Here is a 56488-nt window from a genome sequence, read left to right as displayed (position 1 = left end):
AACAACCCTCGCAGCCTGTTGACCTGGACGCCGAAAGCGAATGCCCAAAGCGCCTGCAGGTCGGTCAGGTCCTCACGCTTACCCTGCCCAGCAACCCCACCACCGGCTACCGCTGGCTGTTACAGAACCCGGCGCCCAACGTATTGCAAAGCCTTGGCCCCGAGGTTTACAGCGCGCCTGAAGACACCGGTATCGTCGGCAGCTCGGGCATGTCGACCTGGCGCTTCCAGGCCCGCGCTGCCGGCGAAGGGAACCTGGTATTGGTCTACCAGCAACCCTGGGCCCCGGAAGTGCGCCCGGTGCAGACCTTCGATTGCGCCATTCGGGTCAATTGAACGCACAGCGCTGGTCAGCCAACCATGCATCCCGGCTGCGGTTTGGCTAGAATGCGCCCCCTGCCTATCACCAGCCGCCTGGATTCGCCGTGAGCAAACAACCCGACCGCCTTTTCTCCCAACCCCTGGAGCAGGTGCCCGACTTCGTCTTCAACGAAGACGTCGTACGTGTGTTCCCGGACATGATCAAGCGCTCGGTGCCCGGTTACCCAACCATTGTCGAGAACCTCGGGGTTCTGGCCGCCCGGTTCGCCCAGCCAGGCACCGCACTGTACGATCTGGGCGCATCGCTGGGCGCCGTTACCCAGTCGCTGCGTCGCCATGTGCGCAGCGACGGCTGCAGGGTAATCGCGGTGGATAACTCCGCTGCCATGGTCGAGCGCTGCCGGCAGTACCTCACTGCACAAGATTCGATGTTCCAGGAGTTGCTGCCGGTGCACGTGCTGGAGGCCGATATCCTTGCCCTGCCCTTCGAGCCGGCCTCGGTAGTGGCGATGAACTTCACCCTGCAGTTCATTGCCCCTGACCAGCGCCTTGAACTGCTCGGGCGAATCCGCCAGGCGCTGCTGCCCGGCGGCGCGCTGATTCTGTCGGAGAAGCTGCGCTTCGCCGATGAGCAAGCGCAGGACCTGCTCAATGAACTGCACCTGGATTTCAAACGGGCCAATGGCTACAGCGAACTGGAGATCGCCCAGAAGCGCAGTGCCATCGAAAACGTGATGAAGCCCGATACACTCGAAACCCACCAGGAACGCCTGCGCGCAGCCGGCTTCTCGAAAGTGGTGCCTTGGTTCCAATGCCTTAACTTCGCCTCGTTGATAGCCCTGCCATGATCGATCTGTCTCCCCTCGTCCGCCGCCTGGCGGGCACGCCCCTGGCTTCCTGGTCGCAAGGCCTGCAAGCGCAACTCGACGCCAAGCTGGAAAAGGGTCACGGTGACCTCGACCGCTGGCGCGGGGCGCTGGAAGCCCTGCCCGCCCTGCAACCCAGTGAAGTCGACCTGGTCAACGGGTTGCGTCTGGATTGCGACTGCGACGACGCCACCCGCGCGCAGATGCGCCAGGCACTGATGGGCCTGTCGCCCTGGCGCAAGGGGCCATTCGACCTGTTTGGCGTGCACGTTGACACCGAATGGCGTTCGGACTGGAAGTGGTCGCGGGTCGGCCCGCACCTGGACCTCAAAGGCAAACGCGTACTCGACGTGGGCTGTGGCAATGGCTACTACCAATGGCGCATGCTCGGCGCCGGCGCAGACATGGTGGTTGGGGTCGACCCCAACTGGCTGTTCTTCTGCCAGTTCCAGGCCGTGCAGCAATACCTGCCGGAGTTACCGGCCTGGCACCTGCCGTTCGCCCTGGAAGACCTGCCCGCCAACCTTGAAGGTTTCGATACCGTGTTTTCCATGGGCGTGTTCTATCACCGCCGCTCGCCCATCGAGCACCTGTTGGCGCTCAAGGAATGCCTGGTCAAAGGTGGCGAGCTGGTGCTGGAAACGCTGGTTATCGAGGGCGACGAAAACCAGGTGCTGGTGCCTGAGGACCGCTACGCGCAGATGCGCAACGTCTGGTACCTGCCGTCGGTACCGGCGTTGGCCCGCTGGTTGCGCCGTGCCGGCTTCAGCGATGTGCGCTGCGTCGACGTGAGCGTGACCAGCGTCGAGGAGCAGCGCAGCACCGATTGGATGCGCTACCAGTCGCTGAGCGACTTCCTCGACCCGAACGACCACAGCAAGACCGTCGAAGGCCTGCCGGCCCCACGCCGCGCCACCCTGCTGGCGCGCAAATAAAAAAGGCGCCCGCAGGGGCGCCTGAATACACCTGCGGCGAGGAGCCGTCGCGGCGCAGGTGTCGTTACCTCAATCCTTGGCCACCTCACGCGCCTTCTCTTGCGCCTTGCGCTCGCGCTCGGCAACAGCCTGTTGCTTGTCGCCATGCAGACGCTGCTGGTCTTCGCGGAAGGCTTGCCAGAACTGCTTCGAGCGCTCCGCACCGCCCTCGGCATAAACACTGGCGCTGCCCAGGGCAAGGGTGGCCAACAGCAGGTATTTGGTCAGGTTCATCGTGTTTGCCTCGTAATAACCGATCAGACACGGCCATCCTAGCGAGGGCTGGCTAACGGCAAGGTGAGGCGGGGATTACAGTCCTGCAATGTGGCCTTGTGTGGACTGTTCGAACCTCTTCGCGGTTAAACCCGTTCCTACAGGCGCGGGTTTACCCGCGAAGAGGCCCGAATAGACAGCCAGATAACAGCAGAATTACAAATCCGTTATCTGCACCGCAGGCCTTTTTTCATGCCGTAACATTGGAGCGCTTGACCCTGATGTCACTACAGGGTCAAGAATCGCCCCCTTTCAATACACCGAGCCCCCCATGCGCCTACTGATCATCGAGGACGAGCTGCGTACCGCCGACTACCTGCAACAGGGCCTTCGCGAGAACGGTTACGTGGTCGACTGCGCCCACACAGGCACCGACGGCCTGCACCTGGCACGCCAACAGGCCTATGACCTGGTCATACTCGACGTCAACCTGCCCGAAATCGATGGCTGGACCGTGCTACAGCGGCTACGTGCCGAATCGGCCACGCGCATCATGATGCTGACCGCCCACGGTCGCTTGGCCGACCGGGTAAAAGGCCTGGACCTGGGCGCGGATGACTACCTGCTCAAGCCCTTTGAGTTCCCTGAGCTACTGGCGCGCATCCGCAGCCTGCTACGCCGCAACGACCAGCAACTGCAGCCCAGCACCCTGCGCGTCGCTGACCTGGAACTGGACCCCGGCCGCCACCGCGCCTACCGCGCCGGGCAGCGCATCGACCTGACCGCCAAGGAGTTCGCCCTGCTGCACCTGCTAATGCGCCAGACTGGCGAAGTGTTGTCGCGCACGCAAATCATCTCGCTGGTGTGGGACATGAACTTCGACTGCGACACCAACGTGGTCGAGGTCTCGATCCGGCGCCTGCGGGCGAAGATCGACGACCCGTTCGACAACAAGCTGATCCATACCCTGCGTGGTGTGGGCTACGTACTTGAGGCTCGCCTTTGAAAAACGCCAGCCTGTCGTTACGCCTGGGCCTGAGCGTGACATTGATGGGCGCCGCACTGGTGCTGCTGCTGGCCTGCCTGGCCGTGTTTGCCCTGGATCACGAACTGGACAGCCGCGCGCGCAAGGATTTGGCGCGCAAGATGCTTCAGGTCGAGCACAACCTGCGTGTCGACCTGCGCAGCGAGGACCTGGGCAGCCGCGCCCATCCACTGCTGGACCTGGTGATGGGGCATGACAACCTAAGCCTCAGTGTGCTGGCTCTCGACGGCCGCCACCCCCACCTGCTCAGCCTCGGCCCGGCCCTGGAATCGCGGGTCGGTGAACTGCACACCGATGCGCGCCTGACCTTTCACGCCTGGCGTGACAGCGGCGGTAACCAGATCCTCACCGTTACCCGGCTGATGCGCCTGCGCGACAACACCCCTGTCAAGGTGATGATGTCGCTCAACCGCGCCGACGACAACGCCCTGCTGCAAGCCTACCTGCACTCGACGTTGCTCGCCTTGCCACTGCTACTGGTTTTGATTGGTGCGGGGGCATGGTGGCTGATGCAGCGCGGCCTGAAACCATTGCGGCACTTCCGGCGCATTGCCGGGCAGGTGTCGGCCCAGGACCTGCAGCATCGCCTGCCCGCTACCGCCCTGCCGCAGGAACTGGCAGACCTGGCCGGCAGTATCAACGTGATGCTCGATCGACTCGACCAAGGTGTCAGGCAGCTGTCGCAGTTCTCTGACGACCTGGCCCATGAACTGCGCACACCGTTGAGCAACCTCATGGGCAAGGCGCAGGTGACACTGGCCCGTGAGCGGGACAACGCCAACTATCGGGAAGTGCTTGAAGACAGCATCGAAGAGCTGACCCGGCTCAACCGCATCATCAACGACATGCTGTTTCTTGCCCAGGTCAGCCAGCCGCATACGCAGGTTGCGTTGAAACCCTTGGCGCTGTCCGACGAGGCAGCGCGGGTTGTCGAGCTGTTTGCCTACAGTGCCGAGCTGAAAGAAATTGAGCTACGTGTTCAGGGCTGGGGGACAGCGCTGGGAGACCGGCTGATGTTTCAGCGGGCACTGTCGAACCTGTTGAGCAACGCCATACGGCACAGTCCCGAGAGTAAACCCGTGGCTCTGCGCATCGAACGCTCGGGCAGCGAAGTCAGGCTATCCGTAGAGAACCAGGGGCCGGGTGTGCCTGCAGAGCACCAGTCGCGCTTGTTCGAGCGGTTTTACCGGGTAGGTTCGGGGCGTTCGCGGCTGGAGGGCGGGACCGGGTTGGGGTTGGCGATCGTGAAGTCGATCATGCAGTTGCATGGCGGGCGGGTCGAGGTCAGCAGCAGCCCCCTGGGGCCTACCCGGTTTACCCTGGTGTTTCCTGCCGAGTGATCGGCCGCCTGTACCGGCCTCTTCGCGGGCTTGCCCGCGAAGAGGCCGGTACAGGCGGCCAACAATCAGCGCGAAGCCGCCACGATCAGCGCCTTCATCTCGGCCACAGCAGCCTTGAAGCCGACAAACAAGGCATGCGCCACCAGCGCATGGCCAATGTTCAGCTCATTGATACCCTTGATCGCCGCCACCGCCTCGACGTTGTGGTAGTGCAGCCCGTGACCCGCATTGACGATCAGCCCATGCCCCACGCCAAACGCCACACCCTCGACGATCCGCTGGAGCTCTTCAGCCACTTCGGTGGGGGTTTCGGCATCGGCATAACGGCCGGTGTGAAGCTCGATGGCCGGTGCGCCAACCCGACGCGAGGCCTCGATCTGCCGTTCGTCGGCGTCGATGAACAGCGACACCTCGGCACCGGTACGCGCCAGCCGTTCGACTGCAGCCTTGATCCGCGCTTCCTGCCCTGCCACATCCAGGCCACCTTCAGTGGTCAGCTCCTGACGGGTTTCGGGTACCAGGCAGATGTGCGCCGGGCGAATTTTCTCGGCAAAGGCCATCATCTCTTCGGTGACGCCCATCTCGAAGTTCATGCGGGTCTGCAGCACATCCTTGAGCAGCACAACGTCACGCTCCTGGATGTGCCGGCGGTCTTCACGCAGGTGCACGGTGATGCCATCGGCGCCTGCTTCCTCGGCGTCCAGGGCAGCCTTGACCGGGTCAGGGTAGCGCGTGCCACGGGCCTGGCGCAGGGTAGCCACGTGGTCGATGTTGACGCCAAGAAGCATGCGGTTGCTGTGAGTCACGAAAGGCTCTCCTGAAGATTGAGCCCAACAGCATACGTCCTGATCAGCGCTTGCGAAACAGTTCCCGGCTGACCAGCGGTTTTACCCCCAGGTGAACTGCCAGTGCCTGGCGCATCAGCCGCTTTGCAGCGAGCAAGGCGCCGGGTGCGTCCCAGTCGGCTTCAGCCAGGGCCAGCAACTCGATCCCACGAAACAGGCCGGGCTGCAACAGCTCGACCCGTTCCAGGCCGGCATCCACGCGCAGGCGATACAGGCCGTCGGCGGCGATCGGCTGGTCGTTGACGTCTTGGCGCAATGAAAACGCATACCCGAGTTCATCAAGCAGCCGCCATTCGAACGAACGCAGCAGAGGTTCCAGCGGGCGGCCTTCAGCCAGGGCCTGCAAGGTCAGGGTGTAGTGCTCGAAAATGGCCGGAAACGGTGCTTCGGCGGGCAGCAGCCGCATCAGCAACTCATTCAGGTACAACCCGCTGAACAGCGCATCGCCATGCAGCCAGGCGGCGATGCCGTTGCTGTCCATGCGGCCGACATTCTTCAGCTCGCCGCGCCCCCGCAGCTCTAGCTCCAGGAGGACGAACGGCCGCACCAGGCTACCGCCCTTACCCCGCGCGCGACGCAGCACGGCGCGCATGCGGCCCTGCGGGGTGAAAAAGTCCACCAGCGCGCTGGTTTCCTTATAGGCACGGCTGTGCAGCACGTAGGCTGGCTGGCCGACAGGTTGTTCCATTAAAAATCACTCGCGCCGAGGGTTGCACTGGCCCTTGTGGGAGCGGCCTTGTGTCGCGAAAAGGGCCGCAAAGCGGCCCCAGATTTTTAGCTTCGCAGCATAAATCGCCGGGGCTGCTGCGCAGCCCTATCGCGACAAAAGGCCGCTCCTACAGGGACCAGCGCGCGGCTTACAGGTCGCCGTAGCCCAGCGAACGCAGGGCGCGCTCGTCGTCGGACCAGCCGCCCTTTACCTTGACCCACAGGTTGAGCATGACCTTGGAATCGAACAGCACTTCCATGTCCTTGCGCGCCTCGGAACCGATGCGCTTGATGCGCTCACCCTTGTCACCAATGATGATTTTTTTCTGGCCATCGCGTTCAACCAGGATCAACGCGTGAATGTGCAGCACATGGCCCTGCTGCTTGAATTCTTCGATCTCCACGGTGATCTGGTACGGCAACTCCGCACCCAACTGGCGCATGATCTTCTCGCGCACCAGTTCGGCGGCCAGGAAGCGGCTGCTACGGTCGGTGATCTGGTCTTCGGGGAAGAAATGATCGTTCTCGGGCAGGTGCTTGGCGATCTGTGCTTCCAGCGCCTCGAGATTGTGCCCCTGCTGTGCGGAAATCGGCATCACCTCGGCGTTCGGCAGCTGCTCTTGCAGCCACTGCAGGTGCGGGATCAGCTCGGCTTTCTCTTCCATACGGTCGGTCTTGTTGACCGCGATGATCAGCGGGCCGGTGACATATTGCACGCGCTCCAGCACCAGTTGGTCCTCGTCGGTCCACTTGGTACGGTCGACCACGAAGATCACCACGTCGACGTCCTTGAGGGCCGCCGAGGCATTGCGGTTCATGTAACGGTTCAGGGCCTTGTCGTTGGCCTTGTGCATACCGGGGGTATCGACGTAGATGGCCTGCACATCACCTTCGGTCTTGATGCCGAGCATGTTGTGGCGGGTGGTCTGCGGCTTTCGCGAAGTAATCGCCAGCTTCTGGCCCAGGATGTGGTTGAGCAGGGTCGACTTGCCGACGTTGGGACGGCCAACAATGGCTACGTAGCCGCAGCGGGTCGGGTTGCTATCAGTCATTGCCATTCTCCACGCCCAGGGCGATCAGTGCAGACGCGGCGGCGACTTGCTCGGCAATACGCCGGCTAACGCCTTGACCACGGCTCTTGTTGTTCAGCAGTACCACTTCGCATTCGACGAAGAAGGTCCGGCAGTGTGGTTCACCCTGGATATCCACGACTTCGTAACGCGGCAGCTCACAGCTGCGCGACTGCAGGAACTCTTGCAGGCGGGTTTTCGGATCTTTATTGGTGTCGACCAGTGTCAGGCCTTCAAACTCATCGGCCAGCCAGGCCAGAATGCGCTCCCGGGCGGTGTCCATGTCAGCGTCCAGGTAGATGGCACCAATCAGTGCCTCCAGGGCGTCGGCCAGGATCGACTCGCGGCGAAAGCCGCCGCTCTTGAGTTCTCCGGAACCCAGGCGCAGGTAATCGCCCAGATCAAAACCACGGGCCAGACGGGCCAGGGTCTCCCCCTTGACCAACCGCGCACGCAGCCGCGACAACTGGCCTTCGCGAGCCTGCGGAAAACGCTCGAACAGCGCTTCGCCGGCAACGAAGTTGAGAATGGCGTCACCGAGGAACTCCAGGCGCTCATTGTTGCGCCCGGCGTAACTGCGATGGGTCAGTGCCAGGAGCATCTGGTCCTGGTTCTTGAAGGTGTAACCGAGCTTTCGCTCCAGACCGGCAAGGGAAGCACTCATGCGGCCACCCGATCGTTGTTCAACGCGTTGTTCAAATCAACATCCTGAAAGACTGTTTGGCTGTGGTCCGCCGATTGATGTGTGGCGAATCTCCCGATCCCTGAGAACACAGCCTATGTCAGAAATGCATTCGGCGCTGTCTGCTGGACAGCGCCGATGGGTATCAATGGATCAGGCCAACCCGCGACAGGTTGGGCAAGTGGCTGAGTTTGGGCTCTGGCCAGCTCATCCACACCGCGAAGGCCTTGCCGACAATGTTCCGGTCCGGAACCATGCCGTGCAGTTCCTTGGGAATGTTCGGGTCATCCCAGAAACGGCTATCGTTGGAGTTGTCGCGGTTGTCGCCCATCATGAAGTAATGGCCCGCAGGCACGGTCCACTGCTGGTCCGGCGGCATGCGATAACGGCTCATTTCCTTGCGGATCAGGTGTTCGGCCGCGCCGAGCTTTTCCTTGTACAGCTGAGCACTGCCCAGGGTACCCGGCTCGCTGCCCACCAGTTGTTCGGCAACGGGCTGGCCGTTGACGAACAGCCGCTTGTCGTTGGTGTAGCGGACCACGTCGCCCGGCAGGCCAACCACACGCTTGATGTAGTTGACATTCGGGTCGCTCGGGTAGCGGAACACCATCACATCCCCGCGTTGCGGGTCACCGACCTCGATGACCTTCTTGTCGATCACCGGCAGGCGAATGCCGTACGAGAACTTGTTCACCAGGATGAAGTCGCCCACTTCCAGGGTCGGTTTCATCGATCCCGAAGGGATCTGGAACGGCTCGACCAGGAACGAACGCAGCACCAGCACGATGAACAGCACCGGGAAGAACGACTTGCCGTACTCGACCAGCAACGGCTCCTTGTTCAGCCGTTCGACCACCGCCATCTCAGGCTGGCTGACGCTGCCCTGATAGTTGGCGATTGCCGCACGCCGGCGCGGGGCCAGGAACAGCAGGTCGATCAAGCCCAGCAGACCGCAGATGAAGACGGCGATGACTAGCAACAGCGGGAAATTTAGCGACATAGGACCTAGCTATCCAACCTGAGCACGGCGAGGAAGGCTTCTTGTGGAATTTCCACATTGCCCACCTGTTTCATGCGTTTCTTACCGGCCTTCTGCTTCTCCAGCAGCTTCTTCTTACGGCTGACGTCACCGCCGTAGCACTTGGCCAGTACGTTCTTTCTGAGCGCCTTGACGGTTGTCCGCGCAATGATCTGGCCGCCAATGGCTGCCTGGATCGCTACGTCGAACATCTGCCGAGGGATCAGTTCCTTCATCTTCTCGGTCAACGCACGGCCTTTGTAGGCCGCGTTGTCGCGGTGCACGATCAATGCCAGGGCATCGACCTTGTCGCCATTGATCAGTACGTCCAGCTTGACCAGGTTGGCCGACTGGTAGCGATCGAAATGATAATCCAGCGAAGCATAGCCGCGGCTGGTGGATTTGAGGCGGTCGAAGAAATCGAGCACCACTTCGTTCATCGGCATGTCGTAACGCACCTGCACCTGGCTGCCGAGGAACTGCATGTCGCGCTGTACGCCACGCTTCTCGATGCACAGGGTGATGACGTTGCCCAGGTGCTCCTGCGGAACCAGGATGGTCGCGGTGACGATCGGCTCGCGGAAGTCGGCTACAGCCGAGACGTCCGGCAGCTTGGACGGGTTGTCGACGACGATGGTTTCGCCGGTTTTCAACTCCAGCTCATAGATCACGCTGGGTGCGGTGGTGATCAGGTCCAGGTCGTATTCGCGCTCCAGGCGCTCCTGGATGATCTCCATGTGCAACATGCCCAGGAAACCGCAACGGAAGCCAAAGCCCAGCGCGTCGGAGCTTTCCGGCATGTACTGCAGCGAGGAGTCGTTCAGGGTCAGCTTCTGCAGAGCGTCGCGGAAATCCTCGAAGTCGTCGGAGCTGACCGGGAACAGGCCAGCGTAGACCTGCGGCTGAATCTTCTTGAAGCCTGGCAACACCTCGACCTCAGGGGTCGAGGACAGGGTCAGGGTGTCGCCAACCGGGGCACCGTGGATGTCCTTGATGCTGGCGATGATGAAGCCTACTTCGCCGGCTTTCAGATCAGCGGTCTGGGTGTGCTTCGGGGTGAAGACACCGACGCTGTCGACCAGGTGCACCTTGCCGGTGGACTTGACCAGGATCTTGTCGCCTTTCTTGACGCGGCCCTGGCGCACACGCACCAGCGAGACCACACCCAGGTAATTGTCGAACCAGGAGTCAATGATCAGCGCTTGCAGCGGTGCATCGATCTCACCTTCTGGCGCGGGGATGGTGTGCACCAGGCGCTCGAGCACCTCGTCAACGCCCATACCGCTCTTGGCGCTGCAGGCCACGGCGTCGGTGGCATCAATACCGATGATCTTCTCGATCTCGTCCTTGACGCGGTCCGGGTCGGCCTGGGGCAGGTCCATCTTGTTCAGGACCGGCATGACCTCCAGGCCCTGCTCGATGGCGGTGTAGCAGTTGGCTACGGACTGGGCTTCCACGCCCTGACCGGCGTCAACCACCAGCAGTGCCCCTTCACAGGCCGCCAGCGAACGCGAAACTTCGTAGGTGAAGTCGACGTGGCCGGGGGTATCGATGAAGTTCAGCTGGTAGGTCTTGCCGTCCTGCGCCTTGTAGTGAAGGGTGACGCTGTGGGCCTTGATGGTGATACCGCGCTCACGCTCCAGGTCCATGGAATCGAGCACCTGGGCTTCCATCTCGCGCGCCGACAGGCCACCGCACATCTGGATGAAACGGTCAGCCAGCGTCGACTTGCCATGGTCGATGTGGGCGATGATGGAGAAATTGCGGATATGACTCAAATCACTCACGGGTCAACACTCGAAAAGGCTGCGAGCCGGACGCCCGCCGAAAAATAGCCGGGAATTGTACCTTAAGCTGCTGGGTTATGGGAGATTCCTCTGTCCGACTGTACACAGCAATCATTCCGGCAATTGTGAAGATTCATGAAAAAGGGCAGCCGAAGCTGCCCTTTCGCCTAGCGAAACCGCTTATTCAGCAAGCTTGAAGGTGATGAAGCTGGCGCGGCCCTGACGCAGCACGCGCATCGACACAGAACGGTTCTTCGGCAGTTCCTTGGCGATTTCGGTGAATTCCTTCGCCGAACCGATAGCCTGGTTGTTCAGATGGCTGATGACATCACCCGGGCGCAAGCCGATCATGGCTGCCGGGCCATCCTGCACTTCCTTGATGACCACGCCACCTTTGAGCTCCAGGGACTTTTTCTGCTCGGCGGTCAGGTCGGCGACCGATACACCCAGGCGGTTGCTGCTGCGCTCGGCGCCGCCTTCGGTGCCAGCGCCAATCTCAACGTCGTCATCCGGCAGTGCGCCGACGCTGATGTCCAGGTTCTGGCGCTTGCCGTTGCGGATGATTTCCAGCCTGGCCTTCTCGCCATCCTTGAGGCTGCCAACCAGGTGCGGCAGATCGGCGGACATGACAATTGGCTGGCCGTTCATGCTGAGGATCACGTCGCCCACCTGCAGGCCGCCTTTGGCTGCCGGGCCGTTTTCCAGCACCTGGGCCACCAGGGCGCCCGCCGGCTTGTCCAGGCCAAACGATTCAGCCAGGTCCTTGTTGACCTCCTGAATCACTACGCCCAGCCAGCCGCGGCTGACCTTGCCGTCTTTCTTCAGCTGGTTGGAGACATCAATCGCCACGTCAATCGGGATGGCGAACGACAGCCCCATGAAACCGCCAGAACGAGTGAAGATCTGCGAGTTGATCCCCACCACTTCGCCTTTCATGTTGAACAGGGGGCCGCCGGAGTTACCCGGGTTGATGGCCACGTCGGTCTGGATGAACGGTACGTAGGTGTCATTGGGCAGGGTCCGGCCCTTGGCGCTGACGATACCTTTGGTCACCGAATGGTCGAAGCCGAACGGCGAACCGATGGCCAGTACCCACTCGCCCACCTTGAGCTTCTCGGAGTCACCCAGTTTCACCGTTGGCAAATTCTTGCCATCGACCTTCAGCAGCGCCACGTCAGTACGCGGGTCGGTACCCACCAGCTTGGCCTGGAGCTCGCTACGGTCCGACAGGCGGACGATGATCTCGTCGGCATCGGCCACCACATGGTTATTGGTGAGCACGTAGCCATCACTGGAGATGATGAAACCCGAGCCCAGCGACTGCGCCTCGCGCTGGCGGTCGCCGCGCGGCGAGCGCGGCTGCTGGGGCATGTTGCGCTCGAAGAACTCGCGGAACATCGGCGGCAGGCCTTCCAGGTCCGGCATCTGGCCTGCGGCGATTCGGCGGTCAGGCAGCTTCTGCTTGGTACTGATGTTGACCACCGCCGGCGAAGCCTGCTCCACCAGGGTGGTGAAGTCCGGCAGGGCTTCCTCGGCCTGGGCGGTGAGGACTTGGCCGAGCATCAGCACAGCAGCGAACATCATTAGGTAGGATTTCAAGCGTGGTATTGACATACGACTCCCGTCACAACGAGCGGTAGTTTGGAAAGACCCCTGCACAACGCAGAAAGGCCAGGCTCTTCAAAGCCTGACCTATAGAAAATTTGCCGATGGATTGCAAATGACAATGCTTTAATTTCATTTCAGCCGTATACCCGCCCACCTTGGCTCGGCACGCAAAAGCGCGCCATTACTGGCGCGCCTGGGCATCCTGGGGGCGCATCGACAGGGCAACGCGCTCTGCCGTACCCAGCGGAATTTCGCCAACCACGGTCACCATCACCTTGCCCTTGGGTGTGTTCAGGCGACGCGAGACTGCCGAGGTCGGGCCTAACTGGGTGCGCATGTCGGTGCCGCCATCATCGCTCACTTGCTCGATGAACACCGAAAAACGCGCCAGGCCGTCGTCATACATCAAGCTGCTGACCGAACTGTTGCGCTTGGGATCACGGCGTACCGAGCTGTTGACCAGCTCGAAACCGGGTGGCAGCCAGTCCGAACGCCAACCCGCGACGGTATCATTGCTGCCGGCGGCCACATGTTGCACCGGCTTGCAGCCAGCACCTGGGCGCAGGTCTGCGTCGCTGGGGACATCATCGGTATCGAGACGGGTCATCTGGAAGCGTTCCAGCAACTGCCCCTTGTCGTTGAGCATCAACGAACGCAGCGGCAAACCCGAGTGACGGTCCAGATGCAATTCGAATGCATAGCGATGCTGGTCGCGTGGCGAGAGCGCAATGATCACGGCATCGCGCCCGGCGACCCGTGACTTGCCTGCAACACTCAAATCGTACCAGCCCATCAGTTTCAGCGGATCAAGCACACGCGGTGCGGTATCCGGCGGCGCCGTGACACCGCTGGCCAAAGCCCCGCTGACGCACTCCACCTTGCCATCCACGCGCACGATTTCCTGGGCGGCGCCATCAAGCTGCAACAGCCGCTCGCTGACCTTGCCGTCGTCGACCCTGTGCCAGATGTCGTGGGAGGAGAAACTGCCGTTGCGTTCGTAGACGAACGACCCTTGATAGCTCTGTTTTTGCTCGGCCTGTGCCAGCTTGTTCAGCCACTCACTCGCCTCAGGCGAAGAATTGGCCGCCAATGCTGGCACCGTCATGCAGCTGCCAATCAGCAGCGACAGGAGAGGTAGCGCGCGCATGATCCTCCTTACTTAACGGTTTTCCAGGCTGGCGGCGCGGGCGTACGGCAATGCGGTTTCAGTGCCCTTGAGCGCAGATTCCTGGGCATGCTGGCGCAGGTAGCCTGGCAGACGCTGATCCCAGCCGGCCTGGTTCTGCAGCACGCCATTGGCCATCGGCCCGGTCGGTTGCTCACTGCTCTCACTATAGCCTGCCAAAACGGCCGGGCCTTGCGCTTGTGGCACACTCAGGCCCTGCTGGACAGGCTGCTGGGCAGCAAGCTCTGCACCCGTGATCTCGTCCTGGTTGTACATACGCACACCGGCCAGTACCGCGACGGTAACCGAGGCGGCTACCGCCAGGCGGCCAATGCTGCGCCAAGGGCCTTTCTTGACCTTGGCTGGCACGGCTTCGTCGGCCAGCGCCGCGGACACCGCCGAGGCGATATCCAGGTTAGGCAGCAGCAGCTCCTTGTGCATGGCTGCACGGGCAACCTGGTAACGCGACCAGGTGGCACGGGTTTCGGCGTCGTCGACGGCGTTCAACACCCGACGCAGTTCCAGTTCATCCGCTTCGTTATCCATCACCGCGGACAGCGATTCCTGCAAAGCTTCACGACTCATGGCGGTTCCTCTCTTGGCGCTGTCGCCGCTGTCTCAGGTTTCCTGCAACAACGGCTGCAGGGCTTTATCTATGGCCTCCCGAGCGCGGAAGATTCGAGAGCGCACGGTACCCACCGGACATTGCATGACACTGGCAATGTCTTCGTAACTCAGCCCGTCGAACTCGCGTAGCGTCAATGCCGTACGCAGGTCTTCGGGCAGTTGCTGGATGGTGCGATGGACAGTGCCTTCGATTTCATCCCGCAACAACGAGCGCTCTGGGGACTCGAGATCCTTGAGACCATGATCGCCGTCGTAAAACTCCGCATCCTCGGAGCTCACATCACTGTCTGGCGGCCGTCTTCCACGGGACACCAGGTAATTCTTCGCCGTGTTGATGGCGATGCGGTACAGCCACGTATAAAACGCACTGTCGCCGCGGAAGTTGCCAAGCGCACGGTAGGCCTTGATGAAGGCTTCCTGTGCTACATCCTGGGCCTCGTGGGTATCGTGGACAAACCGCACGATCAACCCGAGAATCTTGTGCTGATACTTCAACACCAACAGATCGAAAGCTCGCCTGTCGCCGCGCTGAACGCGCTCGACAAGCTGCTGATCCTCTTCCTGGGTTAGCATGAACACTCCTCAGTGAACTCGAAGGAGCGTTGCATCAGCCATCGCTCAGGCTTGCAAACATAGACTCGGGCTTTGCGCAAAAGTTCTCCCCTCCAAGCAAGTTTCCTGCAGCCCTTGGTCGGCTTGCACGGAAGACGCGGCGCGGTCACGGCCGGCTACGTCGATAATCAGGTTTCAAATACGCAGGGGTAAAGCCCGGAAAGGCCTGCCGCCCTGCGTCGCCGCGGCAAATTGTGGCGTACGGGCAGCCTTCATAGGATTTCCGGCCATGTCGGAAAGTTCCCACAAAGGTCGTCGCAACCTGGCAGGTGGCATGGAAATTGGCCACCCGGGGCTGCTATAAAGGCATCCCGGCCACGTTTAACGATAGTTTCACAATGCCATCCGCGCGTGACCATTGTGCCGTGCCCCTCCCAAAGATTACTAGTGTCCCGACATGAGCCAACAATTCCAACATGATGTCCTGGTGATCGGCAGCGGTGCCGCCGGTCTCAGCCTGGCACTTAACCTCCCCAGCCACCTTCGCGTTGCCGTATTGAGCAAGGGCGACCTGTCCAACGGCTCGACCTTCTGGGCCCAGGGCGGCGTCGCTGCAGTGCTGGACAATACCGATACTGTGCAGTCGCATGTCGAGGACACCCTCAATGCCGGCGGCGGGCTGTGCCATGAAGACGCCGTGCGCTTTACCGTCGAGCACAGCCGCGAAGCGATCCAGTGGCTGATCGAGCAAGGCGTGCCCTTCACCCGCGATGAGCACTACAGCGTCGACGATGGCGGTTTCGAGTTCCACCTCACCCGTGAAGGGGGCCATAGCCACCGGCGCATCATCCATGCCGCCGACGCTACCGGCGCGGCAATTTTCACCACGCTGCTGGAACAGGCTCGCCAGCGCCCGAACATCCAGCTGCTAGAACAGCGGGTGGCAGTCGACCTGATCACTGAACGCCGCCTGGGCCTGCCCGGCGAACGCTGCCTGGGCGCCTACGTGCTCGACCGCAACACCGGCGAGGTGGACACTTTCGGCGCGCGCTTCACCGTGCTGGCCACGGGCGGTGCGGCCAAGGTCTACCTCTATACCAGCAACCCCGATGGTGCCTGCGGCGACGGTATCGCCATGGCTTGGCGGGCCGGCTGCCGAGTGGCGAACCTGGAATTCAACCAGTTCCACCCGACCTGCCTGTATCACCCGCAGGCCAAGAGTTTCCTGATCACCGAAGCCCTGCGCGGCGAGGGCGCCCTGCTGCGCCTGCCCAACGGCGAACGTTTCATGCCACGCTTCGACCCACGCGAAGAGCTGGCCCCACGGGACATCGTGGCCCGCGCCATCGACCACGAGATGAAGCGCCTGGGCGTGGACTGCGTATACCTGGACATCACTCACAAGCCCGCAGATTTCATCAAGAGCCACTTCCCCACCGTGTACGAGCGCTGCCTGGCCTTTGGCATCGATATCACCCGTCAACCTATCCCGGTGGTGCCTGCGGCGCATTACACCTGCGGCGGGGTGATGGTCGACGACTGCGGCCACACCGATGTGCCTGGCTTGTATGCCATCGGCGAAACCAGTTTCACCGGCCTGCACGGCGCCAACCGTATGGCCAGCAACTCGCTGCTGGAATGTTTCGTATACGGTCGCGCCGCCGCTGCCGACATCCAGGCGCACCTGGGGCAAGTGGCCATGCCCAAGGCCCTGCCCGGCTGGGACGCCAGCCAGGTGACCGACTCGGACGAGGACGTGATCATTGCGCACAACTGGGACGAACTGCGGCGCTTCATGTGGGACTACGTCGGCATCGTGCGCACCAGCAAGCGCCTGCAGCGGGCCCAGCACCGCATTCGCCTGCTGCTGGATGAAATCGACGAGTTCTACAGCAACTACAAGGTCAGCCGAGACCTGATCGAGCTGCGCAACCTGGCGCAAGTGGCCGAGCTGATGATCCTGTCCGCCATGCAGCGCAAGGAAAGCCGTGGGTTGCATTACACACTGGATTACCCAGGGATGCTGGACGAGGCCAAGGACACCATCCTTAGCCCGCTCTGATAGCGGCGTCGCGGCCTTCGCGGGCTCGACCGCTCCCACAGGGGTTTAACTGCCTTGCAGTTTTGCGCAGTACCTGTGAGAGCGGGCGAGCCTGCGAAGAAACTGACCCGGTGCTGATCTATGCCCGGCTCACCGCGGCCCAGCGCCGCCGGCTGAACTTCAATCGCACGCGCAATCGCCGATGCTCATCCGGCCCCAGCGCATCCCCCGGTACGCACTGGCTCTGCCCCAACCACCGCCCCGCCCGCTCAAAGCGCAACACCACCAGCCCAGGCAAAGCCACACTATCCCGACACAAGCGCACTGACTGCCACCCACAAGCACGGCTGAACACCTGCCAGCCCCGCACATCACGGCGCAGGCCGACAACCGCATGCTCATGGGTCAACAGAATACGTCGGGGAATAGCCCAGCCAGCGTGGGCCGTACAGGCGGCGACAACAGAAAAGGCCAGCCACCCGGGCAGCGGGCTCGCCCACACGGCAAGCCACGCCAGTACCTGACAAGCCAGGTAGGCCGTCAGCAGCAGGCGCGAGCCTTGCCAACGGCACTCGAAACACTCACTTGGGCTGGACACGGTCCAGAATGATGCGGACCATACGCTGCAGTTCCGGGTCTTCGGACTCGGTGCGCTCCATGAACCAGCCGAACATGTCCTGATCCTCGCAGCTCAAGAGACGCACGTACAGTTCACGGTCGGTCTCATTGAGGGTGGGGTAGACTTCCTGGGTGAAAGGCACCAGCAGTACGTCCAGTTCCAGCATGCCGCGGCGGCTGTGCCAGAAAAGCCGGTTGAGTTCAGTTTGTTCGACCATGGGGCCCTCCTCGAATGGGCCGCCAGTATACAGCCCGGCGCGCGAAGCGACACCGGGCGTTGGTCTAGTCACCTACCTATTTTGTTACCGGCGTTCTATGATGGCCGCCAGTCTTTAGCCACCGCGATGACCCATGGCCGATTCCGCTTTCTTCTGCCCCCTGTCCCACGAGGGCATCCTCGCCGTCCGCGGCTCCGATGCAGGCAAGTTCCTGCAAGGCCAGCTGACCTGCAACATCAACTACCTCAGCCAGGAACACGCCAGCCTCGGCGCCCGCTGCATGGTCAAGGGGCGCATGCAGTCGAGCTTCCGCATAGTGCCCGAGGGCAACGGCTACTTGCTGGCCATGGCCAGCGAACTGCTCGACGCGCAACTGGCCGACCTGAAAAAGTACGCCGTATTCTCCAAGGCCACGCTGACCGACGAAAGCACCGCATGGGCACGCTTCGGCCTGCAAGATGGCGACACCGCGCTGCAGGCGCTGGGGCTTGTCGTGCCCGCAGCCGCCGGTAGTACCGTGCGCCATGACGGGCTGATCGCGATCACCGTGTCCGCCGGCCGGGTTGAGCTGTGGGTGCCGGCGGCTGACGCCGAGCCTGTACGCCAGGCCCTCGCCGCAGTGCTGCCCGAAGGCACGCTCAACGACTGGCTGCTGGGCCAGATTCGCGCAGGTATCGGCCAGGTCATGGGCCCGACCCGTGAACTGTTCATCCCGCAGATGATCAACCTGCAGGCCGTCGACGGCGTCAGTTTCAAGAAAGGCTGCTACACCGGCCAGGAAATCGTCGCCCGCATGCAGTACCTGGGCAAACTCAAGCGCCGCCAGTACCGCCTGGCTCTGGACCAGCAGGCCATTCCGGCCCCGGGCGCCGAGATCTTCTCGCCCACCCATGGGTCGTCGGTCGGTGAAGTGGTCATTGCTGCCGGCAACGGCGCCGGCTGCGAACTGCTCGCAGTGCTGAGCGCCGAGGCGGTGGAAGACGGCAACCTGCACCTGGGCAGCCTCGAAGGCCCGCGCCTGCAGGTGCTGACCCTGCCTTACGAACTGGACCGCGACCGGGAAATCCAGCGCTGACCAGCCTGCCCCACCCCTGTGGCGGGGCCGCACCACCACTGCGGTAGACATGCCCATGAACAAGCTGGCCGAGTTGGTTCAAGCACAATTGCTCGACGCCATCGAAAAGGATGACCTGGTCCTGCCAACCCTGCCCGAGGTTGCCTTGAGCATCCGCGAAGCAGCGGAAGACAACGAGATCAGCGTAGCGGCCCTGAGCAAGGTGATCGGCCGCGACGCGGCCCTTTCAGCGCGCCTGATCAAGGTCGTCAACAGCCCACTGCTGCGTGCTGCGGTCGAGGTGACCGACCTGCATACCGCCATCACGCGGCTAGGCATCAACTACAGCTGCAACCTGGCCATCGGCCTGGTGATCGAGCAGATTTTCCATGCCCGCTCGCCGGCAGTCGAGCAGAAACTGCGCGATATCTGGGCCAGTAGCCTGGAAGTGGCGGGCATCAGCTACGAAATCTGCCGTCGCTTTACACCTCTGAAGCCTGACCAGGCCACCTTGGGTGGGCTGGTCAACCAGATTGGCGCGCTGCCGGTACTCATCTATGCCGAAGAGCACAACGAACTGTTGTCCGACCCGGTTTGCCTGCATTACGTGATCGAGCAACTCCAGCCGGTGCTGGGGGACAAGATCCTCAAGGCCTGGGAGTTTCCGGAGCAGTTGGTCAACCTGCCGAGCCAGGTTCATGACCTGGACCGCCAGACTGACAAGATTGATTACATCGACATTGTGCAGATCGCCCGCTGCATCAGTCAGCGCGGGCGCCACCGGCCATTGGCTGCGCTGCCGGCTTACCGCCATCTGGGGCTGCCGTTTGGCACCGAGCTGGAGGTCGATGAACTGCTAGAGGCGCGGAGCATGTTGCGCTGAGCTGTAACAGCCTGCCAGGGCCCTTTCGCAGATGAGCCCGCGAAAGGGTCGACACAGGCAAACCCTCAATCCGCAATAAAACTCACCCGCACCCGCAACCCGCCCTTCTCGCCATCATGCAGGCTCACCTGCGCCAGGTGCGCCCGACAGATCTCGCCAACGATCGCCAGCCCTAATCCACTGCCCTGCGCACTTCGCCGGTAGAACCGCTCGAACACCCGTTCGCGCTCGGCCTCGGGAATACCAGGCCCATCGTCTTCCACTTCCAGCACCGCCGGCGCCATTACCCGCAAAATCACATTGCCACCCGCTGGTGTATGCGCCAAGGCATTGTCCACCAGGTTGCTCAACAACTCATTGAGCAACGTCGGCTCCCCCTTCAGCCATACCGGCGCCTCGGCCTCCAGCGCCAGCGACACCCCGCGCTTGTGCGCCAATGGCGCCATGGCCATGCCCAGTTCACGGGCCAGCTGGCTCAAATCCAGACGCTGCGCACCGCCCTCGGCAATTGCCCGTGCGCCATTCTCGACCCGCGCCAACGACAGTAGCTGGTTGGCCAGGTGGGTCAGCCTGTCGGTGCCCTGGGCTGCAGACTCCAAGGTCTGCCGCCACTCCTGTGGCTCGGCCGAGCGCAAGCCCAGCTCGACACGTGCCTTCAACGCCGCCAGCGGCGTTCGCAGTTCGTGGGCCGCGTCGGCAATGAACTGCGCCTGGCGCTCGAACTGGCCACGCAAGCGCTCGGTAAAGTGGTTCAAGGCGCGCACCAGCGGGCCCAGCTCGCGCTGTACCTGTACCACCGGCAACGCTCGCAAGTCGTCCGGCTGACGTTCCTCCACCGCTGTGCGCAGGCGCTCCAACGGCCGCAACGCGGCACTCACGGCAAACCACACCATCACCAACGCCCCCAGTGCCAGCATGCCCAGGCGCAGCAGGGTATCGGCCATCAACCCTCGGGCCATACGCACCCGCGCTTCCTCGGTTTCGGCTACGCGGATTTCTGCCATGCCGTTCATGTTCGGCTCGCTGACCGGCTTCAGCAGGCTGACCACACGAACGTCCTGGCCCAGGTAAGTGGCGTTGTAGAACCGTGCCAATGCCGGATAGTCATCGGTGCGCGGCGTGCCAGGCGGCGGTGGCGGCAGGTTCTCGTAGCCAGAAATCAGCCTTTGCTGGATATCCAGCACCTGATAGTAAATGCGCCCCGCACTGTCATAGGCGAACGTGTCCAGCGCCACGTAAGGCACATCCGCGCTCAACGAACCATCGCGCTGCGACAGGCCCGCGGCGATGGTTCTCGCCGAAGCCAGCAGGGTGCGGTCGTAGGCGGTGTCGGCGGCCTCGCGGCCATTCCAGTAGGCGCTAAGGCCGCTGGCCAGCATCAGCACCACCAGCAACAGCGCCAAATTACCCAGCAAGCGCCCGCGCAGGCTGCCGTTGTCACGCATCGCGGTGCTCAAGCAAATAACCCAGACCACGGAAAGTGACGATGGCTACGGGGTGCCCGTCGAGCTTCTTGCGCAGCCGGTGAATGTAGATTTCGATGGCGTCAGGGCTGGCTTCTTCCTCCAGGCCAAACACCTGGGCGGCCAGTTGCTCCTTGCTCATCACCCGACCCGGGCGGGCGATCAGCGCTTGCAGCACACTCTGCTCGCGTGAGGTCAGCGTCAGGTTGTCATCACCGAGGGTGAAGCGCCGGGTGTCCAGGTCATACACCAACGGCCCACAGCGTTGCTGTCGCTCGCCACCGAGCACACTGCGGCGCAGCAAGGCCTTGACCCGCGCTTCCAGCTCGGTCAGCTCAAACGGCTTGGCCAGATAATCGTCGGCGCCCAGGTTCAGGCCATGGACCCGGTCCTTGACGTCGCTGCGCGCAGTCAGCATAAGCACTGGCAAGGTTTTGCCACGGCCTCGCAAGCGCGCCAGTACCTCAAAGCCGTCCATGCGCGGCAGGCCGACATCCAACACGGCCACGGCGTATTCCTCACTGGCCAGCGCCAAGTCGGCAGCCACGCCGTCATGCAGCACATCTACGGTCAGGCCATGGCTTTTCAAGGCCAGGGCCACGCTTTCGGCCAGTTGCAGGTGGTCTTCGACCAGTAGCACACGCATCGGATTCTCCCGGCTCGGGTGGGGCGGTGGCGCGGAGTGTACCGCTGTCACCACGCCTGTGAAGCCCCTCGTGACAAACCTTTCACGCTGAAAGGTTAGCGAAAGGTTCGTTGCCTAGCATCGCACCACGGTCGCCCTTCGCGCCGAAAAAAGCACCAGCAAGGTGCAACGAATAAGAACAATAAACGGAGTCATCGACGATGCTGTCATTGCAGCCGCAGGCGTTCGCGCCTACCCGTTCCTTTGCCGCACGCCCCTCAGCCATCGCCAGCGCCCTCGCGCTTGCCGGTGTCGCCCCGATGAGCCAGGCCGCCTTCTTCGAAGACAGCACGGCCACCTTCGAAACCCGCAACATGTACTTCAACCGCGACTTCCGCGACGGCACCAGCGCGCAGCAATCCAAGCGCGATGAATGGGCCCAGGGCTTCATCCTCAATTTCGAGTCTGGCTACACCGATGGCACCGTGGGCTTTGGCCTGGACGCATTGGGCATGCTCGGCATCAAGCTCGACTCCAGCCCCGACCGTACCGACAGCGGCCTGCTGCCGACCCACGATGACGGCAAGGCTGCCGACGAATACTCCAAGCTGGGCCTGACCGGCAAGGTGAAGATCTCCCAGACTGAACTCAAGATCGGCACCCTGATCCCCGAACTGCCGACCCTGCAGCCCAACGACGGGCGTATCCTGCCGCAAACCTTCGAGGGCGGCCTGCTTACCTCCAAAGAGATCAAGGGCCTGACCTTCACCGGTGGCCGCCTGGACAAGGCCAAGGACCGCAACGACACCAACTGGGAAGACCTGGCGCTGAACAACAAGAACGGCCGCTTCGGTGGCAGCTTCAGCGCTGACAACCTGGCCCTGGGCGGGCTCGACTACCAGTTCACCGACCGCATCACCGGCAGCTACCACTTCGCCCAGCTCGACGATATTTACCGCCAGCACTTCATCGGCATGGTCGCCACCCAGCCATGGGGCCCGGGCACCTTGGGTGCCGACCTGCGCCTTGCCATCAGCGACGACGCCGGTGCAGCCAAGGCCGGCAACATCGACAACACCACCGTCAACGGCATGCTCAGCTATGCCCTGGGCGGGCACAAGGTCAGCGCCGCCTGGCAGCAGTTGTCCGGCGAAAGTGCCTTCCCGTATGTGGATGGCGCCGACCCGTACCTGGTCAACTTCGTCCAGATCAACGACTTCGCCGGTGCCGACGAACGCTCCTGGCAGGCGCGCTACGACTACAACTTCGCCGCGCTCGGCGTACCGGGCCTGACCTTCATGACCCGTTACATCAGCGGTGACAACGTCAGCCGTGCTGCCGGTGGCGAAGGCAAAGAGTGGGAACGCAACACCGAACTGAAGTACGTGGTACAAAGCGGCCCGTTGAAGAACGTCGCCGTGCGCCTGCGCAACGCCACCTTCCGCTCCAACTTCGCCCGTGACGCGGATGAAGTGAGGCTGTTGGTCAGCTACAGCGTGGCGCTGTGGTAACCCCATAGCGGTAATCCAATAACAACAACGCTCACGGAGATCGACGATGACCTTTTCACTGCGCCGCCTCGTCCTCGCTACCGGCTGCCTGCTGTTGGCCGGCAACGCCCTCGCTGCAGAACCGAAACGCCCCGAATGCATCGCACCCGCCTCCCCTGGCGGTGGGTTCGACCTGACCTGCAAGCTGGTGCAAAGCGCACTGGTACAAGAGAAAATCCTCAGCAAGCCGATGCGCGTCACCTACATGCCCGGCGGTGTCGGCGCGGTCGCGTACAACGCCGTGGTCGCCCAGCGCCCGGCAGACGCCGGCACGCTGGTGGCCTGGTCCAGCGGCTCGCTGCTTAACCTGGCCCAGGGCAAGTTCGGCCGTTTCGACGAAAACGCGGTGAAATGGCTGGCTGCCGTCGGCACCAGCTACGGTGCCATCGCAGTGAAGAGCGACTCGCCCTACAAGACCCTTGATGACTTGGTCGCAGCGCTGAAGAAAGACCCAAGCAAGGTCGTGATCGGTTCCGGCGGTACCGTCGGCAGCCAGGACTGGATGCAGACCGCGTTGATCGCCAAGGCCGCAGGCATAAACCCGCGCGACCTGCGCTACGTGGCCCTGGAGGGCGGCGGCGAAATCGCCACGGCATTGCTGGGCGGCCATATCCAGGTCGGTTCTACCGACATTTCCGACTCCATGCCGCACATCCAGAGCGGCAACATGCGCATCCTCGCGGTGTTCTCTGAAAACCGCCTGGACGAGCCGGAAATGAAAGACATCCCTACTGCCAAGGAGCAGGGCTACGACATCGTCTGGCCGGTGGTGCGCGGTTTCTACCTGGGGCCAAAAGTGAGCGACGAGGACTACGCCTGGTGGAAGGCCTCGTTCGACAAGATGCTGGCCTCCGAGGACTTCGCCAAGCTGCGAGACCAGCGCGAGCTGTTCCCGTTCGCCATGACCGGCGAAGAGCTGGACGGCTATGTGAAGAAGCAAGTGGCTGACTACAAGACACTGGCCAAGGAATTCGGCCTGATCCAGTAAGCCTGTCGAACTCACCACCACCCCTGTGGGAGCGGCCTTGTGTCGCGATCGGGCGCGAAGCGGCCCCTGGCACAGCCGATACGATGCTTCGGACAGATCGCATCGGCAGGTTTAGCGGCCTGCTTCGCGCCCGATCGCGACACAAGGCCGCTCCCACAGGATGTGCATCTCACTTGAGCAATCCCAACGAGGATTCCCCAATGATCCTTCAACGCATTTTCGCCCTGGCTCTGCTAGTGGTGTGTGCCGCCCTGGCCGTGACGGCCTGGCCCTATCAGGCTGCATTTTCCTATGAACCGGTGGGCCCGCGCGCTTACCCGTTGTTAGTGCTAGGCCTGATGGGGCTGGGCCTGCTGTACCTGTTGTTCCGCCCAACGCCCATCGTGCGCAAGGATGAGGAACCGGAACTGGATCGCGAGACCCTGATCAAGATCACCGCCTGTGTCGGCCTGCTGATCGTCTTCGCCGCCACTTTCGAAGCACTCGGCTTCATCCTCAGCGCCATCCTGGTCGGCCTGCCCATGGCTCGGCTGTACGGTGGCCGCTGGCTGCAAAGCGCCATTGTGGTGGCCGGCATGAGCATTTTCCTCTACTGGCTGTTCGACCGTGTGATGGACGTGCCAATGCCCCTTGGCCTGCTGAGCGTACTGGAGAACTGACATGGATACCTTGAGCTACCTGGGCCAGGGCTTCGGCATTGCCCTGTCCCCTTACAACCTGGTCACCGCCCTCTCCGGCACCTTGATCGGCACCGTGGTCGGCCTGCTGCCGGGCCTGGGCCCGATCAATGGCGTGGCCCTGCTGATCCCCATCGCCTTTGCCCTCGGCCTGCCACCGGAATCGGCGCTGATCCTGCTGGCGGCGGTGTACCTGGGCTGCGAATATGGCGGGCGTATCAGCTCGATCCTGCTGAACATCCCGGGCGAAGCCTCGACCGTGATGACAACCCTGGACGGCTACCCGATGGCTCGCCAAGGACTGGCAGGCGTCGCGCTGTCGCTGTCGGCCTGGAGTTCGTTCATCGGCGCCTTCATTGCCACCTGCGGCATGGTGCTGTTCGCCCCGCTGCTGGCGAAATGGGCCATCGCCTTCGGCCCGGCGGAGTACTTTGTGCTGATGGTGTTCGCCATCGTCGCGCTGGGTGGCATGGCCGGTGACAAACTACTGAAAACCTTCATTGCCGCTCTCATCGGCCTGTTCCTGTCGGCGGTCGGCATCGACGCCAACAGCGGCGTGTACCGCTTCACCGGTGACAGCGTGCACCTGGCCGACGGTATTCAGTTCGTGGTGCTCGTGCTGGGCCTGTTCTCCATCAGCGAAATCCTCCTGCTACTGGAAAAGACCCACCATGGCCACCAGGCGGTCAAGGCTACCGGCCGCATGCTGTTCAACTTCAAGGAAGCGGCCTCGGTGTTCCTGGTCAACATCCGTTGCGGCCTGCTCGGTTTCATCATGGGTGTTCTACCCGGCGCCGGCGCAACGCTGGCCAGCGCCGTGGCCTACATGACCGAGAAACGCATGGCCGGGGAAAGCGGCAAGTTCGGCAAAGGCGATGCCCGTGGCCTGGCAGCGCCGGAAACGGCCATTGGTGCGTCCTGCTGTGGCGCCCTGGTCCCGATGCTGACCCTGGGCGTACCGGGCTCTGGCACCACGGCTGTGATGATCGGCGCCCTGACCCTGTACAACATCACCCCTGGCCCACTGCTGTTCGAACAGCAGCCAGATATCGTCTGGGGCCTGATCGCCTCGCTGTTCGTCGCCAACATCATGCTGGTGATCCTCAACATCCCGATGATCCGCATCTTCACCCGCATCCTCGCCGTGCCAAACTGGGCGCTGGTGCCGGTGATCGCCATCATCACCGCGATCGGTGTGTACGCCGTGCATGCCACCACCTTCGACCTGTTCCTCATGGTCGGTATCGGCATCATGGGCTACATCCTGCGCAAGCTGGACTTCCCTCTGTCGCCGATTCTGCTGGGCTTCATCCTCGGCGGGCTGATGGAGCAAAACCTGCGTCGGGCGCTGTCGATCTCCAACGGTGAACTGGGCATCCTCTGGTCCAGCCCGATCAGCATGGGCGTCTGGGCGCTGGTAGTGCTGATGCTCGCCCTGCCGCTGCTGCGCATCTGGCGCAAACGCAGCCTGCAGCGCCGGGCCCTGGCCGATGCCTGATCGGTCGTTGCCATTGTTCGTCGCGACCGGGCTGGTCGGCCTTGCTGGCGGTTTTGCCGCCAGCAAGGTCGGCTGGCCTTTGCCATGGATGGTCGGCTCATTGCTGGCGATCATCCTGGTGCGCTGCCTGACGCGTTGGCAGCTGTCGGAAATCCCCAACGGCCGCAAGTGTGGGCAGTGGATCATCGGCATCGGTATTGGCCTGCACTTCACCCCCGCGGTGATCGAGCAAGTGGCCAGCCATTTCGCGCTGATCTGCTTCGGTGCGTTGTTCACCACCCTGTCCAGCGTGATCAGCGTATGGCTGCTGCGGCGAACCGGCGAAGACCGCGCCACCGCGTTCTTCGCCAGCATGCCTGGCGGTTCGGGCGAGATGGTCAACCTTGGGGCGCGCAATGGCGCGGTGCTCAGCCAGGTGGCGGCAGCGCAAAGCTTGCGTGTGCTGGCAGTGGTGCTGTGCGTGCCGGCGCTGTTCAAGTTTCTGCTGGGTGACGGGGTACCACTGAACCACACCGGTAGCGTGAGCTGGGGCTGGCTGGCGTTGATTGCGCCCTTGGGCGTTGCCGTTGCCTTGCTCTGGCAGCGCTTGCGCCAGCCCAACCCCTGGCTGTTCGGGCCATTGCTGGTCGCGGCTACGGTCAGCCTGGCCGGCAACCTGCAGATCGCCCTGCCCAACGGCGCCAGCCAGATCGGCCAGTGGCTCATCGGCAGTGGCCTGGCCTGCCACTTCAACCGCGCGTTCTTCCGCCGCGCACCGTCGTTCCTGGGACGCACCTTGATGGCCACGGCGTTGTGCATGGCGATTGCCGCCAGTGCCGCGTGGGTGCTGAGCATGATGACTGCACTGGACTTGCGTTCGCTGACACTGGGGATGATGCCTGGCGGGATCGCCGAAATGAGCCTCACGGCCGAAACGTTGCAATTGTCAGTGCCGCTGGTGACCGCGCTGCAGGTGATGCGCCTGATCCTGGTGTTGTTTCTTGCAGAACCGCTTTTCCGGTTGTGGGACAACAGGTATTCAAGCTGCAAGCCCCCTGAAGATAGATAGTTACCACTTGCCCAATGCCCGGATGAATAGAGTCGGATTGCTGCCCTGATCGCCAGCAAACCCACACTTCCCGGCATTCAAGAGGTAATGATGAAAGTCCGTCTTTCTTGCAACTATCGCTCGGCTATTGCCTGGGCATGCCTTGCCATCAGCGCAGGCAGCCTTGCCGCAGAGCCACCTGCCCCCGTCCAGATCAACGTCGTGGCTATCAATGATCTTCACGGCTACCTGGAACCCAACCCCCAGGACTACGCCGGCGCGCAAGGCGCTACCCGCCTGACCTACGGCGGCATCGCCACACTCGGCGCCATGCTCGATGAGCTGCGAACGCAGGACCCCGATCTGCTGTTCATCGGGGCTGGCGACTTGATAGGGGGCAGCCCCGCCATTTCTGCGCTGTGGGCTGACGAGCCTGTGCTTGAGGCCTTGAACGCGATGGGCATGATTGTCAGCGCATCCGGGAACCACGAACTGGATGCAGGCAAGGCCGAGTTTCTTCGTCAGATCCACGGAGGATGCGAGTCAACGCGCCCTGAAAAGGCCTGCACGTTTCGCGGCGATTATCCAGGAAGTGGCTTCCCTTACATAGCGTCCAACCTGATCGATACCACCACGGGCGAGCGCTTGCTACCGGCCTATCACATTCAGCAGGTGAAAGGGGTCAAGATAGCGTTCGTCGGTGCCGTGCCACGCAACATGGAAAAAGTGGTCTCGGCCAGCGCATTCGCAGGGCTCAAAGCCACAGATGAAGCGCAAGCCATCAATGACGTGATTCCGGAGCTCAAGGCCAAAGGCGTCAATGCAATCATTGCGGTCATGCACCAAGGAGGGGATACCGTCGAGCCGTTCGACACGCAGGATTGCAGCCAGCTGAGTGGCGCGGTCGTCGACGTGGCGAAGCGGCTGGATCCTGCGGTAGATGCTGTCATCAGCGGTCACTCGCATGCCAGCTATCAATGCAAGGTGGGTGACCTGAGCATCACTCAGGCTGGCAAATACGGCCACTTCCTGACTCAGTTGAAGTTGCAGGTAACGCCAGGCACCCATCACGTCACGAACATCACCGCCCGCAATATTCCTGCTGACCCACAGAACTACCTGCCGAATGCCAAGTTGACGAGTTTGCTGGAGGAAGTGCGTCAGCGGTCCGGGGAAAAATTGCTCGAACCCATAGGACGCATCTCGACGGCAGAACTTGACCGCAAAGAAAATGCCGCCGGTGAAACAACCTTGGGGAACCTGGTCACGGATGCCCAATTGGCCATGACCCAAGCGTTTAATACCCAGATTGCCTTTCTCAATCTGGGTGGGCTGCGAAGTGACCTGATACAGCCTGCCGATAGCGACCTGACCTACGAACAATTATTTGCCGTACAACCGTTCAATAACCCACTGGTGGTTCAGGAACTGACAGGCAAGCAGATTACCGAACTGCTCAACCTTCAATGGAACAGGGGCAGTTTCAATCCGCTGCAAGTATCGAAGGGTTTTCATTATGAGTGGGATGGTTCACGGCCTGTCGGCAGCCGTGTCGTCGAGGGCAGTGTGCGTCTTCACGGCAAACCCGTTGAGCCGTTGACCCATTATCGCGTCGTCAGCAACCTGTTCCTGGCCGATGGTGGCGGTGGCTTGGCCACTTTCAAAGAAGGAAGGCGACGCCAGGACACCGGCATCTCCGACCTGGAAGCCTTGGTGGCGTATGTACGCCAGAACCATGAGCGGGGTATTGCAATTGGCCAGCGCAGCGAGCCGCGCATCAGCATGACGCCCTGAGCGATTGCGTACCCCACCCCGGTTTCTCACAGCGGGGGCAGTGCCCAGTCGATGGGCCCGAGCCCCCGCTGCTCGAGGAAGCTGTTGGTACGGCTGAAATGCCCGCAACCGATGAACCCGCGATACGCCGACAGCGGCGAAGGATGGACCGACTTCAGTACCAGGTGCTTGGTACCGTCGATCAGCTTCTGCTTGCTCTGTGCATGCGCCCCCCATAGCAGGAATACCACGTTCGGGCATTGCTCACTGACCACTTGAATGATCCGGTCGGTAAACAATTCCCAGCCTTTCTTGGCATGCGACGCGGCATTGGCGCGCTCGACGGTCATGGTCGTGTTGAGCAACAGAACGCCTTGTTCTGCCCAGCTCTGGAGGTAGCCGTGGCTGGGGATCGGGATGTTCAGGTCGCGCTGCAGCTCCTTGTAGATATTGACCAGCGACGGCGGCGTGGCCACGCCCGGTTGCACCGAGAAGCACAAGCCATGGGCCTGCCCCGGCCCGTGATACGGGTCCTGACCGAGGATGACCACCTTCACCTGGTCCAGCGGTGTCGAATTGAGCGCATTGAAGATCAGCGGCCCTGGCGGGTAGATTTCCTTGCCGGCAGCGTACTCACCACGCAGAAATTCGCGCAGCTGGTGCATGTAAGGCTGGTCGAATTCACCGCGCAATGCGGCCTTCCAGCTGGGTTCGAGTTTGATGCGATCGTCGTCAGTCATGGGGCCTTCCATAAACAATGGCGCGACACTAGGTAAGCCCTTCGCGCTTGTCAAACGATCCGACCGACGACCGGCATGATTGGCCAGGCAAGCCATACTTGAGCGATGACTTGCGAGAGGTAGTCCATGACCATTCACTGCGAGGTACTCACCGGCGTCGATGGCGCCCGCATCGGCATCGCCACCCTGGATGCGCCCAAGGCGCTCAATGCCCTGACCCTGCCGATGATCGAAGTGCTGGGCGAACAACTGCATGCCTGGGCCCGCGACCCGGGTATCGTCTGCGTGCTGCTGCGCGGCAACGGGGCAAAAGCCTTTTGCGCAGGCGGCGATGTCCGTGCGCTGGTGCAAGCCTGCCGCGACCACCCCGGCAGTGTCCCACCGCTGGCGGCCTCTTTCTTCGCCGCCGAATACCGCCTGGACTTTGCCCTGCACACCTACCCCAAACCGTTACTCTGCTGGGGCCATGGGCATGTGCTGGGTGGCGGCATGGGGCTGCTGCAAGGCGCCAATGTACGTATCGTCACACCCAGCAGCCGGCTGGCCATGCCGGAAATCAGCATCGGCCTGTACCCTGACGTAGGCGCCAGTTGGTTCCTGGCCCGGCTGCCGGGCAAGCTGGGTTTGTTCTTCGGCCTGACCGGCGCGCCGATCAACGCCCGCGATGCCCTTGACCTGGGCCTGGCTGACCGTTTTCTGGGCGAGCACCAGCAAGAGGCCTTGATCGAGGAGTTGCTGCAACTCAACTGGCAGGAGCAGACCGCCGTACAACTGAACAGCTTGCTCAAGGCCGAGCAGCATCGTGCCTGCGCCGAGCTGCCTGATGCCCAGTGGCTGCCACGACGGCATGTGATCGATCAGTTACTCGACGTGGCCGATGCGGCTTCAGCCTGGCGCGCGCTGGAAAGGCTCAAGCAGCATGACGACCCATTGCTGGCAGATGCCGGCCAACGCCTGCATGAGGGTTGCCCGCTGACCGCGCATCTGGTCTGGGAGCAGATCCGCCGGGCGCGGTACCTGTCGTTGGCGCAAGTGTTCCAGATGGAATACAGCATGAGCCTGAACTGTTGCCGCCACCCTGAGTTCAGTGAAGGCGTGCGTGCTCGCCTGCTGGACAAAGACAACCAGCCGCGCTGGCACTGGCCTGATGTGGCGCAAGTGCCGGCGGCGGTAGTCGAGGCGCATTTTGCCAAGGCGTGGGAGGGACGCCACCCATTGGCGGATGTGGGTTAGCTTCGTGAACCTGGGGCTGCTTTTCAGCCCCACCTCCACTCACCTAGCGCTGCCAGTTTCCTCCTTGCCCCTGCCCGCGCCGACCCTCCCAGCGCCCGCGGTCATTACCCTGCCCATTAGAGTGCCAGTCGCCATGCCGGTAACGCTGGCTGTCATTGCGATAGTCATGGCGATCCCGGTCCTGCCTGTAGTCTTGTCGCTGGCGATTGCCATAGTCATAGCGCGGGTTGCCATGCCACTGGTTCATCCCTGGCTGCGAATATGGCCGGTAATAGGGCGCAGGGGCCGCCCCATGGTAGTAACGGGGGGCAGGCTGATAGTAATAGCGCGGGGCTGGCGCCACATAGTACCGGTCATAGCGGTAATACCCCGGCGCCACATAGCGGTCGGTGGAGTAGTAGTCCGAACGGTAATAGCCCCCGCGCTCGTAGTACGGGGCGCAGGCCGAAGTCATCAGCCCCAGCAGGGTGATCAACAGGATTCGATAGGACATGGCGGCCTCCTGGACCGCGGGAGTGCCCGAACAGCGGCGCTGGCGAGCGTCGAGACGAGATGCGTCAATCGACACTGAATAAGACAGTGGCGCGCAGGTTCAGTGCCATTTCTGCAATAACTTGATACAGGTGAAATAACCCTGAAAAACTTGCAGTCATTTGCTGGCCATCTCACTAGAATAAGCGGCTCGGCACACATCACGGGAAGATCATGCCCTTACGTTCCGCTCTGTTCTCGCAACGCTCGCTGATCGTTACCCTGCTCGTGTTATTGGCCTGCGGCTTCCTGGCCACTTCGCTGCTCAGCTACTTCTCCTCGCGAAGCGCCATCCGCGACGGCATCATCAATACCGAATTGCCGCTGACCTCCGACACTGTCTACTCGGAAATCCAGAAAGACCTGATCCGCCCGGTGCTGATCGCCTCGATGATGGCCCAGGACACCTTCCTGCGCGACTGGGTGCTGTCCGGCGAGCAGGATACCGAACGCATGACCCGTTACCTGAGCGAGGTCATGGGCAAGCAGGACATCTTCACGTCCTTTTTCGTGTCCGATCGCACGCGGACCTACTACCAGGCCAAAGGCGTGCTCAAACACGTCGAACCGGGCACCTGGCGTGATGCCTGGTATTTCCGTCTGCGTGAACTCAAGGCCCCTTATGAGATCAATGTCGATCTGGACATGGCCAACCAGGACAGCCTGACCGTGTTCATCAACTACCAGGTGCACGACTACCAGCAGCGCTTCATCGGCGCGGCAGGCGTAGGGCTGAGCGTATCGTCGGTGGTCAAGCTGATCGATCAGTACCAACGCCGCTACCAGCGTGCGGTGCTCTTCACCGATGCCAAAGGCAAGGTGCTGTTGACCGGCTCCGAGGGTAGCCCGCATGGTTTGCAAGTTGGCCAGTCACTCAGCGACAACCCTGAGCTGAAGGCCATGTTGGCCGAGCAGTGGGTGCCGGGCGAAGGCAGCCACGAGTACCATGACAGCGAAAACCACAGCCACTTTCTTAACGTTCGCCACCTCCCCGAACTGGACTGGTACCTGTTGGTGGACAAACGCGAAACCGGCGTCCTCGACCGCATTCGCCACGCGCTGTACCTGAACCTGGCGATCTGTACGATGATCACACTGGTGGTGCTGGCACTGGTGCATGCCATGGTCCGCCGCCACCAGGCCAGCACCGAAGCCTTGGCCACGCTCGACAGCCTCACCGGCTTGCACAACCGGCGCAGCTTCGACCTGCTCGCCGCCCAGGCGCTGCGAGAAGCCCGGCGCGACAATAGCCCTCTGGTGGCCTTGCTGATTGATCTGGACCACTTCAAGGCACTGAACGACAACCACGGCCACCTGGCAGGTGACGAAGTGCTACGCCAATTCGCCAATGTGCTGCAAAGCAGCCTGCGTCAGTCAGATATACTGTGCCGCTGGGGCGGTGAGGAATTCATCGTGCTGCTGCGCGAAGCTGAAGGCGGCCAGGCCATCGAGGTGGCGGAAAAGATCCGGCGACGCACCGAACAGCTGACCTTCAGTTACGACAACCAGCCGCTGCGACTGACCACCAGCATCGGCCTGAGCAGCCTGCAACCGGGGGATACCCTGCACGCCCTGCTGACCCGCGCCGACCGCGCGCTTTATCGTGCCAAGCAGGCTGGCCGCAACCGCGTCTGCAGTGATACCCGCCATGAATGACAAGCAACACTGCCCCGCTTGCGGTGCCCTCAACCAATGCAGCCTGGCCGACCCACGCCGTGCCACCCAGGCGTGTTGGTGCTACAGCGTGACCATCGACCCGGCCGTGCTTCAGGCCCTGCCCGATGAACTGCGTAACAAGGCCTGTCTGTGCCCGCGCTGCGCCGCCGTTGAAGAACAGCTCCGTCCATCCGCTGCCCACTGATCGTTGCCATGCGCCTTGACCGTTTCCTCGCCAACCTGCCCAGCTACAACCGCCAGCAAGTTCGCCTGATGCTGGCGCAACGCCGCGTGCGGGTGGACGGCAAGGTCGCCAGTGACCCGCTGACCGACGTGCGTGAATTCAGCCGCGTAGAGCTGGACGAGCAACTGCTGCAGACCGGCCGGCCGGCCCGCTACCTGATGCTGTACAAGCCCACTGGCTGCGTAAGCGCCACCCACGACCCGCAACACCGTACCGTTCTCGACCTGCTGCCCACGGCGTTGCGAGATGACCTGCACATAGCCGGGCGCCTGGATTTCAACACCACCGGCCTGATGATCCTGACCAACGATGGCCAGTGGTCACGGCGCCTGACCCAGCCTGCCACAAAGCTGCCCAAGCATTATCTGGTGGACACCGAGGACGAGATTGGCGAGCACTATGTGGCCAAGTTTCGCGAGGGTTTCTATTTTGCCTTCGAAGACCTCACCACCCAACCAGCCCAGCTGGAGATCCTCGGCACCCACCGAGCCCGGCTGGCGATCGTCGAGGGGCGGTACCACCAGGTCAAGCGCATGTTCGGGCACTTCAACAACAAGGTGGTGGGGCTGCATCGGGAGAGCATGGGAGCGATCCGGCTGGATCCGGGGTTGGCGCCGGGGGAGTATCGTGAACTGACGGCCAATGAGATAGCCACTGTCCAGGCGTGACAGACAGCCGGTGTCGTCACACGACCGCTCAGCGACAAAAGTCACATTACTTACCGAACGGCACTTGCGCGATCCTCAACCCACTGCTTGAATCCAAATCGTCAGTCTGCATGTGACTACCAAGTCACACCTGCAGCCAGTGACACTTTTTGCCGGCCACCCAAAGCCTAGATGCCTTGGGGCACGGCAAATTGCCCGCCAAAAACAATACCGTCGACGCAAGTGCCAAGGATCGACACAGGGCCCCCGGATTATCTTCAGGCAAATGCCTACCTGTCATAAAGAACGTGCACCCTAGGTGACGCGAATACCCTTTTTGCGCCAGGAGTCGATGACATGAGGCCAGAAATCGCTGTACTTGATATCCAAGGTCAGTATCGGGTTTACACGGAGTTCTATCGCGCGGATGCGGCCGAAAACACGATCATCCTGATCAACGGCTCGCTGGCCACCACGGCCTCGTTCGCCCAGACGGTACGTAACCTGCACCCACAGTTCAACGTGGTTCTGTTCGACCAGCCGTATTCAGGCAAGTCCAAGCCGCACAACCGTCAGGAACGGCTGATCAGCAAGGAGACCGAGGCGCATATCCTCCTTGAGCTGATCGAGCACTTCCAGGCAGACCACGTGATGTCTTTTTCGTGGGGTGGCGCAAGCACGCTGCTGGCGCTGGCGCACCAGCCGCGGTACGTGAAGAAGGCAGTGGTGAGTTCGTTCTCGCCAGTGATCAACGAGCCGATGCGCGACTATCTGGACCGTGGCTGCCAGTACCTGGCCGCCTGCGACCGTTATCAGGTCGGCAACCTGGTCAATGACACCATCGGCAAGCACTTGCCGTCGCTGTTCAAACGCTTCAACTACCGCCATGTGAGCAGCCTGGACAGCCACGAGTACGCACAGATGCACTTCCACATCAACCAGGTGCTGGAGCACGACCTGGAACGTGCGCTGCAAGGCGCGCGCAATATCAACATCCCGGTGCTGTTCATCAACGGCGAACGCGACGAGTACACCACAGTCGAAGATGCGCGGCAGTTCAGCAAGCATGTGGGCAGAAGCCAGTTCAGCGTGATCCGCGATGCGGGCCACTTCCTGGACATGGAGAACAAGACCGCCTGCGAGAACACCCGCAGTGTCATGCTAGGGTTCCTCAAGCCAACCGTGCGTGAACCCCGCCAACGTTACCAACCCGTGCAACAGGGGCAGCATGCATTTGCCATCTGAGCGGCTCGGCGCCTTGTAGCAAATACCCGCAGGCCACGGGGCGCCGACAAGCTTTTTTATAACTTGGGCTTCTAATTCGCTGAAGGTTCTGGTAAAAAGTCGAGCTCAGATGCGGGTATAGTTTAGTGGCAAAACGAAAGCTTCCCAAGCTTTAGTTGAGGGTTCGATTCCCTCTACCCGCTCCACATCGCATTCCCGCATGGCGTTCCAGCAACGTCATCGCAGTCAAAAGGAGCCTTGGCTCCTTTTTTCGTTTTTCACCCTGCCTTGACCTGGCCCATGGCCATTTACCCACCGATCCGCTTCAATGCGCATCGGGCCTTTGCGTGCGCAAGCGAAACGGCTTGTGGCGGATAGGCTCAATGGATTCGTGAAACCATTCGAAAGGACAACGCATGTTTCTCTCCCGCTGGCTACCGGGCCTTGCCAACCTGCTGCACTACCGCCGTGAATGGTTCCACGCCGATCTGCAAGCTGGCCTGTCAGTAGCCGCGATCCAGATTCCCATTGCCATTGCCTATGCGCAGATCGTCGGCCTGCCGCCGCAATATGGCCTGTACGCCTGTGTGCTACCGATGATGGTCTACGCGCTGATCGGTAGCTCGCGCCAGCTGATGGTCGGCCCCGACGCCGCCACCTGCGCGATGATCGCCGGTGCCGTGGCACCGCTGGCCCTGGGCGACCCGCAGCGCATCGTCGAACTGTCGGTGATCGTCACCGTGCTGGTCGGCGTGATGCTGATTGCCGCGGGCCTGGCGCGCGCCGGGTTCATCGCCAGCTTCTTCTCGCGGCCGATCCTGATCGGCTACCTCAACGGTATCGGGCTGAGCCTGATCGCCGGGCAGCTGTCCAAGGTGGTGGGCTTCCAGATCGAGGGCGACGGTTTCATCCTCAGCCTGATCAACTTCTTCCAGCGCCTGGGGGAAATTCACTGGGTCACATTGATCATCGGCCTGGCCGCCCTGGGCCTGCTCATCTGGCTGCCACGGCGCTACCCGCGCCTGCCCGCAGCCCTCACGGTAGTGGCGCTGTTCATGCTGCTGGTTGGCCTGTTCGGCCTTGACCGCTTTGGCGTCGCCGTCCTTGGGCCGGTACCTGCAGGCATCCCGCAACTGGCCTGGCCACACAGCAACCTGGCGGAAATGAAGAGCCTGCTGCGCGACGCCCTGGGTATCGCCACCGTCAGCTTCTGTAGCGCCATGCTTACCGCACGCAGCTTTGCCGCCCGGCATGGCTATGCGATCAACGCCAACCACGAATTCGTCGCCCTGGGCGTGAGCAACCTGGCGGCCGGGGTTTCCCAGGGCTTTGCCATCAGCGGTGCCGACTCGCGCACTGCAGTCAACGACATGGTCGGTGGCAAAAGCCAGCTGGTGGGCATCATCGCGGCACTGGTGATCGCCCTGATCCTGCTGTTCTTCACCGCGCCCATGGCCTGGATCCCGCAGGCTGCGCTGGGCGCCGTGCTGCTGATGGCGGGCTGGGGGTTGATCGACATCAAATCGCTGGGGCATATCCGGCGTCTAAGCCGCTTCGAGTTCTGGCTGTGCCTGCTGACCACGGCGGGCGTACTGGGCCTGGGTGTGCTGCCCGGCATCGTGTTTGCCGTGACCCTGGCGATCCTGCGCCTGCTTTACAGCATCTACCAGCCCACCGATGCCGTACTGGGCTGGCTGCCGGGCACCGAAGGCCAAGTGGACATCCGCAAGTTCAAGGACGCCCGCACCGTGCCTGGCCTGGTGGTGTACCGCTTCGACGACGCCATCCTGTTCTTCAATGCCGACTACTTCAAGATGCGCCTGCTAGAAGCCGTGCAAAGCCAGGACCAGCCTAAAGCCGTGCTGTTCGATGCCGAAGCGGTAACCAGCATTGATGTCAGCGGCATCGCCGCCCTGCGCGAAGTGCGTGACACCCTGGCGGCTCAAGGCATCCTCTTCGCCATCGCCCGCGCCCGTGGCACTTTCCTGCGCATGCTGGTGCGCTCGGGGATGGCGCGGGACATGGAAGAAAAACTGCTATTCGGCTCGGTACGCGCGGGGATTCGTGCGTACCGCGTGTGGCGCAACCGAAACCGCAGTGTGCAAGTGACCGAACAGGGTTAGCGGCTTTCATCCTGTTCAACGTGCTGCGCCTGTGCTGGCCCTTTCGCGGGTAAACCCGCTCCTACATGGACTTGTAGGCGCGGGTTCACCCGCGAAAGGGCCAGCACAGGCAACACAAAACCTCGCCTTGACACCAACCCTCGCATACCTCGCATGACATGCTAAAGTCGCCCCGTTCCCCGCACCACCCAACGGATCCAGCATGCCCGCACTTGATGCCACCCTTACCCCCTGGCCAGAACTCGCCGCCCGCCACCCCTGCGACGCCCTGCTGCTGGGCAATGGCGCAAGCCGCGCAGTATGGAAGCCGTTCGGCTACTTCTCGCTGTTCGAGCAAGCGCAACGCGCAGGCCGCAAGAAAGGCCTGGCGGTCAGTGACCAGGCACTGTTCAAGTCCTTGGGCACGGAACTGTTCGAGCCGGTGCTCAGCGCCCTCAACACCACCGTGCGTACCAATGCCGCACTGGCCATCAACTCCACCGCGCCGCTGAACCGCTACTACTCGATCAAGGAAGCGTTGATTCACGCCGTGCGCACGGTGCATCTGCCCTGGCCGCTGATGCCGCCGGCCACCCTGGCAACCCTCAATCAGGCCCTGCGCGCCTATCGAAGCGTCTACACCAGCAACTACGACCTGGTGCTGCCATGGGCCGTGCAGCACGCCCCGAATGGCTTCGCCGAACTGTTCGACGAACAAGGCTATTTCGACGTGCGACGCACCGGCAGCGAAGGTACCCGGGTGCTGCACCTGCATGGCGGCCTGCACCTGCTCAAGCTGCCCGACGGCACCACCCGCCAGCGCAGCGCTGAAAGCGCCGAACTGCTCGATGGGTTTGCCGTGAATATCCCGGGTGAAGTACCGCTGTTCGTCAACGAAGACCGCAGCGACGAGAAACTGCGCGCTATCCGCAACTCGGACTATCTGAGCTGGTGCCTGGGGCAGCTGGCGCAGGAAAACCAAGGGATATGCCTGTTCGGGCAGCATCTGGACAGCAGTGACCGGCACCTGCTCGACGCTGTGCGCCAAGCCCGTCCGCAACAGCTATCCATTGCCATTCGGCCGCTGGGCGAGGCGTCGGTGATCAATCAGAAGCAGCATTTTGCAGATCGTTTCGGGGATTTGCCGGGGACGGCGCTGCATTTCTTCGATGCCAGCACCCATCCGTTGGGGCAGGCAGCATTGGCTATCGAAGTGCCCTCTGCTCAGCGCTGACAAGGTGCCCGGCAGGCGTAACGGTGGGTGGCGTCAGAGCAACCCATCCGCGCGCAACAACGTTTCCAGGCAATGCTCCTGCACCCCATAGAACGCCTTGAGCTGGGCAATCTTCTCCAGCAACGCCCCGTTATCCCCCGCCTGCCGACGCTTCACCGCAAGAATCATCTTGTTCTTGTTGGTGTGTTCCAGCGAGATGAACTCGAACACCTTGGTTTCATAGCCACAGGCTTCCAGGTACAGCGCACGCAGGCTGTCGGTCAGCATTTCGGCCTGCTGGCCCAGGTGCAGGCCATACTGCAGCATGGGTTGCAGCAACCCTGGGCTGTGCAATTGCGGGCGGATCTGCTTGTGGCAGCACGGCGAGCACATGATGATCGCGGCGTTGCAGCGGATACCGGTGTGGATGGCGTAGTCAGTGGCGATGTCACAGGCATGCAAGGCGATCATCACCTCGATGGCCTCAGGCACCACGCTGCGTACGTCACCACACTGGAACTCCAGGCCCGGATGGTCGAGGCGTACGGCCGCGGCGTTGCACAGGTCGACCATGTCCTGGCGCAGCTCCACGCCGGTCACCTGTGCGTCACGGCCCAAACTGTTGCGCAGGTAGTCATGCATGGCAAAGGTCAGGTAGCCCTTGCCCGAACCGAAGTCGGCCACCCGCAGCGCCTGTTCCGTCGACACCGGTGCATTGGCCAGGGCGTGATCGAAGACCTCGATGAATTTGTTGATCTGCTTCCACTTGCGTGACATGGACGGGATCAGTGCGCCTTGTGCGTCGGTCACACCGAGGTCACGCAGAAACGGCCGCGACAGCTCCAGATAACGCTTCTTCTCGCGGTCATGCCCGCTGCCCGCATCGGCCACGCGCGGTGCCTGGGCACCGTGGCGCTGGAGCATCGGTTTGCCCTTCTTGCTGAAGGTCAACTGCACTTCGCCGTCAGCATCGAACAGGTGAGCATTGCGGAAGCTGTCTGGCAGCAGTTCGGCAACCAGCACCTGGGCCTGGTCCAGCGGCAGGTTGCGGGTGATGTCGCGGGTCTGGTGGCGGTAGACCAGCGACAGGCACGGCTGGCCCTTGACCTGCAGCGGCTTGGCAATGATCCGTTGCAAGGTCTGGTCGGCACCGACATGGCGCGCCAGCACCAGCTTGACCAGGGTTTCGCCGTACAGGGCGGCGTTCAGCAGGTCGAGAAACTGAGCGCGCGCATCCGGCGCGCAAGAGGCAGAAGTACTGGCGGACATGAAAAGGGGGCCTTGGGTAGCGGAACGCCTATTCTAACGTGCCGCAGGCACCCTGTGGGAGCAGGCTTGCCCGCGAACACCGGCAAAGCCGGTGGCAGACGCCGTGTCGCCTGATTCGCGGGCAAGCCCGCTTCTACAGGGAATCCGGCAAGGCTGGGCGCGCCTTCAGTCGAGAATCACCAAGCGGTTGGGCAACTCGTTGCGGGCATGGGTTGGCGGCACGTGCTGGCTAAGCAGCTCGCCACACGCTTCGATGCACTCGACAAAGCCCTGCAAGGTGCGGCCCTGGCGCACCTGCTCGGCCAAGCGGGCACCGATGGCCGCGCGGGCTTCGGCATCCAGGCAGTGTTCGATACCCCGGTCGACCAGGATCTCCACATGCCGCTCCGCCTCGCTGACGAAAATCAGCACGCCCGTGGCGCCTGCTGTGCGCTGCAGGTTCTGCTCGCGAAACTGCTGGCGGGCCAGGCGCGCGGCACGCCAGCGGCGCAAGGCACGGGGGATCAGCCAGTCGGCCAGGCGCGGGTTGCGCAGCAGCAGGCACAAAACGACGAACAGCAGCACGTTGCCCATCAGCACGCCACGCACGCTGGGCCAAGCCAGCAGCCAGTGCAACAGACCGGGCACGGTCAGTGCCAGCACGGCGGCCCACAACAACGGCCAATACGCATAATCGTCGGCACGACGGGCAAGCACCGTCACCAGTTCGGCATCGGTACGCCGTTCGGCACGGGCAATGGCTTCGGCAATCTGCCGTTGATGGTATTCGTCGAAGGGGGTCATGCCGTCGGTCTCTTGAGCATTCTTATAGTTGTTATCCCGGCATTCGGGGCTTCATCCGCAGGCGACATATTCAGGCATAATCCGCCGCTGGAAGAATTGCCTGCAAATCGTACAACAATAGCCGCCTGAAAACTTCGGTCGCGCACGTATCACCGTGGATACGGCAGAGGCCCCAAAACGGAATTGATGATGAAACTGTCTTTGCTGGGCCTGGCCATGGGCCTTGCCAGTCAGGCGGCCCTCGCCGCCCCCACCGCCCCGCCCCTGCAGGACAAGCAGGCATTCATCGAGCATCTGATCAGCCAGATGACCGAAGCCGAGAAAATCGGCCAGTTGCGCCTGATCAGCATCGGCCCGGAAATGCCCCGCGACAAGATCCGCGAGGAAATCGCCGCCGGCCGTATCGGTGGCACCTTCAACTCCCGCACTGCCCCCGAAAACCGGCCGATGCAGGACGCGGCCATGCGCAGCCGCCTGAAGATCCCGATGTTCTTCGCCTACGACACCGTCCACGGCGAGCGCACCATCTTCCCGATCGGCTTGGGCATGGCCGCTACCTGGGACATGGAGGCCGTCGCCAAGGTCGGCCGCACCGCCGCGATCGAAGCTTCGGCCGACGCCCTGGACATGACGTTCGCGCCAATGGTGGATATCGCCCGTGACCCGCGCTGGGGCCGCACCAGTGAAGGTTTCGGCGAAGACACCTACCTGACCTCGAGAATCGGCCAGGTAATGGTGCGCTCGTTCCAGGGCAGCAGCCCGGCCAACCCCGACAGCATCATGGCCATCGTCAAGCATTTCGCCTTGTATGGCGCCGTGGAAGGCGGGCGCGACTACAACACGGTCGATATGAGCCTGCCGAAAATGTACAACGACTACCTGCCACCCTATCGCGCCGCGCTCGATGCGGGTGCCGGTGGCGTGATGGTGGCGCTGAACTCGATCAACGGCGTACCGGCCACCTCCAACACCTGGCTGATGAACGACCTGCTGCGCAAGGAGTGGGGCTTCAAGGGCGTGACCATCAGCGACCACGGTGCCATCCAGGAGCTGATTCGCCACGGCGTCGCCCGTGATGGCCGTGAAGCCGCCAAGCTGGCGATCAAGGCCGGCATCGACATGAGCATGAACGATACCCTGTACGGCGAAGAGCTGCCGGGCCTGCTGAAGTCCGGTGAGGTGACCCAGCGCGAGCTGGACCAGGCGGTGCGTGAAGTGCTGGGTGCCAAGTACGACATGGGCCTGTTCAAAGACCCGTACGTGCGCATCGGCAAGGCCGAAACCGACCTGAAGGACTACTACGGCAACGACCGCCTGCATCGCGAAGCTGCGCGTGACGTGGCACGCCGCAGCCTGGTGCTGCTGGAAAACCGCAACCAGACCCTGCCGCTGAAAAAGGCCGGCACCATTGCCTTGGTCGGCCCGCTGGCCGATGCCCCGATCGACATGATGGGCAGCTGGGCCGCCGACGGTAAACCCGTCCACTCGGTGACCGTGCAGGAAGGCTTGCGCCGCGCCGTGGAAGGCAAGGCCAAGCTGGTCTACGCCAAAGGCTCCAACGTCACGGGTGACAAGGCGATACTCGACTACCTGAACTTCCTCAACTTCGATGCCCCGGAAATCGTCGACGACCCACGCCCACCTGCCGTGCTGATCGATGAAGCAGTCAAGGCGGCGAAGCAATCCGACGTCGTGGTCGCCGTGGTCGGCGAGTCCCGTGGCATGTCCCACGAGTCGTCGAGCCGTACCACCCTGGAGATCCCGGCCAGCCAGCGCGAGCTGATCAAGGCGCTCAAGGCCACCGGCAAACCGCTGGTGCTGGTGCTGATGAACGGCCGGCCGCTGTCGATCAGTTGGGAGCGCGAGCAGGCCGACGCCATCCTCGAAACCTGGTTCGCCGGCACCGAAGGCGGCAATGCCATCGCCGACGTGCTGTTTGGCGACTACAACCCCTCCGGCAAGCTGGCCATTACCTTCCCACGGTCGGTGGGGCAGATCCCGATGTACTACAACCACACCCGCATCGGCCGGCCGTTCACGCCGGGCAAGCCGGGCAACTACACCTCGCAATACTTCGAAGAACCCAACGGGCCGCTTTACCCGTTCGGCTATGGCTTGAGCTACAGCAGCTTCGAGCTGTCGGGCCTGAACCTGTCGAGCAAGGATCTCAAGCGCGGCGATACGCTGGAAGCCAAAGTAACGGTCAAGAACACCGGCAAGGTTGCAGGCGAGACGGTGGTGCAGCTGTACCTGCAGGATGTGTCGGCATCGATGAGCCGCCCAATGAAAGAGCTGAAAAACTTCCAGAAGCTTATGCTTGAACCGGGTGAAACCCGCACGTTGACCTTCCGCATCAGCGAAGACGACCTGAAGTTCTACAATGGCCAGTTGCAGCGGGTTGCCGAACCAGGGGAGTTCAATGTCCAGGTAGGGCTGGACTCCCAGGCGGTGCAGCAGCAGAGCTTTGAATTGCTTTGACTGAAAAAGGCCGCCTGTTCCGGCCTCTTCTCGGGTAAACCCGCGAAGAGGCCGGCCCCGATATCCCGCCACCGGATCCGCCCCCGATGCCCTTTTCCTTTCGCGCCCTGCGTCTGGGGCTGATCACCCTGCTGATCGTGCTGGGTACCGCACTCAGCGCCGGCTGGGCCATGCACCAGGCCAAGCGCCAGGCCATGGAAGACGACGCCAAGCGTGCCAGCCAGCAACTGGGCCTGTACGCCAACGCACTGCACACCCTGATCGATCGCTACCGTGCCCTCCCCGCCGTGCTGGCGCTGGACCCGGAGCTGATCGCAGCCTTGCGCGGCCCGGTCGACGAAAAGGTTCAGAACGCCCTGAACCTCAAGCTCGAACGCATCAATGGCGCCGCCAATTCCTCCACCCTCGAGCTGCTCGACCGCACCGGGCTGGCCATTGCCGCCAGCAACTGGCGGCTGCCCAGCAGCTACGTCGGCTCCAACTACGGTTTCCGCCCCTACTTCAAGCAAACCCGCAGCCAGGGCAGTGGCCGCTTCTATGCCGTGGGCGTGACCAGTGGCGTGCCGGGCTACTTCCTCGCCAGCGCGGTGAACGACGAGCATGGCCGATTCCTTGGCGCCATGGTGGTCAAGCTGGAGTTCCCCGAGCTGGAGCGCGAATGGCGACAGGGCAACGATATCCTGTTGGTCAGCGACGCCCGCGGCATCACTTTCATCGCAAACCAGGATGGCTGGCGCTACCGCGAGCTTCAGCCGCTCAGTGGCGCCGACCGTGCCGAGCTGGCCGAAACCCGCCAGTACGACAAGCAACCGCTGGTGCCGCTACACCATCAGGTGCTGACGCGGTTTGCCCCCTACAGCACCCTTAGCCGCGTGCAAGGCCCCGAGGGTAGTACCGAGTACCTGTGGGAAAGCCTGCCGCTGGAAGGCGAAAACTGGACCTTGCACCTGCTGCGCAAACCGCAGGTCGCTGCCGACGGTCGTAATGCCGCGCTTGGCGCCGCCGCCGTCTGGCTGAGCCTCGTGTTCGCCGCCCTTTTCGTCAGCCAACGCCTGCGCCTGGCACGCCTGCGCCAGCGCAGCCGGCAAGAACTCGAACGCCAGGTCGAAGAACGCACCCGTGAGCTGCGCACTGCCCAGGAAGGCCTGGTGCAATCAGCCAAGCTCGCCGCTCTCGGGCAGATGTCGGCGGCCATGGCCCACGAAATCAACCAGCCGCTGACCACCCAGCGTATGCAGCTGGAAACCCTGCGCCTGCTGCTTGACCATGGTCGCCATGACGAAGCGCGGCAAGCGCTGGAGCCACTGGAACAGATGCTCACGCGCATGGCAGCACTTACCAGCCACCTGAAAACCTTTGCCCGCAACAGCCCGATGGGCCTGCGCGAACGCCTTGACCTGGCAACCGTGGTCGACCAGGCCTTGCACCTGCTGGAAGCGCGCCTTCGCAACGAAGAAGTGGAAGTGGCGCTGTACCTGGCACGCCCGGCCTGGGTACGCGGCGATGCCATCCGCCTGGAGCAGGTGCTGATAAACCTCCTGCACAATGCACTCGACGCCATGCTCGACAAGCGTTACAAACGCCTGGAGATCCGCATCGAACCCGACGGGGCACTATGGCGCCTGAGTGTGCTCGACTCGGGTGGCGGCATTGCCGAAGCCGACCTGGCCAAGGTCTTCGACCCGTTCTTCACCACCAAACCGGTGGGGGAAGGGCTAGGGCTGGGCCTGGCCATTTCTTACGGCATCGTCCACGAGGCCGGCGGCCAGCTGCGGGCCGAAAACCTGCCTGGCGGCGCGCGCCTGAGCCTTACCCTGCCCCGTGACCTGGAGCCTGTATGTTGAATTCGGTGATCGTCGTCGATGATGAAGCCAGTATCCGCACTGCTGTCGAGCAATGGCTGAGTCTGTCTGGCTTCAGCGTACAGTTGTTCGCTCACGCCGAAGCGTGCCTGGCACACCTGCCGCAGCACTTCCCTGGGGTGATCATCAGCGATGTGCGCATGCCGGGCATGGATGGCCTGCAATTGCTCGAACGCCTGCAGGCGAACGACCCCGACCTGCCCGTGATTCTGCTGACCGGTCACGGTGATGTACCGATGGCGGTAGAAGCCATGCGCATGGGGGCCTATGACTTCCTGGAAAAACCCTTCACGCCGCAAGACTTGCTGGGCAGCCTGCGCCGCGCCCTGGAAAAGCGCCAGCTGGTACTTGAGAACCGCCGGCTCCACGAGCAGGCCGACCTCAAGTCACGCCTGGAAGTCACGCTACTGGGCATGTCCCAGGGCCTGCAACAGCTGCGCCGGCAAGTGCTGGACCTGGCCGGCCTGCCGGTGAACGTGCTGATTCGCGGTGAAACCGGCAGTGGCAAGGAGCGGGTGGCCCGCTGCCTGCACGACTTTGGCCCCCGTGCCGCCAAGCCCTTTGTAGCCCTTAACTGCGCAGCCATCCCCGAGTCGTTGTTCGAGGCCGAACTGTTCGGCCATGAGAGCGGCGCCTTCACGGGCGCCCAGGGTAAACGGATCGGCAAGCTGGAATATGCCAACGGTGGCACCGTGTTCCTCGACGAAATCGAGAGCATGCCACTGGCCCAACAGGCCAAGCTGTTGCGGGTGATACAGGAGCAGAAGCTGGAGCGCCTGGGGGCCAACCAGAGCATCAGCGTGGACCTGCGCATCATTGCTGCGACCAAGCCCGACCTGCTGGAGGAGGCGCGTGCCGGGCGCTTCCGCGAAGACCTGGCCTACCGCCTGAACGTGGCCGAATTGCGCCTGGCACCGCTGCGCGAGCGGCGGGAGGACATTCCGCTGCTGTTCGAACACTTTGCCCGTGCTGCAGGTGAAAAGCTGGGTCGCACCGCCCCGCCGCTATCGGCTGCACAGCTGGCGCAGCTACTGTCACATGATTGGCCTGGCAACGTGCGTGAGCTGGCCAATGCGGCGGAGCGGCATGCGCTGGGGCTAGGTTCGCCAAACATCGAGGTGGCACCTGCCGGGCAGTCGCTGGGCGAGCAGATGGAAGCATTCGAGGCGCAATGCCTGCGCGCGGCCTTGCGTCAGCATGGGGGCGAGATCAAGTCGGTGATGGAGGCGTTGCAACTGCCGCGGCGCACCCTTAACGAGAAGATGCAACGGCATGGGCTGGTGCGCGAGGATTTTGTTGGGCAGGAATGAGCGGAAATCCGCTTATGACCTACACTTGGTAGGCAAAAAACCGCTTATCACCTCGAGATTCCGGGCTGCTTTGCAGCCCTTCGCAGGCAAGCCCGCTCCCGCAAAGGGCAGCGCAAGCCCCACTACTGTGCCGGTTTTGGGGTATTGGATGCCCTGAAATGAATCAGCCCGCCCCCATTTGGCACACCTTCTGCAATTGCCTTGGCAAGCTGCGCCACGGCGCGCTCCACAAAAACAACGAGAAGGTATCCCTGATGGATAACGCCACCTCCCTGCCCGCCGGGGCGGCCACCGCGCCTGCCGCAGAAAAAACCACCGCCAGCCGCCTGAAGTCGATTTTCAGCGGGTCCATCGGCAACATGGTCGAATGGTACGACTGGTACGTCTACGCCGCATTCTCGCTGTACTTCGCCAAGGCCTTCTTCCCCGCCGGCGACTCCACCGCACAACTGCTCAATACCGCTGCGATCTTCGCCGTGGGCTTCCTCATGCGCCCGATCGGTGGCTGGCTGATGGGCCTGTACGCCGACCGCAAGGGCCGCAAGGCCGCGCTGATGGCGTCGGTATTGCTCATGTGCGCAGGCTCGCTGGTCATCGCCCTGACCCCAGGTTATGAAACCATCGGCGTCGCCGCACCTGTCCTGCTGGTCATCGCGCGCCTGCTGCAGGGCCTGTCGGTGGGTGGTGAATACGGCACCTCGGCCACCTACCTCAGCGAGATGGCCAGCAAGGAGCGCCGTGGTTTCTTCTCCAGCTTCCAGTACGTGACCCTGATCTCTGGCCAGCTCATCGCCCTGGCGGTCCTGATCGTCCTGCAACAGACCCTGACCACCGAGCAGTTGTACGCCTGGGGCTGGCGCGTGCCGTTCGTGATCGGTGCGCTGTGCGCCGTGGTGGCCCTGTACCTGCGTCGCGGCATGGAAGAAACCGCCTCGTTCACCAAGAAGGAAAAGGCCAAAGAAAGCCTGATGCGCACCCTGCTGCGTCACCCCAAGGAGCTGATGACCGTCGTTGGCCTGACCATGGGCGGCACCCTGGCCTTCTACACCTACACCACCTACATGCAGAAATACCTGGTCAACACCGTGGGCATGAGCATCAGTGACTCAACCACCATCTCGGCCGCCACGCTGTTCCTGTTCATGTGCCTGCAGCCGGTGATCGGTGGTCTGTCCGACAAGATCGGTCGCCGTCCGATCCTGATCGCCTTCGGTGTGCTCGGCACCCTGTTCACCGTCCCCATCCTCAGCACCCTGCACACCATCCAGACCTGGTGGGGTGCGTTCTTCCTGATCATGGCCGCACTGATCATCGTAAGCGGCTATACCTCGATCAACGCCGTGGTCAAGGCCGAGCTGTTCCCTACCGAGATTCGCGCCCTGGGCGTGGGCCTGCCGTATGCCCTGACCGTGTCGATCTTCGGTGGCACCGCCGAATACGTGGCCCTGTGGTTCAAAAGCGCTGGGATGGAGAGCGGCTTTTACTGGTACGTCACCGCCTGTATCGCCTGCTCGCTGCTGGTTTACGCGACCATGAAAGACACCAAGCAGCACTCGCGGATTACCACTGAGTGAATGCGAAGCCGAAATGAAAAGGGCGCACCGTTTCAGGTGCGCCCTTTTCATTTGTTCGATCAGCACTTATGTCGCTGTGAGCCGACTAAACATTCTATTCGGCTCACTCGTACCTGAAAGCCGGTTCAGGACATCTCAAGCGCCTGTCGCGGGTCACGACGCTGGTACCAGTTGGCCATCAGCACCAGCACCAGCAACACCCCGCCCAGCACAGCCGAAGAGCCGACCGTGCCGAAGTCCAGGCCGCCCTTTTCATGGGGTTTGGTGAGGAAGTCGCCCAAGGTGGCGCCAAACGGCCGGGTGAGCACGAACGCGACCCAGAACAACACCACGCCGGGAATACGCGTCCAGTAGCGGGCGACCACCACCAGTGCAATGGTACTGCCAATCAACAGCGCACCGCCGGCAAAGCCCAGCCCCGAGTCATCGGCCAGGTAGTCGCCCAGCGCTGTGCCAAGGGTGTTGGAAAACAGGATTGCCACCCAGTAGAACAGCTCGCCCGTTCGGTTCTTGATGCGGTTGACATCCAGCGGGTTGCCGCTAAGGCGCCAGGCCAGGAAGGTAAGCAGCAGGATGCCGATGAGGAGGGCCGACCCCGTGGCATAACCCAGGCCCAGGGTGCGGTCCATGAAGTCGGAGATGGTGGTGCCAGCGGTACTGGTGGAGAGAATCACCAGCCAATACAACATCGGGTGGTAGCGGCGTGAGTAAAGCTGGCCGACCAAGGTCAGCAGGAACACGCTGATCAGCATCAACGAGCTGAGTGCATAGCCGATGTTCAACGTCATCGACAGCAAGTCGCCTGCCGTTTCGCCAAGGGTAGTTGCGCAGATCTTCATGACCCAGAAGGCCAAGGTGATTTGCGGGAGTTTGTTCATTGTTGTGCCGCTCCAGTCTAAGGTGCGGCGATGGTGCTGAGGTGCATCTGAAAAAACGGTTGGTGACGCATGAAAAAAGCGTTGATAGAACTTTGAAACAAGATATTTCGTTCTTAACGCCCCATTAATTCCCGCTCTTCAAGCTGCAATGGCTGAGAAAACGACGACGCGAGTGCTTGCAGCGAGTGGATGACCCCGCTGCCTGACTCACGCGCAGCGCACACAGACACATCTATTTATTCGATTTTTATGCGCTATTTTTTGCGCTTTTTAATCAAATTTATAGGCGTAGGATTAAACCCATAGAAACAAACAACCTCTCGCACCCTCGGAGCAGCAACCATGAAAAACAAACTGATCCTTACCCTGGCCCTCTCGGTATTCGCAGCTGGCGCCTTCGCCGAAGATGGCTTCGACCGGACCGACGCTCACACCTTTGCCGCGGTTCAAACCCAGCAAGCCAGCTACGCTGAAGACGGCTTCGACCGCACCGGTGGCCAACGCTTCGCTGAAGACGGCTTCGACCGCACCGGCGGCCAGCGCTTCGCTGAAGACGGCTTCGACCGCACCGGCGGCCAGCGCTTCGCTGAAGACGGCTTCGACCGCACCGGCGGCCAGCGCTTCGCTGAAGACGGCTTCGACCGCACCGGCGGCCAGCGCTTCGCTGAAGACGGCTTCGACCGCACCAACGCGCACCGCATCAGCTGATACCTGATTGCGAGCACCCAGCCCGGCTTCGGCCGGGCTTGATCATTTGCACACGAGCTCAGGCTTGGCACACTAGGCACCTTGTCCACCAGGAGGTAGGGCCAACAAGCCCAGCACAGATGTATTACTACGAACCCGCCAAAGGCCACGGCCTGCCGCACGACCCGTTCAATGCCATCGTCGGTCCCCGCCCTATCGGCTGGATCTCCTCTCAGGACCGCGAAGGCCGCCTGAATCTGGCGCCTTACAGCTTCTTCAATGCGTTCAACTACATCCCGCCGATCATCGGTTTCTGCAGCGTCGGGCGCAAAGACAGCCTGAACAACATCGAGCAGACCGGTGAGTTCGTCTGGAACCTGGCCACCCGCCCACTGGCCGAGCAAATGAACCTGAGCTGCGCACCGGTTGCTGCCGAAGTGAACGAATTCGACTTGAGCGGCCTCACTGCCGCACCGTCTAGCATCGTCAAGGTGCCGCGCGTGGGTGAAACGCCGGTAGCCTTCGAGTGCAAGGTCAGCCAGATCGTCCAGCTCAAGCGCGCCGACCAGCAAGAGGTGCCCAGCTGGCTGATCCTTGGGGAAGTGGTGGCGGTGCACATTGCCGAGCACCTGTTGAACAACGGCATCTACGATACCGCTGCCGCTGAGCCGATCCTGCGTGGGGGTGGCCCGGCGGATTATTTCGAGCTGGGCAACCTGTTCAAGATGGCCCGGCCGCCGGCCTGATCACCAGACCAGCTCACCCTCTTCGCTGACGCCCTGCAGGCGTTGCAGCTCGGCGGTGGCCGCTTCGTCGGCGGCCACAGCGCCCTTGAACACCTGCCCGTCGAGAACCTTGTGAAAACGCGGCGCACCGCCCATGCCCAAGGCTTTGACTGCGATGGCCGCGTTGTAGCCGCCACCTTCCACCGGCACCATCGCCGATACCGCTTCGAAATGAGTGAATTCCCTACGTGCCATGTTGCTGTCCGCGTGATTGAACAAGGGCGTCACTTTACCTCATCCACGCTCAATCGAAGGTATGCAAGTCCAGGCTGCTGACCACCTGAGCCTGCACCAGCTCACCGAACACCTCCAGTGTCGGTGAAGCAAAGTAGCCACTCATCGCCTGCTGGTCCTGCCAGCTTCCGCTGAGCAACCACAGGTCAGCATCAGCCTGAGAACGCTGCACGGTGAAACTCAGGCATCCCGGTGCACGCAGCGAGGGCTCGAGCAGGTCACGCAGGCGCGCGCCCAGCTCTGCCGAGCGCCCGCTGCTGGCACGGATGAAAGCAAGGTGGGTGACCGGTTGTTTAAGGGTCATTGCACAATCTCCTTGAAGCAGGCGGACGGAAAAGCCAGGCTGCCAAGGTTAGGCGCTCACCCGCGCGGCGCGTTAGGCCATTACTGCATGTCGATTGCCTGATCCTGCAGCGCGGCAGGATCAGGCAATCGACATGCAGCTTTCGACTAGCGCCCGTCTTTGCCCAAACCTATGCTGCGTCGGTCAGCAGAGGAAAGCCATCATGACCACCGCCACGTCCACCGAACCGACCCTGGAACTGCAGCGCCTGGAGCTGGCCGAGCTGATCAACCGCCACGCGGGCGAGCCCTATGGCCCAGCATCGGCCATCGATGACCTGTACCTGGTGCGTTACACCGAAAATGTGCGTTCTGTACCCACCCTGGCGCAGCCTGCCCTGTGCATCCTTGCCCAGGGCAGCAAAAGCCTGTTCCTGGGTGACGAGCAATACGCCTACGACCCACTGCATTACATGGTCGTTTCGGTAACCTTGCCACTCAGTGCCGTGAGGCTGGATGCCAGCCCCGAGAACCCAAGCCTGGGCCTGCGCATGGACCTGGACCCGGCCGAGATCAGCCAGCTGATCGCCGAGAGCGGACCGATGCTGGTACCCAATCGACCTTCCGGCCGTGGTTTGTATGTGGAAAGGACTGATGCCGCGCTACTCGATGCCCTGCTGCGGTTGCTGCGGCTGCTGGACACCCCGCGCGACATCGCAATGCTGGCGCCGCTGTTCCGCCGCGAGATTCTCTACCGCCTGCTGCGTGGGCCGCAGGGTTACCGGCTGTATGAAATTGCCTTGGCCAACAGCCAGACCCACCGGGTTTGCCAGGCCATCACTTGGCTCAACAACAACTTCCAACAGCCGCTGCGTATCGAGGACCTGGCGCGTGAGGTCAACCTCAGCACCTCGACCTTGCACCACCGCTTCAAGGCCGTGACCTCGATGAGCCCGCTTCAGTACCAGAAGCAACTGCGCCTGCAAGAGGCGCGGCGGCTGATGTTGAACGACGGGCTGGAGGCGGCGGTGGCGGCTTATCGGGTGGGTTATGAAAGCCCGTCGCAATTCAGCCGTGAATACAGCCGGCTTTACGGCGCGCCGCCAATTCGAGATGTGGCTCGGTTGCGGGCTACTGCGGTCTGAAGCTCAACATTCGCCTGCCCCGGCGCTTTCGCGGGTAAACCCGCACCTGCAGGTTTTTGCACAGATGCGAAAATTGCGCGCTGCCTGCAGGCACGAGAGGCCGATACAGGCAATCGCAATGCTTCAACCCAACACCGCGGCCTGCCACTGATTCTGGTCCACCTGAATCAAGGTCGGCCCCTTGCGCTCCACCGCTTGCCCGAGCGCCGCCTGCAATTGGGCAATATCGGCCACGTTCTCTGCTGCCGCGCCCAACGCTCGCGCCACGCCGATGAAATCCGGGGTATGGATATCCACCCCGACCGGCTCGATCGCCCGATTGACCATGTATTTCTTGATTTCCTCGTACCCCTGGTTATTCCACAGCAGCACGATCAGCGGTACCTGTGCCTCCACTGCACTGGCCAGTTCCGGCAGGGTGAACTGCAAACCACCATCACCAATCAGGCACACCGCCGGAGCGCGTTCGACGGCCTGCTCGGCACTGCCCAACCAGGCGCCCATGGCTGCTGGCAACGCGTAACCCAAGGTGCCGTAACCGGTCGAGGCGTTGAACCAGCGGCGTGGCTGCTCCATGTCGAGTGTCAGGTTGCCGGTGTACACAGGTTGGGTCGAGTCGCCCACCAGAATCGCATCAGGCAGGCGCTCCAGTATGGCGCTCAGCAAACGCGTCTGGCTCAGGGTGGGCTGGTCCCAGTCTGCCGTCAGGACCTTGCGCAGGTCGGCCACGCGGGCCACGCCCCAAGTGCTTTCGTGCACTGGCTGCGGCTGGGCTTGCAGGGCACCGAGCAGCGCTTCGGCTGCCAGCTCGGCATCGGCTACCAGCGCCAGCTCCGGCAGATAATTGCGCACGGTCTGGTCCGGGTCGATGTCAATGCGCAGCAGCCTGCCCGGGATCTCGAAGCCTCCCTTGAAGGTCACGTCATAATCGGTTTCAGCCAGTTCGGTACCGATCGCCAGCACCACGTCGGCCTCGGCCACCAGCGCCCGTGTGGCGGGTAACGACTGGGTCGAGCCGATCTGCAATGGGTGGCTGGCTGGCAGCAAGCCTTTGGCATTGATGGTCAACGCCACCGGGGCCTGAAGGTGTTCGGCCAGGCGTGCCAACGCAGCGCCCGCAGCCAACGCCCCGCCACCGGCCAGAATCAGCGGCCGACGTGCACTGGCCAGTCGCTCAGCCATCTGCGCCACGGCCTGCGGTGCAGCCCCTGCCCGACTGCCCCGTACAGGGCGGCCCGGCAGCAGGAAGTCGGCCGGTTCAACCAGCACATCGAGCGGGATTTCGATATGCACCGGGCGTGGCCGGGCACTGTCGAACACGGCAAATGCCCTGGCCAGCACCTGCGGCAAGTCGGCTGCACTCATCAAGGTGTGGGAAAACGCCGCCACACCCGATACCAGCGCGGCTTGGTTGGGCAGTTCGTGCAGCTTGCCACGTCCACCGCCCAGCTGGTCACGGGACTGCACGCTGGAAATCACCAGCATCGGGATCGAGTCGGCATAGGCCTGGCCCATGGCAGTGGTGATATTGGTCATGCCCGGGCCGGTGATAATGAAGCACACCCCGGGTTTGCCGCGGGTGCGCGCATAGCCGTCAGCCATGAACCCGGCACCTTGCTCATGACGTGGGGTGATGTGGCGAATGGAAGAGCCCGCCAGGCCACGATAGAGCTCCACGGTATGTACACCGGGGATGCCGAAGACATGATCGACGCCATAGCCTTCAAGGAGTTTGACCAGTACTTCGCCGCAGGTTGCCATCAGGGGTCACCATGAATCGTGTTGGGGTATGCCCTTATTGGACCCAAGCCACGGCTATCGCCACAATGTAAAAAAACACATACTAGCCATGTCCTGTGATCATGGCTTACTGCAATGAAACGCCTCCCGCCCCTGCCTGCCCTGCACACGTTTCTGGTCACCGCCCAGCACTGCAACTTCACCCGCGCCGGGCAGCAGTTGCACATCACCCAGGGCGCTGTCAGCCGCCAGATTGCAGCCCTCGAAGAACACCTCGGTTATGCCCTGTTCAAGCGCGAGGCGCGTGGGTTGAGCCTGACCCGTGAAGGCCTGGACTGGCTGCCACGGGTGCAGCAGGTGTTCGCCCTGATCGAACAAGGGGTGCGCGAGGTGGGTGAGCACAGCACTACCTTGCAGCTGAAGGCACCAACCTGCGTAATGCGCTGGCTGCTGCCGCGTCTGATGGAGTGGCAGGCACTGCGCCCGGATGTGCCGGTTGAGCTGACCACGACCGTGCAGCACGGGGTGGATTTCCGTCGCGAGGGCTTCGATGCGGCAGTGGTCTACGGCGATGCGCCGAACCACGGGCTGCAGGTGCGCAAGCTGTTCGATGAGCAGCTGACCCCGGTGTGCGCACCGTCACTGCGTGAGGGGCCAGTGCCGTTGCAGCAGGTGGAAGACCTGGCCCGACATATGTTGCTGCATCCCTCGCGGGATGAACACGACTGGCGGTTGTGGTTGCAGGCGGCTGGAGTGACGCTCGCCACGCATGGGCCTAAACAACATTTCGAGACACTGGACATGGCGATGGCCATGGCCTCGCAGGGGACCGGGGTGGCAATCGGTGACTGGTCGCTGATTGGCGATGACCTGCGCGGTGGGCGGTTGTGCATGCCGTTTGCGCTGAAGGTGCTGACAGGCAAGGGGTATTACCTGGTGAGCCAGGCCAGGAGCTTACCGCCGGGGCTGCTGGAATTGCTGGACTGGCTGGAGGGCCAGGCCAGCCTGTGACGGCCCTTTCGCAGGCTCGCCCGCTCCCACAGGTTTGCACAGGCCTTGGTAGCTGTACGGTACCCATGGGAGCGGGCATGCCCGCAACGCAGGCGACTCAATAGCCGACTGTGAACCGTTGCCGCGAGTGCTGCGGCTTCTCCAGCTCATCCAGCATGGCAATCGCATAGTCGGCAAACGTGATCCAGCTCTTGCCGTCCGCACCGATCAACAGATGATCCTTGCCCAGCGTATAGTGACCTCTGCGCTCACCCTCAACGAACTCAGCCGAAGGCGAAAGGAAGGTCCAGTCCAGGTTCGGCTCGCGCCGCAGCGCCTCCAGAAAACGCACGCCGGCACTGGCCTCGGCTTTATACGCCTCCGGGAAATCCGGGCTGTCGATCACCCGGTGCCCTGACGGCAGCAACAAGCTACCGGCGCCACCCACCACCAGCAGGCGCTTGACCCCGGCGCGCTTCACCGGCTCGATGATGGCGTGCGGCTCCATTGTCGAGAAATGCGCGGCACTCAACACAGCGTCCATACCTGCGACCGCTGCCTGCAGGGCCGCGCTGTCCGTGGCATCCAGCGACTTGACGGTCACACCCTCACGCCCTTCAAGCGTGGAAGGGTCGCGGGCTATGGCCAGTACACGGTGACCACGGCGCAGGGCCTCTTCCAGTAACTGGCTGCCAGCACGACCGGTGGCACCGATGATTGCGATCTTGCTCATGAAATACTCTCCATCAGTTGAACGGAATGACCGCCCTTGGTGACCTTCGCCGCCAGCGCCAAGGCTCTCGTCTGCCGGCTTCGGGTAACGCCTTCTACCAAACAATGCGCATAGCTTAGTTACCCGATTCGTCACAAAAAATGCGATGCTCAGACATAGTTTGTTTCTGAAATCGGGCAAATCATGGACCGTCTCAACGCCATGCGTGTATTCGTCACGGTCATCGACCTGGGCAGCCAGTCGGCGGCGGCGGATTATCTGCAATTATCGCGGCCGGTCGTGTCGCGCTACCTGGCAGAGTTGGAAGACTGGGTTGGCACGCGGCTGATGCAGCGAACCACGCGCAAGCTCAGCCTCACGGCAGCCGGCCAGGAAACCCTGCCTCGCTGCCGGCAACTGCTGGAACTGGCCGGCGACCTGCAGGCCGCCGTGCAGCAGCCGGAAGACGCACCAAGGGGGGCACTGCGTATCAGCGTCAGTACCTCATTCGGCCAGGCACAGCTGGTGGATGCAGTGGCCGCCTATGTGCGGCGCTTTCCTGACGTGAAGGTAGAACTGCAGATGCTCGACCGCACCGTCAACCTGGTGGACGAGCGCATCGACCTGGCCATTCGCACCAGCAATGACGTGGACCCCAGCCTCATCGCCCGGCGCCTGAGTGTGTGCCGCTCGGTCGTGTGCGCGGCACCCGCCTACCTGAATGAGCGAGGCACGCCGCAACGGGTTGAGGAACTGAGCCTGCACAACTGCCTGACCCATGCCTACTTCGGACACAGCTTGTGGCATTTCACGGTAGCCGGCCAGCAGGTCGCCGTGCCCGTATCCGGAAACATCAGTGCCAACGAGGTGATGACCCTGCAAAGGGCTGCGCTGGCTGGCGCAGGTATCACCATGCTGCCAACCTACCAGGCCG

At 62.4% G+C, this 56488-nt stretch carries 54 protein-coding genes and 1 tRNA gene (2 of these 55 running past the window's edge); 31 read left to right on the top strand and 24 right to left on the bottom strand.

Translation table 11 applies throughout. The features are described 5' to 3' along the window. From AA098_RS05790 to cmoB, 3 genes are all read left to right on the top strand, one after another. Window positions 1–335: the 3' portion of a protease inhibitor I42 family protein gene (locus AA098_RS05790; protein WP_003252079.1), read on the top strand. 58 nt of this gene lie to the left of the window's left edge; only the last 335 of its 393 coding nucleotides appear in the window; its start codon lies off the left edge, out of view; the stop codon is at window positions 333–335. Window positions 336–424: 89 nt separating this feature from the next. Then, a complete protein-coding gene (gene cmoA / locus AA098_RS05785; RefSeq protein WP_004575434.1) occupies window positions 425–1168 on the top strand; it encodes a carboxy-S-adenosyl-L-methionine synthase CmoA in 744 nt (247 codons plus the stop codon). Continuing rightward, complete coding sequence (gene cmoB / locus AA098_RS05780; RefSeq protein ID WP_054888638.1) at window positions 1165–2121, top strand: tRNA 5-methoxyuridine(34)/uridine 5-oxyacetic acid(34) synthase CmoB; 957 nt, start codon at window positions 1165–1167, stop codon at window positions 2119–2121. Before cmoA ends, cmoB begins: the two co-directional genes overlap by 4 nt. Window positions 2122–2190: 69 nt before the next feature. Here cmoB and AA098_RS05775 read toward each other — a convergent pair whose 3' ends face one another. Beyond that, window positions 2191–2394, bottom strand: a complete 204-nt coding sequence (locus AA098_RS05775; RefSeq protein ID WP_003252072.1) for a hypothetical protein — start codon at window positions 2392–2394, stop codon at window positions 2191–2193. Window positions 2395–2704: 310 nt separating this feature from the next. Here AA098_RS05775 and AA098_RS05770 point away from each other — a divergent pair, with 310 nt between their 5' ends. Both AA098_RS05770 and AA098_RS05765 read left to right on the top strand, forming a co-directional pair. Then, a complete protein-coding gene (locus AA098_RS05770) occupies window positions 2705–3379 on the top strand; it encodes a heavy metal response regulator transcription factor (RefSeq protein ID WP_003252070.1) in 675 nt (224 codons plus the stop codon). Next, entirely contained in the window at window positions 3376–4758 is a 1383-nt protein-coding gene (locus tag AA098_RS05765; protein WP_054888637.1) for a heavy metal sensor histidine kinase, read from the top strand. The genes AA098_RS05770 and AA098_RS05765 overlap by 4 nt, the downstream gene beginning before the upstream one ends. 65 nt (window positions 4759–4823) lie before the next feature. On the opposite strand, the gene pdxJ is transcribed toward AA098_RS05765, so the two are convergent. The 10 genes from pdxJ to rpoE form a co-directional block, all read right to left on the bottom strand. After that, window positions 4824–5546: a pyridoxine 5'-phosphate synthase gene (gene pdxJ / locus AA098_RS05760; RefSeq protein ID WP_012053601.1), complete on the bottom strand. Its 723-nt coding sequence runs from the start codon at window positions 5544–5546 to the stop codon at window positions 4824–4826. A 61-nt stretch (window positions 5547–5607) separates the two neighbouring features. Beyond that, window positions 5608–6291, bottom strand: coding sequence for a DNA repair protein RecO (gene recO / locus AA098_RS05755; protein ID WP_064613927.1), 684 nt, complete (start codon window positions 6289–6291; stop codon window positions 5608–5610). A 169-nt stretch (window positions 6292–6460) separates the two neighbouring features. Then, the gene (gene era, locus AA098_RS05750; protein ID WP_003252061.1) at window positions 6461–7363 is read right to left on the bottom strand and encodes a GTPase Era; all 903 of its coding nucleotides are present in this window, start codon (window positions 7361–7363) and stop codon (window positions 6461–6463) included. Next, entirely contained in the window at window positions 7356–8045 is a 690-nt protein-coding gene (gene rnc, locus AA098_RS05745; protein ID WP_003252059.1) for a ribonuclease III, read from the bottom strand. Before rnc ends, era begins: the two co-directional genes overlap by 8 nt. A 163-nt stretch (window positions 8046–8208) precedes the next feature. Next, on the bottom strand, window positions 8209–9063 hold the full coding sequence (gene lepB / locus AA098_RS05740) for a signal peptidase I (protein WP_003252057.1): 855 nt from the start codon (window positions 9061–9063) through the stop codon (window positions 8209–8211). A gap of 5 nt (window positions 9064–9068) precedes the next feature. Next, a complete protein-coding gene (lepA, locus tag AA098_RS05735; RefSeq protein ID WP_010952535.1) occupies window positions 9069–10868 on the bottom strand; it encodes a translation elongation factor 4 in 1800 nt (599 codons plus the stop codon). Between the two features lie 180 nt (window positions 10869–11048). Then, window positions 11049–12452 carry a DegQ family serine endoprotease gene (locus tag AA098_RS05730; RefSeq protein WP_003252054.1) on the bottom strand — a complete coding sequence of 468 codons (1404 nt, stop codon included), beginning with the start codon at window positions 12450–12452 and terminating at the stop codon, window positions 11049–11051. Between the two features lie 205 nt (window positions 12453–12657). After that, window positions 12658–13623 (bottom strand): MucB/RseB C-terminal domain-containing protein, encoded by a 966-nt coding sequence (locus tag AA098_RS05725; protein ID WP_064613926.1) that lies wholly within the window; start codon window positions 13621–13623, stop codon window positions 12658–12660. A gap of 12 nt (window positions 13624–13635) precedes the next feature. Further along, window positions 13636–14226: a sigma-E factor negative regulatory protein gene (locus tag AA098_RS05720; protein WP_003252050.1), complete on the bottom strand. Its 591-nt coding sequence runs from the start codon at window positions 14224–14226 to the stop codon at window positions 13636–13638. Between the two features lie 33 nt (window positions 14227–14259). Beyond that, window positions 14260–14841, bottom strand: a complete 582-nt coding sequence (gene rpoE, locus AA098_RS05715) for an RNA polymerase sigma factor RpoE (RefSeq protein WP_003252049.1) — start codon at window positions 14839–14841, stop codon at window positions 14260–14262. Between the two features lie 436 nt (window positions 14842–15277). Between rpoE and nadB the strand changes: the two genes are divergently transcribed. Beyond that, window positions 15278–16882 (top strand): L-aspartate oxidase, encoded by a 1605-nt coding sequence (gene nadB / locus AA098_RS05710; RefSeq protein ID WP_004575167.1) that lies wholly within the window; start codon window positions 15278–15280, stop codon window positions 16880–16882. Window positions 16883–17000: 118 nt separating this feature from the next. Here the strand turns inward: nadB and AA098_RS28035 are convergent, their stop codons facing one another. Both AA098_RS28035 and AA098_RS05705 read right to left on the bottom strand, forming a co-directional pair. Continuing rightward, window positions 17001–17459: a protein YgfX gene (locus AA098_RS28035; protein WP_014859160.1), complete on the bottom strand. Its 459-nt coding sequence runs from the start codon at window positions 17457–17459 to the stop codon at window positions 17001–17003. Then, window positions 17443–17697, bottom strand: coding sequence for a succinate dehydrogenase assembly factor 2 (locus AA098_RS05705; protein WP_003252043.1), 255 nt, complete (start codon window positions 17695–17697; stop codon window positions 17443–17445). Before AA098_RS05705 ends, AA098_RS28035 begins: the two co-directional genes overlap by 17 nt. Window positions 17698–17830: 133 nt before the next feature. Between AA098_RS05705 and AA098_RS05700 the strand changes: the two genes are divergently transcribed. Together AA098_RS05700 and AA098_RS05695 are read left to right on the top strand one after the other, a co-directional pair. After that, on the top strand, window positions 17831–18772 hold the full coding sequence (locus AA098_RS05700) for a folate-binding protein YgfZ (RefSeq protein ID WP_064613925.1): 942 nt from the start codon (window positions 17831–17833) through the stop codon (window positions 18770–18772). A gap of 55 nt (window positions 18773–18827) precedes the next feature. Continuing rightward, window positions 18828–19634, top strand: a complete 807-nt coding sequence (locus AA098_RS05695; protein ID WP_004575165.1) for an HDOD domain-containing protein — start codon at window positions 18828–18830, stop codon at window positions 19632–19634. A 65-nt stretch (window positions 19635–19699) separates the two neighbouring features. Here AA098_RS05695 and AA098_RS05690 read toward each other — a convergent pair whose 3' ends face one another. Together AA098_RS05690 and AA098_RS05685 are read right to left on the bottom strand one after the other, a co-directional pair. Then, on the bottom strand, window positions 19700–21079 hold the full coding sequence (locus tag AA098_RS05690; RefSeq protein WP_003252031.1) for a sensor histidine kinase: 1380 nt from the start codon (window positions 21077–21079) through the stop codon (window positions 19700–19702). Continuing rightward, window positions 21072–21743, bottom strand: a complete 672-nt coding sequence (locus AA098_RS05685; protein WP_064613924.1) for a response regulator — start codon at window positions 21741–21743, stop codon at window positions 21072–21074. Before AA098_RS05685 ends, AA098_RS05690 begins: the two co-directional genes overlap by 8 nt. Window positions 21744–21943: 200 nt before the next feature. Here AA098_RS05685 and AA098_RS05680 point away from each other — a divergent pair, with 200 nt between their 5' ends. From AA098_RS05680 to AA098_RS05655, 6 genes are all read left to right on the top strand, one after another. Then, window positions 21944–23233 (top strand): OprD family porin, encoded by a 1290-nt coding sequence (locus AA098_RS05680; RefSeq protein ID WP_003252026.1) that lies wholly within the window; start codon window positions 21944–21946, stop codon window positions 23231–23233. Window positions 23234–23279: 46 nt separating this feature from the next. After that, a complete protein-coding gene (locus tag AA098_RS05675; protein ID WP_064613923.1) occupies window positions 23280–24260 on the top strand; it encodes a tripartite tricarboxylate transporter substrate binding protein in 981 nt (326 codons plus the stop codon). A 200-nt stretch (window positions 24261–24460) separates the two neighbouring features. Continuing rightward, a complete protein-coding gene (locus tag AA098_RS05670; protein ID WP_064613922.1) occupies window positions 24461–24919 on the top strand; it encodes a tripartite tricarboxylate transporter TctB family protein in 459 nt (152 codons plus the stop codon). A gap of 1 nt (window position 24920) precedes the next feature. After that, complete coding sequence (locus AA098_RS05665) at window positions 24921–26435, top strand: tripartite tricarboxylate transporter permease (protein ID WP_064613921.1); 1515 nt, start codon at window positions 24921–24923, stop codon at window positions 26433–26435. Beyond that, complete coding sequence (locus tag AA098_RS05660; RefSeq protein ID WP_054888633.1) at window positions 26428–27483, top strand: AbrB family transcriptional regulator; 1056 nt, start codon at window positions 26428–26430, stop codon at window positions 27481–27483. Before AA098_RS05665 ends, AA098_RS05660 begins: the two co-directional genes overlap by 8 nt. 90 nt (window positions 27484–27573) lie before the next feature. Further along, on the top strand, window positions 27574–29256 hold the full coding sequence (locus tag AA098_RS05655; RefSeq protein WP_003252016.1) for a bifunctional metallophosphatase/5'-nucleotidase: 1683 nt from the start codon (window positions 27574–27576) through the stop codon (window positions 29254–29256). Window positions 29257–29282: 26 nt separating this feature from the next. On the opposite strand, the gene ung is transcribed toward AA098_RS05655, so the two are convergent. Beyond that, window positions 29283–29975, bottom strand: a complete 693-nt coding sequence (ung, locus tag AA098_RS05650) for a uracil-DNA glycosylase (RefSeq protein WP_003252014.1) — start codon at window positions 29973–29975, stop codon at window positions 29283–29285. A 126-nt stretch (window positions 29976–30101) separates the two neighbouring features. Here ung and AA098_RS05645 point away from each other — a divergent pair, with 126 nt between their 5' ends. Then, window positions 30102–31208, top strand: a complete 1107-nt coding sequence (locus AA098_RS05645; protein ID WP_003252013.1) for an enoyl-CoA hydratase/isomerase family protein — start codon at window positions 30102–30104, stop codon at window positions 31206–31208. Between the two features lie 43 nt (window positions 31209–31251). Here AA098_RS05645 and AA098_RS05640 read toward each other — a convergent pair whose 3' ends face one another. Beyond that, on the bottom strand, window positions 31252–31701 hold the full coding sequence (locus AA098_RS05640; protein WP_004575159.1) for a hypothetical protein: 450 nt from the start codon (window positions 31699–31701) through the stop codon (window positions 31252–31254). Window positions 31702–31913: 212 nt separating this feature from the next. Between AA098_RS05640 and AA098_RS05635 the strand changes: the two genes are divergently transcribed. The 7 genes from AA098_RS05635 to AA098_RS05605 all read left to right on the top strand — a co-directional run bounded on the left by AA098_RS05635 (window position 31914) and on the right by AA098_RS05605 (window position 38846). Then, window positions 31914–33395 carry a diguanylate cyclase gene (locus tag AA098_RS05635; protein WP_060537725.1) on the top strand — a complete coding sequence of 494 codons (1482 nt, stop codon included), beginning with the start codon at window positions 31914–31916 and terminating at the stop codon, window positions 33393–33395. Next, the gene (locus AA098_RS05630) at window positions 33388–33600 is read left to right on the top strand and encodes a cysteine-rich CWC family protein (RefSeq protein WP_003252007.1); all 213 of its coding nucleotides are present in this window, start codon (window positions 33388–33390) and stop codon (window positions 33598–33600) included. The genes AA098_RS05635 and AA098_RS05630 overlap by 8 nt, the downstream gene beginning before the upstream one ends. An 8-nt stretch (window positions 33601–33608) precedes the next feature. Next, window positions 33609–34307 (top strand): pseudouridine synthase, encoded by a 699-nt coding sequence (locus AA098_RS05625; protein WP_064613920.1) that lies wholly within the window; start codon window positions 33609–33611, stop codon window positions 34305–34307. 336 nt (window positions 34308–34643) lie between these two features. After that, on the top strand, window positions 34644–35531 hold the full coding sequence (gene phaG, locus AA098_RS05620; RefSeq protein ID WP_003252003.1) for a (R)-3-hydroxydecanoyl-ACP:CoA transacylase: 888 nt from the start codon (window positions 34644–34646) through the stop codon (window positions 35529–35531). A gap of 111 nt (window positions 35532–35642) precedes the next feature. Further along, a tRNA-Gly gene (locus AA098_RS05615) sits at window positions 35643–35716 on the top strand. Between the two features lie 210 nt (window positions 35717–35926). Next, the gene (locus AA098_RS05610; protein ID WP_003252001.1) at window positions 35927–37633 is read left to right on the top strand and encodes a SulP family inorganic anion transporter; all 1707 of its coding nucleotides are present in this window, start codon (window positions 35927–35929) and stop codon (window positions 37631–37633) included. Between the two features lie 202 nt (window positions 37634–37835). Further along, window positions 37836–38846, top strand: coding sequence for a DUF4917 family protein (locus AA098_RS05605; protein WP_004575155.1), 1011 nt, complete (start codon window positions 37836–37838; stop codon window positions 38844–38846). A 33-nt stretch (window positions 38847–38879) separates the two neighbouring features. Here AA098_RS05605 and AA098_RS05600 read toward each other — a convergent pair whose 3' ends face one another. Next, window positions 38880–40094 carry an SAM-dependent methyltransferase gene (locus tag AA098_RS05600; protein WP_064613919.1) on the bottom strand — a complete coding sequence of 405 codons (1215 nt, stop codon included), beginning with the start codon at window positions 40092–40094 and terminating at the stop codon, window positions 38880–38882. Window positions 40095–40259: 165 nt separating this feature from the next. Beyond that, on the bottom strand, window positions 40260–40877 hold the full coding sequence (locus AA098_RS05595) for a TPM domain-containing protein (protein WP_003251995.1): 618 nt from the start codon (window positions 40875–40877) through the stop codon (window positions 40260–40262). A gap of 186 nt (window positions 40878–41063) precedes the next feature. Here AA098_RS05595 and bglX point away from each other — a divergent pair, with 186 nt between their 5' ends. The 4 genes from bglX to AA098_RS05575 all read left to right on the top strand — a co-directional run bounded on the left by bglX (window position 41064) and on the right by AA098_RS05575 (window position 48101). Next, a complete protein-coding gene (gene bglX / locus AA098_RS05590; protein ID WP_064613918.1) occupies window positions 41064–43355 on the top strand; it encodes a beta-glucosidase BglX in 2292 nt (763 codons plus the stop codon). 86 nt (window positions 43356–43441) lie between these two features. Continuing rightward, window positions 43442–45199, top strand: coding sequence for an ATP-binding protein (locus tag AA098_RS05585; protein ID WP_014859146.1), 1758 nt, complete (start codon window positions 43442–43444; stop codon window positions 45197–45199). Further along, entirely contained in the window at window positions 45193–46527 is a 1335-nt protein-coding gene (locus tag AA098_RS05580) for a sigma-54 dependent transcriptional regulator (RefSeq protein ID WP_003251989.1), read from the top strand. Before AA098_RS05585 ends, AA098_RS05580 begins: the two co-directional genes overlap by 7 nt. Window positions 46528–46781: 254 nt before the next feature. Beyond that, window positions 46782–48101, top strand: coding sequence for an MFS transporter (locus tag AA098_RS05575; RefSeq protein WP_003251986.1), 1320 nt, complete (start codon window positions 46782–46784; stop codon window positions 48099–48101). 125 nt (window positions 48102–48226) lie between these two features. Here the strand turns inward: AA098_RS05575 and AA098_RS05570 are convergent, their stop codons facing one another. Beyond that, on the bottom strand, window positions 48227–48979 hold the full coding sequence (locus AA098_RS05570) for a membrane protein (protein WP_003251984.1): 753 nt from the start codon (window positions 48977–48979) through the stop codon (window positions 48227–48229). Window positions 48980–49321: 342 nt separating this feature from the next. On the opposite strand from AA098_RS05570, the gene AA098_RS05565 reads away from it, so the two are divergent. Both AA098_RS05565 and AA098_RS05560 read left to right on the top strand, forming a co-directional pair. After that, window positions 49322–49687 (top strand): hypothetical protein, encoded by a 366-nt coding sequence (locus AA098_RS05565; RefSeq protein WP_004575150.1) that lies wholly within the window; start codon window positions 49322–49324, stop codon window positions 49685–49687. A gap of 119 nt (window positions 49688–49806) precedes the next feature. Further along, entirely contained in the window at window positions 49807–50412 is a 606-nt protein-coding gene (locus AA098_RS05560) for a flavin reductase family protein (protein WP_003251979.1), read from the top strand. On the opposite strand, the gene AA098_RS05555 is transcribed toward AA098_RS05560, so the two are convergent. Beyond that, a complete protein-coding gene (locus AA098_RS05555; protein ID WP_014859143.1) occupies window positions 50413–50679 on the bottom strand; it encodes a hypothetical protein in 267 nt (88 codons plus the stop codon). It abuts the gene before it with no gap. A 16-nt stretch (window positions 50680–50695) separates the two neighbouring features. Continuing rightward, window positions 50696–50989, bottom strand: a complete 294-nt coding sequence (locus tag AA098_RS05550) for a putative quinol monooxygenase (protein WP_003251976.1) — start codon at window positions 50987–50989, stop codon at window positions 50696–50698. A 202-nt stretch (window positions 50990–51191) separates the two neighbouring features. Here AA098_RS05550 and AA098_RS05545 point away from each other — a divergent pair, with 202 nt between their 5' ends. Beyond that, on the top strand, window positions 51192–52112 hold the full coding sequence (locus AA098_RS05545) for an AraC family transcriptional regulator (RefSeq protein ID WP_003251974.1): 921 nt from the start codon (window positions 51192–51194) through the stop codon (window positions 52110–52112). A gap of 123 nt (window positions 52113–52235) precedes the next feature. On the opposite strand, the gene AA098_RS05540 is transcribed toward AA098_RS05545, so the two are convergent. Beyond that, a complete protein-coding gene (locus AA098_RS05540; protein WP_054888629.1) occupies window positions 52236–53873 on the bottom strand; it encodes a 5-guanidino-2-oxopentanoate decarboxylase in 1638 nt (545 codons plus the stop codon). A gap of 114 nt (window positions 53874–53987) precedes the next feature. On the opposite strand from AA098_RS05540, the gene AA098_RS05535 reads away from it, so the two are divergent. Further along, a complete protein-coding gene (locus tag AA098_RS05535) occupies window positions 53988–54863 on the top strand; it encodes a LysR substrate-binding domain-containing protein (protein ID WP_012053627.1) in 876 nt (291 codons plus the stop codon). 97 nt (window positions 54864–54960) lie between these two features. On the opposite strand, the gene AA098_RS05530 is transcribed toward AA098_RS05535, so the two are convergent. Beyond that, window positions 54961–55575 carry an NAD(P)-dependent oxidoreductase gene (locus AA098_RS05530; protein WP_003251968.1) on the bottom strand — a complete coding sequence of 205 codons (615 nt, stop codon included), beginning with the start codon at window positions 55573–55575 and terminating at the stop codon, window positions 54961–54963. A 183-nt stretch (window positions 55576–55758) separates the two neighbouring features. Here AA098_RS05530 and AA098_RS05525 point away from each other — a divergent pair, with 183 nt between their 5' ends. Then, window positions 55759–56488, top strand: the 5' portion of a protein-coding gene (locus tag AA098_RS05525) for a LysR family transcriptional regulator (protein ID WP_054888628.1). Its footprint extends 179 nt past the window's final position; 730 of the gene's 909 nt are visible here — the first part of the coding sequence; its start codon is at window positions 55759–55761; its stop codon lies off the right edge, out of view.

Origin of the sequence: Pseudomonas sp. JY-Q (assembly GCF_001655295.1) — a bacterium.
In the GTDB taxonomy this organism is placed as follows: domain Bacteria; phylum Pseudomonadota; class Gammaproteobacteria; order Pseudomonadales; family Pseudomonadaceae; genus Aquipseudomonas; species Aquipseudomonas alloputida.
The sequence above is the reverse complement of the archived record's forward strand: the minus strand, read 5'-3'. Positions and strand labels throughout refer to the sequence as shown.

Excerpts from the sequence above, each read along its gene's own strand:
- AA098_RS05640 (WP_004575159.1), bottom strand. The coding sequence starts at position 31,701 with ATGTCCTATCGAATCCTGTTGATCACCCTGCTGGGGCTGATGACTTCG.
- AA098_RS05635 (WP_060537725.1), top strand. The coding sequence starts at position 31,914 with ATGCCCTTACGTTCCGCTCTGTTCTCGCAACGCTCGCTGATCGTTACC.
- AA098_RS05670 (WP_064613922.1), top strand. The coding sequence starts at position 24,461 with ATGATCCTTCAACGCATTTTCGCCCTGGCTCTGCTAGTGGTGTGTGCC.
- AA098_RS05725 (WP_064613926.1), bottom strand. The coding sequence starts at position 13,623 with ATGCGCGCGCTACCTCTCCTGTCGCTGCTGATTGGCAGCTGCATGACG.
- cmoB (WP_054888638.1), top strand. The coding sequence starts at position 1,165 with ATGATCGATCTGTCTCCCCTCGTCCGCCGCCTGGCGGGCACGCCCCTG.
- AA098_RS05550 (WP_003251976.1), bottom strand. The coding sequence starts at position 50,989 with ATGACCCTTAAACAACCGGTCACCCACCTTGCTTTCATCCGTGCCAGC.
- AA098_RS05560 (WP_003251979.1), top strand. The coding sequence starts at position 49,807 with ATGTATTACTACGAACCCGCCAAAGGCCACGGCCTGCCGCACGACCCG.
- ung (WP_003252014.1), bottom strand. The coding sequence starts at position 29,975 with ATGACTGACGACGATCGCATCAAACTCGAACCCAGCTGGAAGGCCGCA.
- AA098_RS05770 (WP_003252070.1), top strand. The coding sequence starts at position 2,705 with ATGCGCCTACTGATCATCGAGGACGAGCTGCGTACCGCCGACTACCTG.
- AA098_RS05705 (WP_003252043.1), bottom strand. The coding sequence starts at position 17,697 with ATGGTCGAACAAACTGAACTCAACCGGCTTTTCTGGCACAGCCGCCGC.
- AA098_RS05700 (WP_064613925.1), top strand. The coding sequence starts at position 17,831 with ATGGCCGATTCCGCTTTCTTCTGCCCCCTGTCCCACGAGGGCATCCTC.
- era (WP_003252061.1), bottom strand. The coding sequence starts at position 7,363 with ATGACTGATAGCAACCCGACCCGCTGCGGCTACGTAGCCATTGTTGGC.
- nadB (WP_004575167.1), top strand. The coding sequence starts at position 15,278 with ATGAGCCAACAATTCCAACATGATGTCCTGGTGATCGGCAGCGGTGCC.
- lepB (WP_003252057.1), bottom strand. The coding sequence starts at position 9,063 with ATGTCGCTAAATTTCCCGCTGTTGCTAGTCATCGCCGTCTTCATCTGC.
- AA098_RS05605 (WP_004575155.1), top strand. The coding sequence starts at position 37,836 with ATGCCCGCACTTGATGCCACCCTTACCCCCTGGCCAGAACTCGCCGCC.
- AA098_RS05720 (WP_003252050.1), bottom strand. The coding sequence starts at position 14,226 with ATGAGTCGTGAAGCTTTGCAGGAATCGCTGTCCGCGGTGATGGATAAC.
- AA098_RS05690 (WP_003252031.1), bottom strand. The coding sequence starts at position 21,079 with ATGCGTGACAACGGCAGCCTGCGCGGGCGCTTGCTGGGTAATTTGGCG.
- AA098_RS05680 (WP_003252026.1), top strand. The coding sequence starts at position 21,944 with ATGCTGTCATTGCAGCCGCAGGCGTTCGCGCCTACCCGTTCCTTTGCC.
- AA098_RS05565 (WP_004575150.1), top strand. The coding sequence starts at position 49,322 with ATGAAAAACAAACTGATCCTTACCCTGGCCCTCTCGGTATTCGCAGCT.
- AA098_RS05580 (WP_003251989.1), top strand. The coding sequence starts at position 45,193 with ATGTTGAATTCGGTGATCGTCGTCGATGATGAAGCCAGTATCCGCACT.
- AA098_RS05695 (WP_004575165.1), top strand. The coding sequence starts at position 18,828 with ATGAACAAGCTGGCCGAGTTGGTTCAAGCACAATTGCTCGACGCCATC.
- recO (WP_064613927.1), bottom strand. The coding sequence starts at position 6,291 with ATGGAACAACCTGTCGGCCAGCCAGCCTACGTGCTGCACAGCCGTGCC.
- AA098_RS05665 (WP_064613921.1), top strand. The coding sequence starts at position 24,921 with ATGGATACCTTGAGCTACCTGGGCCAGGGCTTCGGCATTGCCCTGTCC.
- AA098_RS05595 (WP_003251995.1), bottom strand. The coding sequence starts at position 40,877 with ATGACCCCCTTCGACGAATACCATCAACGGCAGATTGCCGAAGCCATT.
- pdxJ (WP_012053601.1), bottom strand. The coding sequence starts at position 5,546 with ATGCTTCTTGGCGTCAACATCGACCACGTGGCTACCCTGCGCCAGGCC.
- AA098_RS05585 (WP_014859146.1), top strand. The coding sequence starts at position 43,442 with ATGCCCTTTTCCTTTCGCGCCCTGCGTCTGGGGCTGATCACCCTGCTG.
- AA098_RS05655 (WP_003252016.1), top strand. The coding sequence starts at position 27,574 with ATGAAAGTCCGTCTTTCTTGCAACTATCGCTCGGCTATTGCCTGGGCA.
- bglX (WP_064613918.1), top strand. The coding sequence starts at position 41,064 with ATGATGAAACTGTCTTTGCTGGGCCTGGCCATGGGCCTTGCCAGTCAG.
- AA098_RS05545 (WP_003251974.1), top strand. The coding sequence starts at position 51,192 with ATGACCACCGCCACGTCCACCGAACCGACCCTGGAACTGCAGCGCCTG.
- AA098_RS05675 (WP_064613923.1), top strand. The coding sequence starts at position 23,280 with ATGACCTTTTCACTGCGCCGCCTCGTCCTCGCTACCGGCTGCCTGCTG.
- AA098_RS05775 (WP_003252072.1), bottom strand. The coding sequence starts at position 2,394 with ATGAACCTGACCAAATACCTGCTGTTGGCCACCCTTGCCCTGGGCAGC.
- phaG (WP_003252003.1), top strand. The coding sequence starts at position 34,644 with ATGAGGCCAGAAATCGCTGTACTTGATATCCAAGGTCAGTATCGGGTT.
- AA098_RS05600 (WP_064613919.1), bottom strand. The coding sequence starts at position 40,094 with ATGTCCGCCAGTACTTCTGCCTCTTGCGCGCCGGATGCGCGCGCTCAG.
- AA098_RS05660 (WP_054888633.1), top strand. The coding sequence starts at position 26,428 with ATGCCTGATCGGTCGTTGCCATTGTTCGTCGCGACCGGGCTGGTCGGC.
- AA098_RS05730 (WP_003252054.1), bottom strand. The coding sequence starts at position 12,452 with ATGATGTTCGCTGCTGTGCTGATGCTCGGCCAAGTCCTCACCGCCCAG.
- AA098_RS05610 (WP_003252001.1), top strand. The coding sequence starts at position 35,927 with ATGTTTCTCTCCCGCTGGCTACCGGGCCTTGCCAACCTGCTGCACTAC.
- AA098_RS05685 (WP_064613924.1), bottom strand. The coding sequence starts at position 21,743 with ATGCGTGTGCTACTGGTCGAAGACCACCTGCAACTGGCCGAAAGCGTG.
- rpoE (WP_003252049.1), bottom strand. The coding sequence starts at position 14,841 with ATGCTAACCCAGGAAGAGGATCAGCAGCTTGTCGAGCGCGTTCAGCGC.
- AA098_RS05630 (WP_003252007.1), top strand. The coding sequence starts at position 33,388 with ATGAATGACAAGCAACACTGCCCCGCTTGCGGTGCCCTCAACCAATGC.
- AA098_RS05575 (WP_003251986.1), top strand. The coding sequence starts at position 46,782 with ATGGATAACGCCACCTCCCTGCCCGCCGGGGCGGCCACCGCGCCTGCC.
- AA098_RS05530 (WP_003251968.1), bottom strand. The coding sequence starts at position 55,575 with ATGAGCAAGATCGCAATCATCGGTGCCACCGGTCGTGCTGGCAGCCAG.
- AA098_RS05645 (WP_003252013.1), top strand. The coding sequence starts at position 30,102 with ATGACCATTCACTGCGAGGTACTCACCGGCGTCGATGGCGCCCGCATC.
- AA098_RS05535 (WP_012053627.1), top strand. The coding sequence starts at position 53,988 with ATGAAACGCCTCCCGCCCCTGCCTGCCCTGCACACGTTTCTGGTCACC.
- AA098_RS05570 (WP_003251984.1), bottom strand. The coding sequence starts at position 48,979 with ATGAACAAACTCCCGCAAATCACCTTGGCCTTCTGGGTCATGAAGATC.
- AA098_RS05625 (WP_064613920.1), top strand. The coding sequence starts at position 33,609 with ATGCGCCTTGACCGTTTCCTCGCCAACCTGCCCAGCTACAACCGCCAG.
- rnc (WP_003252059.1), bottom strand. The coding sequence starts at position 8,045 with ATGAGTGCTTCCCTTGCCGGTCTGGAGCGAAAGCTCGGTTACACCTTC.
- AA098_RS05540 (WP_054888629.1), bottom strand. The coding sequence starts at position 53,873 with ATGGCAACCTGCGGCGAAGTACTGGTCAAACTCCTTGAAGGCTATGGC.